Below are 55,590 nucleotides of genomic sequence, written 5' to 3' on the forward strand. Positions count from 1 at the left end.
GACACTCACCCGTCACGCCCCTCTCCGCGGCCACCCCCTCCGCCACCCCCTCCCGCAGCGCACCCTCTCTCTGGGGAGGGATGAGGGGAGGGGGTGGGTGAGGGGGTGCGTTGGTGCGGCGGGGAGGGGGTGGCTGAGGACGGGATGGGGGGTGGTTGAGGGGATGCGTTGGTGGGGGGTGGGGGCGTGCGGGTTTCGGGGTATGGGCACCGCATGGGTTTTGTTGAGACGTGGGTGCCGGTGACCGGGGCCGGGCGGGACGGGGTTCGGGGGATCCTCGCTTCGCCCGGTGATGCCGTGGTCGCTCTGGACTTCGACGGGACGCTCGCGCCGATCGTCGCGGATCCCTCGCGGGCTCGGGCGCATCCGGGGGTGGCGGGGGCGCTCCGCAGCGTGACTCCGTTCGTTCGCTCGGTGGTCGTCATCACCGGGCGGCCGGCTGCCCTCGCGGTCGAGTACGGGGGGTTGGCCGGGCTTCCCGGGGTCGTGGTGCTCGGGCACTACGGCGCCGAGCGCTGGGAGGCCGGTGAGCTCTCGGCGCCCGACGTGCATCCGGGGGTGGCCGCCGCGCGGGGGGCCCTGCCCGGGGTGCTGGCCGCCGTGGGGGCGCCCGAGGGGACGTGGGTCGAGGACAAGGGGCGCTCGCTGGCCGTGCACACGCGGCGTACGGAGGTGCCGGAGGAGGCGCTGGAGCTGCTGCGGGGGCCGGTCGCCGATCTGGCGGCGGAGCACGGGCTGGTGGTGGAGCCCGGGCGGCTGGTTCTGGAACTCCGGCCTCCAGGGGTGGACAAGGGGGCCGCGCTGACCGGCTTCCTGCGGGAGGTCGGGGCTCGGGCCGTGCTCTACGCGGGGGACGACCTGGGGGACGTCGCGGCTTTCGCCGCCGTCGAGAAGCTGCGCGGGGAGGGGCTCGCGGGTCTTCTGGTGTGCAGCGGCGCGGTGGGGGACGCGCCGGTGCGGGAGCTCGCCGACCGGGCTGACCTGGTGGTGCCCGGGCCGGCGGGCGTGGTGGAGCTGCTGGCGGATCTGGGCGAGGCGATCAGAGCGCGTTGAGCTGGTCCAGGAACCACTGCTGCGGCGGGAGCGCGGTGGCCGCCGCGGCCAGGCGCTTGGTGCGGTCGGCGCGCTCCTCGTCGGGCATGGTGAGGCCCGCGTGGAGGGCGTCGGCCGTCTCGATGACGTCGTACGGGTTCACGGAGATCGCGTCGTCGGCCAGTTCGCTGTGGGCGCCGGCCTCGCGGGACAGGACGAGCGCGCAGCCGTGGTCGGAGACCACCGGGACTTCCTTGGCCACCAGGTTCATGCCGTCCCGGATGGGGTTCACCAGGGCGACGTCGGCCAGCCGGTAGGCGGCGAGGGAGCGCGGGAAGTCGTCGTTGACGTGCAGGATCAGTGGTTGCCAGGTGGGGGTGGCGAATTCGGTGTTGATCGCTTCGGCGAGTTGCTCCACCCGGGCCGTGTAGTCGCGGTACTCGGCGAGGTCCGTGCGGGACGGGTAGGCGAAGGCGATGTGCACGACGCGGTCGTGCCACTCCGGGCGCGTGCGCAGGAGGTGGCGGTAGGCGAGCAGGCCCCGGACGATGTTCTTGCTGAGTTCGGTGCGGTCGACCCGGACGATCGTGCGCCGGTCGCCGACGGCCTCGCGCAGGGCGGCGAGGCGCTCGTCGACGTCCGGGCGGTGGGCGCGCTCGCGCAGGAAGTCGGCGTCGGCGCCCAGGGCGTGCACGCCGAGGCGGGTCGTGCGGCCGTCGTGGGTGATGGTGAGGGCGTCGTGGTCGACGGTCGCGTGCAGGATCTCCTCGCAGCACGCGGCGAAGGCCCTCGCCCAGCGTTCGGTGAGGAAGCCGGCCCGGTCGGCGCCGAGGATGCCGGTGAGGACGGCCCTGGCCACGTCGTCCGGGAGGAGCCGGAAGTACTCGGGCGGGGCCCACGGGGTGTGGGAGAAGTGGCCGATGCGCAGGTCGGGGCGGGCCGCGCGGAGCAGGGCCGGGGTGAGGGACAGGTGGTAGTCCTGGACCAGGACGGCGGCGTTCGGGGCGGCCTCGGCCGCGAGGGCGTCCGAGAAGGCCCGGTTGTACGTCTCGTAGGCGGCCCACTCGGTGCGGAAGCCGGCGTCGAAGGCGGGGGCGGTGGGCGTGGCGTAGAGCAGGTGGCTGACGAACCAGAGGGTCGAGTTGGCGACGCCGTTGTAGGCGCGGGCGAAGGTCTCCGGGTCGATGTCCAGCATCCGGACGGCCTGTCCGCCGACGTCGTGGCCGGCCAGGTCGAGGCGGCCGTGGGGGGCTTCGCGGGCGGCCCGGCGGTCCGCGTCGCCCAGGGCGGCGCACACCCAGACGGCGTTCGGGTCGTCGATCGCGGAGAGGCCGGAGACCAGGCCTCCGCCACCGCGTTTGAGGGTCAGCGTGCCGTCGTCCGCGGTGCTGAAGGAGACCGGTCCGCGGTTGGACGCCACCAGCACGGTCGCGCTCGAACGTTTGGTCGATGAATCGGCCATGAGTCCTCTTCTGGGTCTACCCGTTCACCCTTCGGGGTGGAATCCGAGCGTACGGCGGAGCGGAGCGCAGCGCGGCCGTACCGTCGAAGACCTGCGACATGCAGCGGTCAGGGCTTGGCCGCCATGAGGCTCCGCAGGGGTCGAGTGGGAAGCCTCCTCGTCGAGAGGGGGAGGAGTCACGGTTGGTACGTTGCCGGTCGGCAGACGTCGCAAACCAATCGCCGGACAACCGGCGAGATCGCAGCGGCCGCACTGTTCGGGTCTGTCACCCGTCGGTGCGGCGCTTCGCGTACTCGGGGACGGTGTGCATCGGGGGGCGTTCCGTGGCCGTCACGGGGTGCGTGTGGGCGGTGAACGCGCGGGTCTCCGGGTCGCGGGTGAACTGGGTGAGCAGCGGGTGGACGAGGTCGGCCGAGGCCTTGAGGCGGTGGGCGCGGTCGAGGCGTTCCAGCGCGGTGCGGTAGATGGTGGCGGCCATCCGGCCGAGGGCCTGGCCGTCCTGGTGGCGGTGGTGGCGGACGCCGACGTCGACCTGGGCCAGGGCGTCGAGGCCGACGAGCTCCAACGCGTCGACCAGGAGGCCGAGTTCGACGCCGTAGCCGGTGGGGAAGGGGAGCCGTTCGAGCAGTACGCGGCGGGCCGCGTACTCACCGCCGAGCGGCTGGACGAAACCGGCGAGTTCCGGCCAGTGCAGGTTGAGGAGGGGGCGGGCGACCAGTTCCGTCACCCGGCCACCGCCGGCCGGGAAGACCGCGTCGGGGTCCCCGGCGGAGCCGCTGACTTCGAGCGGGCGGTCGTACATGGCCTTGACCAGCTGGATGTCCGGCTCGGTGAGCAGCGGGCCGACGGTGCCGGAGACGAAGGCGGGGTCGAACTCGCGCAGGTCGGCGTCGACGAAGCAGACGATGTCGCCGCGGGTGACCAGCAGCGAGCGCCACAGCACCTCGCCCTTGCCGGGCACGGCGGGCAGCCGGGGCAGGATCCCGTCGCGCGGCACGACCCGGGCGCCGGCCGCGGCGGCCACGGCGGCGGTGTCGTCGGCGGAGCCGGAGTCGACGACGACGAGCTCGTCGACGAGGGGGAGGCGCTCCATCAGCTCGCGCCGGATCGTGCGGACGATGTCGCCGACGGTGGCCGACTCGTCGAGGGCGGGCAGGACGACGCTGACGGTGTGGCCGGTGCGGCGCTTGGCCGCCAGGAGGGTGTCGACCGGCCGGTCGGCCGCACTCCACGAGCGGCGGCCCAGCCAGGAGGCCGCCTGCGGGAGGAGTGCGGGGGTCGGTTCGGCGGGCACGGGACTCTCCTCGGCGGATCGGGGTGGAACGGGCCATCTCGCGTGGCGGACGGTCCCTTTCGGGCTCGGCGCCTTCGGATACAGTCTTCGTACAGCGGTCGGACCTTCGCACGCCGGGGTCACCGCTGACGACAACTTCACATGCTCATCCAGAGGGACTGAGGGAACGGCCCGTTGACGTCCCGGCAACCTTCTCGCGCGGCTTTCACCAGGCCCCGGCGGGACAGGTGCCAATTCCGGCCCGTGGTGCGCCCGCACCACGGGGAAGATGAGGAGAGAGGCCTCCGCCATCATGGCTATCGACACAGTCGCACCCGCATCCGTGGATCTCGGCCCCGCCACCGCCCTGTCCTGTCGGGAGTGCGGCACCCGCTTCCCGCTCGGTCCGAGCTTCGCCTGTGTGGAGTGCTTCGGGCCGCTGGAGATCGCGTACGAGTTCGGGAGCGAGGCCGCCGAGGAGCTGCGCAAGCGCATCGAGGCCGGGCCCGCGTCGATCTGGCGCTACGCGCCGCTGCTGCCGGTGCCCGCGGACGTCGCTTCGAAGCCGAACCTGAATCCCGGCTGGACCCCGCTGGTCAAGGCGGACAACCTCGGTCGCGAGCTCGGGTTCACCGCGAACCTGTACGTGAAGGACGACTCGGGGAACCCGACGCACTCGTTCAAGGACCGCGTGGTGGCCTGCGCGATCGAGGCCGCGCGCGCCTTCGGCTACACCACGCTCTCCTGCTCGTCGACCGGCAACCTGGCCGGTGCGGTGGGTGCGGCGGCGGCCCGGGCCGGGTTCCGCTCGTGCGTGTTCATCCCGCACGACCTGGAGCAGGGCAAGGTCGTCATGGCCGGTGTGTACGGCGGCGAGCTGGTCGGCATCGAGGGCAACTACGACGACGTGAACCGCTTCTGCTCGGAGCTGATCGGCGACCCGGCCGGCGAGGGCTGGGGCTTCGTCAACGTCAACCTCCGCCCGTACTACGGCGAGGGCTCCAAGACGCTCGCGTACGAGATCTGCGAGCAGCTCGGCTGGCGGCTGCCGGAGCAGATCGTCATCCCGATCGCCTCGGGCTCGCAGCTCACGAAGATCGACAAGGGCCTGCAGGAGCTGATCAAGCTCGGGCTGGTCGAGGACCGGCCGTACCGGATCTTCGGCGCCCAGGCCGAGGGCTGCTCGCCGGTCTCCGCGGCGTTCAAGGCCGGCCGGGACGTGATCAAGCCGGTGAAGCCGGACACCATCGCCAAGTCGCTGGCGATCGGCAACCCGGCGGACGGCCCGTACGTGCTGGACATCGCGCGGCGCACCGGCGGAGCGGTCGAGGACGTCACCGACGCCGAGGTGGTGGCCGCCATCCGGCTGCTGGCCCGCACCGAGGGCATCTTCGCCGAGACCGCGGGCGGCGTGACCGTCGGCGTGCTCAAGAAGCTGGTCGAGACCGGGCAGCTGGATCCGGCCAAGGAGACCGTCGCGATCAACACCGGTGACGGCCTCAAGACCCTGGACGCCGTCGCCGATGCCGGGATGACCGCGGTCATCCGCCCGACGCTGGAGTCCTTCCGCACCGCCGGCCTCGCGTCCGCCTGATTCCCCCACGAGGAGAGCCACCCATGAGCGCCACCGTCCGCATCCCCACCATCCTGCGCACCTACACCGGCGGGTCCGCCGAGGTCACCGCCGACGGCGGGACCCTGGGCGACGTCATCGCCGACCTGGAGAAGAACCACGCGGGCATCTCCGCGCGCATCCTGGACGACACCGGCAAGCTGCGCCGTTTCGTGAACGTGTACGTGAACGACGACGACGTGCGATTCGCCGAGGGACTGGCGACCGAGATCAAGGACGGTGCCAGCGTCTCGATCATTCCGGCGGTGGCCGGCGGCTGCTGAGCCGCGCCCCGCTCCGACCGGCCACCCGCGTGCACGGAATTCCGCATTCCGTGCGCGGGGGCGGCCGCTCGCATTTCGGCGGGAATATTTCCCGGTCGAGTGGGAGTAGAGTGTCGCTCGGCCGGGAACAAGGGTCCCCCTCACCCTCCCCGTGCGAACCGCCGCTCCGCCGTCCGTCCGTTGAGACCGCCCGGGGACCGGGTCCGGGAAACATGTCACGCGGATGTCAGAATTCTCCAGGGGATTTGTGTAATCCGTCCGCTATGTCCGGCGTGAATTGCGGAGTTCCTTCCGATTCGGCCCGTCCTGTCCCTTGACGCGGACCCGGAATTCACCGCGGAGGGCCCTGTTGCAGAGGGCGTCGATCCGGATACATTCAGCCGCGGTCGACGCAATCACCCGCTCACGGATGTCGTTCGGGGCGGTTGATCGCGGCGTGCACGGCTGCGCCCAGGGGGGGTTCCCCGGGCCGGCCTTCACAACCAACCCGGGCCCGCGACCTGCGGGACCGTGAAGGGCCAGCACAGCACTAGGGGAGTTCGGAATGGCTCAGGGCACCGTCAAGTGGTTCAACGCGGAGAAGGGCTACGGCTTCATCGCGGTCGACGGTGGTGCGGACGTCTTCGTCCACTACAGCGCGATCCAGATGGACGGCTACCGCACCCTCGAGGAGGGCCAGCGGGTCGAGTTCGAGATCTCCCAGGGACAGAAGGGCCCGCAGGCGGACATGGTCCGCGCGGTCTGACCCCTTCCGGCTCCAGGAGCTCGGCGCGGCCCACGGCTGGTGACCACTCGCTTCTCGACGGGCCCGCGCGACACGCGTCGTGCGGGCCCGTCGGCGTTCCCGCGGCGGCTCCCGGCTTGGCGATTGGGCTTGCACTCGACCACCCGGAGTGCTAATCATTGGCGTTAGCACTCACAGCTTGAGAGTGACAGCGGACCGGGTCGGTGAGGCCCTGGGAGCGGTAGGGGAATAGACCCCCGCACACCTTGGCCGTCCGTCGCGGGCACCCCTTGGTCCGAGCAGTCGACCGTGTCCCGGAGGACCACTTCAGATGGCCAAGATCATCGCCTTTGATGAGGAAGCTCGCCGCGGCCTTGAGCGTGGCATGAACCAGCTCGCCGACGCAGTGAAGGTCACGCTCGGCCCCAAGGGTCGCAACGTCGTGCTGGAGAAGAAGTGGGGCGCCCCCACGATCACCAACGACGGTGTCTCCATCGCCAAGGAGATCGAGCTCGAGGACCCGTACGAGAAGATCGGCGCGGAGCTCGTCAAGGAGGTCGCCAAGAAGACGGACGACGTCGCGGGTGACGGCACCACCACCGCCACCGTGCTCGCCCAGGCCCTGGTTCGCGAGGGTCTGCGCAACGTCGCCGCCGGCGCCAACCCGATGGCCCTGAAGCGCGGCATCGAGAAGGCCGTCGCCGCCGTCTCGGACCAGCTCCTGGCCCAGGCCACCGACGTGGAGACCAAGGAGCAGATCGCCTCCACCGCCTCCATCTCGGCCGCCGACACCCAGATCGGCGAGCTCATCGCCGAGGCCATGGACAAGGTCGGCAAGGAAGGCGTCATCACCGTCGAGGAGAGCAACACCTTCGGTCTGGAGCTCGAGCTCACCGAGGGCATGCGCTTCGACAAGGGCTACATCTCCGCCTACTTCGCCACCGACCTGGAGCGGATGGAGGCGACGTTCGAGGACCCGTACATCCTCATCGCCAACTCCAAGATCGGCGGCATCAAGGACCTGCTCCCGCTGCTGGAGAAGGTCATGCAGAGCGGCAAGCCGCTCGTCATCATCGCCGAGGACGTCGAGGGCGAGGCCCTCTCGACCCTGATCGTCAACAAGATCAAGGGCGTCTTCAAGTCCGTCGCCGTCAAGGCCCCGGGCTTCGGCGACCGCCGCAAGGCCATGCTCCAGGACATCGCCACCCTCACCGGCGGCACCGTGATCTCCGAGGAGGTCGGCCTGAAGCTGGAGAACGCCGGTCTGGACCTCCTGGGCGGCGCCCGCAAGGTCGTCATCACCAAGGACGAGACCACGATCGTCGACGGTGCCGGCGAGAGCGAGATGGTCGCGGGCCGCGTGAACCAGATCCGCGCCGAGATCGAGAACAGCGACTCGGACTACGACCGCGAGAAGCTCCAGGAGCGCCTCGCCAAGCTGGCCGGCGGCGTGGCCGTCATCAAGGCCGGCGCGGCCACCGAGGTGGAGCTCAAGGAGCGCAAGCACCGCATCGAGGACGCCGTCCGCAACGCCAAGGCCGCCGTCGAGGAGGGCATCGTCGCCGGTGGTGGCGTCGCCCTGCTGCAGGCCGCCGTCGCGTTCGACAAGCTGGAGCTCGAGGGCGACGAGGCCACCGGTGCCAACATCGTCCGCGTGGCGCTGGAGGCCCCGATCAAGCAGATCGCGACCAACGCCGGCCTCGAGGGCGGCGTCGTGGTGGAGAAGGTGCGCAACCTCCCCGCCGGTCACGGCCTGAACGCCGCCACCAACGAGTACGTCGACCTGATCGCCGTGGGCATCATCGACCCGGCCAAGGTGACCCGCTCGGCGCTGCAGAACGCCGCCTCGATCGCGGCCCTGTTCCTGACCACCGAGGCCGTCATCGCCGACAAGCCGGAGAAGGCCGCGGCCCCGGCCGGCGGCATGCCGGGCGGTGACATGGACTTCTGATCCGGGTCGTACGACCGGATCGGTGTTCCGATCGCGTGGGCGGTTCCCTTCGGGGGGCCGCCCACGCGGCGTTGTTTGGGAGAATCGACGGATGGCTGACATCGAGACCGCCCTGCACGAGGCCCGTGCGCAGATCCTGTCCGACCTCACCGCGCGGGACGTGGCGGACGCCGCCGTCGTCTCGCTCGTGGAGCAGGCCGTCACGCACCGGCGGTGGTGGCTGGAGCAGTGGCCGGACGGCACCGAGTACGTGCTCGGGCTGGTCGCCCAGGACGTCCAGGACGCGCTGCTGGAGGCGTACGGGCGCTGGCCGCTGTGCACCGCCTGCGCGGCCGACGGGAACCCGCACGCGCTGAGCGTGGAGCCGGAGCTGGGGCCGGACCCGCACTGGGTGTGCGGCAAGCAGGGCGCCGCCGTCGCGCCGGTCGGCAAGTTGGTCTAGGACACGCCCTGGTTCTCCAGTAGTTCGAGTTCGGCCGCCAGGTTGGCCCGCGCGGGCGCGGTGAGGCGCTCGTGGGCGGCCGGGGTGCGGTAGAGCGCGGGCAGGGCGAGGAGTCGGCGCAGGACGGCCGCCCGGCCCGCCCGGAAGTCCGGCTCGGGCACGAAGCCGTACTCCTCGCGGACGGCGTCCGCGTAGGCCGCGTACGCCTCGGGGGTGCCGCCGAGCACGGCGAGGTCCGCGTCGCACAGCACCTCGCCGTCGCGGTCGCCCGGAGCGGGGTCGTGGGTGACGGTGAGCAGGACGAGGCGCTCGACCTCGGCCGTCCGCGCGGCGGGCAGACCGGCGGCGGTCAGGGCCCGGACCGCGAGCGCCGCGCTGCGCTCCTCGTTCTCGGAGCGGTCGGGCCGGTAGACGGCGTCGTGGAACCAGGCGGCGAGGCGGACGGCGTCCGGGTCGGCGGCGTGCGCGGCGAGGCCGTCGACGTGCCGCAGGACCGCGCGCAGGTGGTCGGCGGTGTGGTACCTGCGCTGCGGCTCGGCCCAGCGCCGGAGCAGCTCCCGCCCGTACGGCTCGGGGTCGACGGTGGTGCCGCAGCGGTGCAGCAGGGCGGTCCAGTCGGCGAGCAGGTCCTCGGTGTTCGGCATGGGCGCCATTGTGCTGGTCGTGTAACGGACGCCTCTCCGGGGGGACCGGTGCTGGACCTATATGCCGGTTGACGATATATGTAGACGCATGACAGAACGCTCGATGCAGGAGCCGACGCTGCTGCTGCTCACCGCACTGGCCGACGCGCCCAGGCACGGTTACGCGCTCATCCAGGAGATCTCCGAGATCTCCGACGGCCGGGTCAAGATGCGCACCGGCACCCTCTACGGCGCCCTCGACCGCCTGCTCCAGCAGGGCCTGATCGAGGTCGCCGCCGAGGAGATCGTGGACGGCCGGGCCCGCCGCACCTACGCGCTGACCGGCCCCGGCCGGACGGCGCTCGCCACCGAGGCGGAGCGGCTGCGGTCGGTCGCGGCCGAGGCGGAGCGCCGGCTGGCCACCGTCCGGTCGGCGCTGAAGGGGAAGCCCGGGACCGCGCTGCGGACCTTGACGAGGGGGAGTTTCGCATGACCACACCCACGATCGGAGCGCCCTCGGGCGCGCTGCGGGCCGCTCTCCAGCTGTACCCGTCCCGGTACCGCCGCGAGCGCGGCGAGGAGATCGCCGCCGTCTTCGCCGACGCCACGGCCGAGGCCGACCGCTCGGCCGTCGCCCGGGAGGTCTTCGACCTGGCCGCGTACGGGCTGCGGGTGCGGCTCGGGCTGACCGGCTCCGGGATGCTCGGGCGGGTGCTCGGGCTCGCCGCGCCGATGGTGGCCGGCGCGCTGGCCGGTTCGGGGCTGGTCCCGTGGGTCACCGACCCGGACGGGGCCTCCTTCAAGCTCACCTGGGACCACTCGTACACCACGTGGGCCACGATCCTCGCGCCGCCGGTGACCGCGCTGCTGCTCGCGATCGCGGCGCTGCTCGGGCGGTGGACGGCCGTGCGCGTCGTCGCCTCGATCCAGGCGGTGCTCGGACTGGCCGTCCTGGCGCAGGCGTTCACCGGGCCGGTGTTCTTCGACCTGTGGTGGGCCGGGTACGTCGGCATGGCGACCCTGCCGGCCGCCCTGGCCGCCGTCCTGCTGCTCGCGGCGCCGACGGACCTGCTGCCGAAGCCGGGTTGGCGCACCCGCGGGGTGGTGCTGGCCTCGGTGGTCGGTGGCGCCGGGCTGGTGTGGCTCCAGCGCTGGGACGACACCACCTTCCCGCTGGACTCGCAGTGGTTCGCGGTGCTGCTGCTCGTGCCGGTGCTGCTGACCTTCACCGCTCTGCGCGGCAAGGAGTTCCCGGCCGCCGTGGGCGTCGCGGTGCTGTCGCTGACGACGTTCGCGAGCCTGTTCAACATCTGGCGCGAGTCGGGCGGGTTCTCCCGGCTGCTGCCGGTCGCGCTGCCGGTGATCGGGCTGATGGTGATCGCCGCGGTGGCGATGCACAGGATCGGGCGGGGCGGCACGGGCGGCCCCGGCGGCGGCGACGTCGACGAGGAGCGCGCCGCGGCGTGACCCCGAGCCGGTCGCCGGGGCCGGTGACCGGAAGCGGGCGGCGGGCTCGCCGGGGGTGGGCGGATGTGGCAGGCTACGGATATGTCTAGACCAATTTTCGAAGTCATCGCGCTGACCCCCCAGGACGCCCGGGCCGCCGAGTCGGGCGGCGCCGACCGGCTCGAACTGGTCACGGACATGGCCGCCGACGGACTCTCCCCGTCCGTCGAGGACTTCGCCCGGATCCGGGCCGCCGTCGACCTGCCGCTGCGCGTCATGCTCCGCCTCCGGGACGGCTTCGCGCCGGGCGACCTGGACGAGCTGCGCGCCCGCGCCGCCGGGCTCCGCGCCGAGGGGGCCGAGGAGTTCGTCCTCGGCTTCCTCGACGCGGACGGCGCCGTCGACCTCGCCGCCACCGCGGCGGTCGCGGACGCGGTGGCCGGCTGCCGGTGGACCTTCCACCGGGCGATCGACCACAGCGCCGACCGGGCCGCCGTCCGCGCGGCCGTCGGCGCGCTGCCCGGACTGGACACCTTCCTCACCTCGGGCGCGCCGGGCGGCGTGGACGCCGGGCGCGAGGTGCTCCTCGCGGAACTGGCCAGGAAGGCCGAACCCGGGTACGGGCAGCGGATCCTGATCGGCGGCGGCCTGCGGGCCGAGCACGTGCCGGAGCTGCGGGCGGCCGGCTTCGACGCCTTCCACGTCGGCGGCGCGGTCCGCGCCGGCGGGTGGCAGGCGCCGGTCGACGCGGCGAAGGTCGCCGAGTGGCGGGCCCTGATCGACGGCTGAGCGTGGAAGCGCCGACAGCCGGTCGACCGGTGTCCGTCGCGCGCGGGAGGGGCCGGTCCGGATGCGGGCCGGCCCCTCCGCCGCTATCCGAGCTGTTCGGGCAGCGGCTCCGCGTGCAGGACGGTCAGGCCCGAGACGGCGCGGGTGAGCGCCACGTACAGGCGGCGCAGGCCGGTGCGCTCGTCCGGTTCGCCGGCGATCACGGCGGCCGGCTCGTCCAGCACCACGTAGTCGTACTCCAGACCCTTGGCCAGTGAGGCCGGGACGAGCGTCAGCCGGGCCTCGGCGCTGGTCTCGGCGCCGGGGGAGAGGTGCGGCAGGCCGGCCGCGGCCAGCGCCTCGGCGAACAGCGGGACGCGCGCGTCGGCGGCGATCAGGCCGGTCGAACCCTCGTGCTCCAGGGCCCGCCGGCAGGCCTCGACCACCGCCTCCGTCAGCTCCCCGTCCGCGACCCGGCGGATCGCCAGCGACCCCGCGGTGTCGCGCACCGAGGTCGCCGGGGCCAGGCCGGGGGCGATCGCGGGCAGCAGCCGGGAGGCGTACGCGATGACCTCTTCCGGCACCCGGAAGCCCTTGGTGAGCTCCTCGACGTGGGCGCCCGGCTTGCCCAGGTGGTGCAGGGCGTCCGGCCAGCTCGCGGTGGCCCACGGGGTGGTGCCCTGGGCGAGGTCGCCGAGGACGGTCGCCGAGCCGGTGGTGCAGCGGCGGCCGACCGCGCGGTACTGCATCGGGGAGAGGTCCTGGGCCTCGTCCAGCACCACGTGCCCGAGCGAGGGCGTGCGCTGGACCAGGTCGCCGGCCTCGTCGACCAGGACGGCGTCCGCCGCCGTCCAGCGGGCCGTCTTCACCGAGCGGCCGGGCTTGGGCCACAGCACCGCCCGCTGCTCCTCGGCGGTGAGCACGCCCTCGGCGCACGCGGCCAGGAACTCCGGGTCGGAGAGCAGCCGCAGCACCAGCTTGGCCGGGTCGACCGGCGGCCAGCACTGCTTGACGACGGCCTTGACCGCGGAGTTGCGGGCCACCGCGTCCTGCACCCGGTCGTCCGGGGCCTCGCCGGACTGCTCCATCTTCAGCAGCACGGTGTGCGCGATGCGCTGCGGCAGCGCCTCGCCGGCGGCGCCGTAGCGGGTGTCTCGTCCCTTCAACTCCTCGATGATCTCCGCCAGTTCGTGGACGGGGACGCGCCAGCGGCGGGAGCCGCGGACCACCACGCAAGGCTCGGTGGGCAGCGCGATGCCCGAGCGGACGGCCCGGCGCAGCACCTCGGCCATCCGGGCGTCGCCCTTCAGCCGGGCCGACTCGGGGGTGTCCTCGCCCCTGACCTCGACGTGCCCGACCAGCTGCTGCACGGTGGCCTGCGCGACGTCGAGCTCCCCGAGGGCGGGCAGGACCTGCTCGATGTAGGAGAGGAACGCGTTGTTCGGGCCGATCACCAGCGTGCCGGTGCGGGCGAGGCGCTCGCGGTGCGCGTACAGCAGGTACGCGACGCGGTGCAGGCCGACGGCGGTCTTCCCGGTGCCGGGGGCGCCCTGGACGCAGATGGTGCCCGTGACGTCGGAGCGGACGATCTCGTCCTGCTCGGGCTGGATGGTGGCGACGATGTCGCGCATCGGGCCGACGCGGGGCTTCTCGATCTCGGCGGCGAGGAGGGCGGAGGAGGTTTCCGTCTCCTCGGGGTCGGTGAGGTGCTCGTCCTCGTACGCGGTGAGCTCGCCGCCGGTGTAGCCGAAGCGGCGGCGGCGCTCGACGTCCATCGGCTCGGTGAGGCTGGCCCGGTAGAACGGCTGGGAGACCGGCGCGCGCCAGTCGATCACCATCGGGTCGCCGTCGGCGTCGTGCACGTGGCGGCGGCCGATGTAGAAGTTCTCTCCTCCGCCGCCCTCGGACAGCTCCTCGCTGATCGCGTGCAGGTAGTCGAGGCGGCCGAAGAACAGCGGGGTGTCGGCGAGGTCGGCCAGGGCGGCGATCCTGGCCTCGATCTGGTTCTGGAGGACGGCGGCGGACACCCAGGTGCCGGTCACGTCGCGCAGGTCCAGCGACTGGACGTCCTCGCGCATCGCTCGCAGCGCGGACCGGGACGCGGCCAGGTGGTCGCGTTCGCGCTGGAGGGGGTCGGTGGTGGGGGTGGCGGGCACGGCGAACCTTCCCGGCTGCCCCGGTGGCGGGCGCAGCGGATCGATGGAGCTCACGGTGGGTACGGCCGGCCGGTTGCCGTGCGGTCGGCGCCTCCCCCGGCTGCCTGCGGGACTTCAGCAGGTACCACGGTTCGGGAGGGGGCAGACGGACGATCTTAGACCTGTCCGTCTCGGGGTTCCAGCCCCGCAGCTCTCAGGGGTGCGCATACACCCGGAGGACGAGGTCCGGCCCGGCGGATGCGGCCTTTGGAGTGATGCCTTCGGCCGGTCGGGTGCCTACCGTTGAAGACATGAGCACACGGAACCCCAGCACAGCCCCGGCCGGTGCCACCGCCCTCCCGGGCCGCCACCGCAACCCGCTCGCCACCGCCGTCCGCAACGTCGGGATCGCCCTGGACACCGCCGCGCGCGTGATCTTCCTCGGGCGCGACGGTGTCCGGTACTGAACCCCGCTAGAGCACGTCGTCCGCGTCGATGATGCGGTAGGCGTAGCCCTGCTCGGCCAGGAAGCGCTGCCGGTGCGCGGCGAAGTCCTGGTCCACGGTGTCCCGGGCGACCACCGAGTAGAAGTGCGCCGCGTGGCCGTCCGCCTTCGGGCGCAGGACGCGGCCGAGGCGCTGGGCCTCCTCCTGGCGGGAGCCGAAGGTCCCGGAGACCTGGATGGCCACCGTGGCCTCGGGCAGGTCGATCGAGAAGTTCGCGACCTTGGAGACCACGAGGACGCCGATCTCCTTGTTCCGGAACGCGTCGAACAGCTTCTCGCGCTGCGCGTTGCTGGTCTCGCCCTTGATCACCGGAGCGTCGAGCGCCTCCCCGAGCTCGTCCAGCTGGTCGATGTACTGGCCGATGATCAGCGTCTGGTCCTTCTCGTGCTTCCTGACCAGCGCCTCCACCACCCGCCGCTTGGTCGCCGTCGTGGCGCAGAAGCGGTAGCGCTCCTCCGGTTCGGCGGTCGCGTAGGCGAGCCGCTCGGAGTCGGTCAGGGTGACCCGCACCTCGCAGCAGTCGGCGGGCGCGATGTAGCCCTGCGCCTCGATCTCCTTCCACGGCGCGTCGAAGCGCTTGGGGCCGATGAGGCTGAACACGTCGCCCTCGCGGCCGTCCTCGCGCACGAGCGTCGCGGTCAGGCCGAGGCGCCGGCGGGCCTGGAGGTCGGCGGTGAACTTGAACACCGGCGCGGGCAGCAGGTGGACCTCGTCGTAGACGACCAGGCCCCAGTTGCGGGCGTCGAACAGCTCCAGGTGCGCGTACACGCCCTTCCGCTTGGTCGTCATCACCTGGTAGGTGGCGATGGTGACCGGGCGGATCTCCTTCTTCGTGCCGCTGTACTCGCCGATCTCGTCCTCGGTGAGCGAGGTGCGCTTGACCAGCTCGTGCTTCCACTGCCGGGCCGAGACGGTGTTGGTGACCAGGATCAGCGTGGTCGACTTCGCCTCCGCCATCGCGGCGGCGCCGACCAGCGTCTTGCCGGCGCCGCAGGGCAGCACGACGACGCCGGAGCCGCCGTGCCAGAAGCCCTCGACGGCCTGCGCCTGGTACGGGCGCAGCTGCCAGCCGTCCTGCTCCAGGTCGATGGGGTGCGCCTCGCCGTCCACGTACCCGGCGAAGTCCTCGGCGGGCCAGCCGAGTTTGAGCAGCACCTGCTTGATCTGGCCGCGCTCGGAGGGGTGCACGACCACGCTGTCCGGGTCGACCCGGGCGCCGACCAGCGGGACGATCTTCTTGGAGCGCAGCACCTCCTCCAGGACCGGCCGGTCGGTGGTGGTGAGCACGAGCCCGTGGACGGGGTGCTTGTTGAGCTGGAGGCGCCCGTAACGGGCCATGGTGTCGGCCACGTCCACCAGCAGCGCGTGCGGCACCGGGTAGCGCGAGTACGTCACCAGGGCGTCGACCACCTGCTCCGCGTCGTGCCCGGCGGCCCGCGCGTTCCACAGCCCGAGCGGCGTCACCCGGTACGTGTGCACGTGCTCGGGCGCCCGCTCCAGTTCGGCGAAGGGCGCGATGGCGCGGCGGCAGTCGGAGGCCTTGGGGTGGTCGATCTCCAGGAGAAGAGTTTTGTCGCTCTGGACGATGAGCGGTCCGTCGTTCACGCGGGGGAGCCCTCCACTGGCTGACAGGGTGGTTTGACGCAGACCCTCCAGTGTCGCTCATTCCGCGGTGAACGTGGGTGGGCTACTTCCACTCGTACAGGACGGCCTTGCCGTTGCCCTGGGGGTCGTTCTCGAACTCGAACAGGCCGACCAGGTCGTTGAGGCGCAGGAAGGCGTCCGCGGAGCTCTCGAAGTAGATGCTGCCGCGCCAGCGGACGGCGCCGCCCTCGGTGAAGTGGCCGATGCCGCTGCCGTGCCAGCTGTAGGCCTCGCCCTTGTCGGACATGCCGATGCCCTGGCCCTCGCCGAACAGCGAGCCGTCGGGGCGGAGCTCGGCCTCGTAGGTGACGAACTCCCGGGCGGGGTGGCCGAGGACCTGGCCGGTGCCGGTCATCGAGACTTCCAGTGCGGGGCTGCCGACCGTGGCGAGGACCCGCCGGCCGCTCTCCGTGGTGGTGAACTCCGCTATCCGATCGCCGAGCATGGTGGATGCCTCCTTGTCGGGTGCCCCTGTCTCCGGACTACGCCGGGTGCGCCCGGGCCGCAACCGCGTGGTGACCACGGCGGGTGTCGCTCGTTGGGCCGGGCATGAACAAGTCGAAGCGTGTTCTCACCGCCCTCGCCCTCATGGGGACGGCCTTCGCCGCCACCGCCTCCTCCGCCGGCTCGGCGCACGCCCTCGCGGGCATCGGGGAGGGGCCGGGCGGGCTGCTCGCCGCGCCCGGGTTCCTGCTGGCGGACACCGTCACCGGGGGCGAACTGCCGGTCGGGCAGGGGCAGATCGGCACCCTGGCGGACCAGGCGGTCAAGGAGAAGATGAAGGAGTCGCAGGGGCACTGAGCCCGTTCAGTCCTCCAGTTCGGCCACGCCCGTGATGCGGTGCAGGGCGAAGGTGCGCAGCTCGTCGGCGTGGTGGTCGAAGGCGGTGACGAAGCCGCCCTCGACCTTGACCGGGTCGATGATCCGCTGGCTGGCGATGCCCTCGGCGTTGAGGTAGCCGATCCACATCCGCTCGCCGAGCAGGACGGCGGTCTGGAGGGTGGCCAGCGTCTCGGCGGCGGCCGTGCGCGGCAGCTTGCGCGGGTCGGGGGCCGGCTCGCGGCGGGTGGCGGTCGCGGCGCGGTCGCCGGCCCGGATGGCCTTGATGGCGGCGGCGAGCAGGGTGTCGTCGGGGCTCGGGGGGCCGTCCGGGACGGGCGTCGGCGCGGTGCGCGGCGGGGTGCGGTGGCTGTCCGGGCGGGTGATCAGCACGTCGCCCTCGGCGGACTCGGCGGCCGGGGCGTAGCCCATCGTGCGCAGCGTCGCGAGCAGGACGTCCGGGGCGGCCTGGGAGGCGAGGACGGTCGGGGCGAGCAGCCGCAGCCGCAGGTCGGCGGAGCGGCGGTCGGCGAGGACCTCGCCGAGCAGCGAGGTGTCGTCGCAGCGCAGGTACGAGGACGCGGCGCCGACCCGCAGGACGCCGTGCCGGCGGGCGACGTCGTCGATCAGGTACGTCAGCGGCTGCGGGACGGGCGTGCGCGAGTGCTGCTCCAGGAAGGCCCGCAGGTCGGCGGCGGTGCGTCCGGCGTCGAGGGCGCGGCGCACGGACGCCGGGGTGAACCGGTAGACGGTGGCGCCGCCCTTGGACTCGATGTCGGCGCAGAGCGCGAGCGCCTGGGCGAGCGGGGTGAGCAGCGGACCCGGGGCGATCGCGGTGAGGTCGGGCTGCAGGATGACGTGGTCGAGCGGCCGGGGCAGCAGCGGGGCCAGCACCTCGGCCGGGTCGGCCTCGGCGGTGAGCAGCGCGCGGGCGGGGGCGGCGAGGGCGCCGCGGCCGGTGATCCCCAGGAGTTCGGCCTCGGCGAGGGCCCAGCCGGCGAGGTCGTCGCGCAGTTCGTGGCCGCCCGGGCCGGTCGGGCCGCCGCGCAGCGGGCGCTGCCAGCGCAGGGTGGGCAGCAGTTCGGCGGCGGTGGCGGGGGTGCCGGGCGGGAGTTCGGCGAGCAGCGCGAGGGCGGCGCGGCGGACGGACGGGGCGAGCGTGCGGTCGAGTTCGGGGCCGAGGGCGGCGCGCGGCTTGCCCTTGCCGTCCGGGGTGCCGGTGAGGCCGGGCACGCGGGTGGCCGCGAGCCAGGCGGTGGCGAGGACGGACCAGCGCTCGGCGGTGTCCTGCTGGAGCCAGGTGTCGTACGCCGGGGTCGGGGCCCAGCACTCGTCGGCCTCGCCGTCCGGGGCCAGCAGGCCAGCGGTGTAGGCGAGTTCGAGCCAGAAGGGGGTCTGCTGCTCGGTGGTCTCCAGGGCCTGGGCGGTGCGCTTGAGGTCGCGCACGCCGAGGCCGCCCGCGCGCAGGGTGGGCGGCGGGGTGAGGCCCCACAGGTCGAGCAGCTCCTCGACGGTCTTGACGGCGGTGTGGGCCTGGCCGGCGGCGGCGCTGTCCACAGCCTGTGGATCGCGCGGTGGAGCGGCGGGCCGGGGCTCGGGCTGGGCGGGCTCGACGGTGCGGTGGGTGCGCCCGCCGCGCAGGTGCAGGGCGAGTTCGCGCGGCAGGACGACGCTGCCGGGGCCGCTCGGCAGCAGCAGGCCGCGGGCGAGCAGCCACTCGACGGGGCTCTGCGCGTCCTCGGCGGTGACCGGGCGGGCCGCGTCCGGGACGGTGCCGGTGGGCGGGCCCCAGACGAGGCGCTCCAGCAGCCGCAGCGCCGGCTCGGGGGCGGTGGCGAGCAGGGCGTCGCAGCGGGCGCGGTCGGCGAGCAGCGCGGTGAGCGCGGCGACGGCGGTGACCGGGTCCGGCGTCGCGGGCCGGCCGGCGGAGGCGAGCAGCTGCTGCAGCCGGGCCGGGGACATGCCCATGGTGGCGTCGGCGAGCGTCGGGCCGAGGCCGGTGCGTCCGGGATTGGCGGCGGTCGGCGCGAGCGCCTCGCGGACGGCGAGGACCAGGCGCAGCCCGTTGTCCGGACCCCACAGCAGGGCGCGGTCGCGCAGGGTGGCGATCGCCCGGGGCAGCGCTGTGGCCACGGCGGACCGGTCGGCCGGGGTGAGCGGGGTGGCGCCCGGGTGCGGCTTGACCTTCGCGGGGCCGGTCAGCAGGGTGCGGACGGTGGTGAGCGTGGTGCCGTCCGGCGCGGTGGCCAGCGCCTCGGCGACCTGCAGGGTGAACCGGTCGAGCCGCTCCAGGGCGCGCAGCGCGGAGGCGCGCGACGACAGCCGGGCGGACAGCTGGGTGAGGTCGCCGGGCACCGGGTTGAGCAGGTCCGGGCGGGCGCGGAGCAGGGCGGCCAGACCGTCGTCCGGGCGGGCGCGCAGCTCCTCGGCGAGCGTGCGGGGGCCGGCGGCGGACCTGCCGGAGCGTTGGGGGCCCTGCTGTGTGGTCATTCGACCTAGGTTAGTCGGGTGCGGCGCCGGTGGACCCGGGGTCGGGACTCGCGTGGGTGGGGGACTGGTGGGTAGCGTCACGCCGAGGGTGGTTCGGTGGGTCGGGCAGGGTACGGGCGAGGCGGGGTGTCGGGGATGACGGACGGCGAGTGGTGGCGCAAGAGCGGGCCGTGGAGCGCGCGGTCGGGCGGTGAGTCCGCGGGGACCCGCGACGGTGCCCGGGACGGCTCCCACGACGGCTCCGACGACAGCGTGTACGACGCCGCCACTGCGCCCGGCGTGCCGGGCATGTCAGCCGTGCCGCTCGACCCGCCGCGCGAGCCCGCGGAGGAGGCCGACCCGGACGCCGTACCGCCGCCGCAGGTGATCCACTCCGGCGGGGGCGGCTGGGACCTCGTGATGCTCAACTTCTCGGACGCGCCGGCGGCCCCGCCGAAGCAGATCCCCGAGCAGCGGGCGGCGGAGGGCGACGAGCCGCCCGCGCAGCCGACTGGGCCGCAGTCGGCGGCCGGGGCGAAGCCGAAGAAGGCACGGAAGGAGAAGAAGGCCGCCAGAGCCGCCGGTTCCGCGAAGCCAGGGCAGTCCTCGAAGCCTCCGAAGAAGAGCGCACTCGCCGGCCGCCGCCCGTCCCCGCTGCTCCTGCTCGCCTCCGCCCTCCTCGCGGGCGGCGCCTGGACCGGTTTCTTCCCGGCCATGCTGGCGGGCTGGGGCCTCGGCTACCTCTCCAGCCAACTCAAGGACCTCACCCGCAAGTTCGCGATCTTCGGCATCCCGCTGATCACGATGAGCGCGTCCACCCTCTACCAGATGCGCCAGACCCAGCACGGCCAGGCGGGAGCCGGACCAGGCTCGCAGCTCGGGCAGATGACCTGGGCGTCCGCCCCGGGCGTACTGCGCCTCTCGGCGGCCCTGACGGCGGCGTTCCTGCTGCTCATGGCTCTGCGCCGCAAGCCGCAGCAGGAAGGGTGACACCTCGCAGCAACACGGCGGCCCTGCACCCTTGGATGGGGTGCAGGGCCGCTTGTGTGTTCCGGTTAGTAGACCTGGCCGGCGTAGCCGTAGATGCCGGTGTATGCGCCGCTGAGGGCGTAGGAGGGGTCGGTGGGGCGGAAGATGCCGTAGGTCATGCGGCCCTTGGCGTACCAGTCGCCGACGATGGGCTGGTCGCCGGGGTTGCCCCAGGTGGCGGTGGAGACGGTGGCGTCGTCGTGGCGCAGGGCGAAGGTGCCTGCCCGGTAGATGCCGAGCTGGAAGTGGCCGGTGGCGTCCCAGTCGCCGGCGACGGGGATGTCTCCGGGCTGGCCGAAGGCGGCGGTGGTGAGGGTGCCGTCGTCGTGGCGGACGATGAAGGTGGCGATGCCGGGCCGGTAGAGGGCGAGTTGGGCGTGGCCGTTGCCGTCCCAGTAGCCGGGGACGGGGATGTCGCCGGTGTCGCCGAAGGGGATGGCGGTGACGGTGCCGTTGTCGTGGCGCAGGGCGAAGGTGCCGTTGCGGTAGATGCCGAGCTGGTCGTGGCCGAGGCCGTCCCAGTCGGCGGTGGCGGGGAGGTCTCCGGCCTGGCCGAAGGCGACCTGGGTGATGTCGGCCTTGCAGCAGTCGCCGGTGGAGCGAAGTGCCCAGGTGCCGTTGTTGAACAGGCCGTTGGCGGCGGGCTTGCCGGTGCTCCAGCGGCCGGCGATCGCCCGGTCGGCGGGGTCGGTGAAGTTGGCGTGGGCGAAACCGTCGGCGGTGGCGCTGCGGCCGTGGTCGTCCCGGACGGTCAGTCGCACGAGGTAACGGCCGGGCTTGGCGTAGGTGTGCGTGACCGGGCCGGCGGGCTGCGACCGGAACCATTGGTACTGGCCGTCACCGAAGTCGACGCTGTAGTCCGAGACCGGCCACGGGCTGTTGTACGAGCCGGTGACCGCGATGCTCGCGGGGGCCGAGGCCGAGCGCTGGACCTGGACGGCGGCGGTGATCGGGCCGCTCGCCACGTCGGCGGGCGTGGTGGTCTTCTTGACGGTGCCGTTGCTGTCGGTAGCGGTCAGCGTGGCGGTGTACCGCCCCGCGGCGGCGTAGGTGTGCGTCAGCGGGAAGGTCGGCGCGGTCACGACCGGGCTGCCGTCCCCGAAGTCCATGGTCGTGGTGGCCGGGTACCAGGTCGAGGTCGTCCCGCCGTGGAACGTGACGGCCATGGGCTGGTCGGGCATGTACGCCCCGTGGTCCAGCGAGACCTTGAGCGGGTTCTGGTACTCGGCTGCCCCGCGGTCGTGGTAGCCCACGCCGGTGCCGGTGTTGGGCACGAGCGGGTCGTCGACGCGCGAGTTGCCGTAGATGTCCGTGTCCAGCTGGCCGGGCGCGGTGGCGTCGGCGGAGTCCACCGCCGACGAGTCGGCGCCGGGGGTCACGTCCTCCAGCATCGCGTTGTAATCGGACAACTTCGGGTCCGCCGTCAGGTCGTGCTGCCCCTGGCCGGTGGCTGCGGCGAGGTCGGCGGGTGACCGGTAGAGCGTGCCGTCCCAGGAGTAGGCGTGGGTGTCCGGGCTGTCGGTGTACAGCACGTTGTAGTCGGACCTGGTGCCGGGGACGGAGCCCGACGCCACCATCACGCCGACGCCGACGTTCACGTCGCAGTTCCGGTGGACCTGGACGATGTTGTTCACCACGGTCGAACCGGTGGAGCTGCCGGTGAGCACGATGCCGGTGCCGCAGGTGCCGCCGATGGTGTTGCTGTTCACCACGGTGCCCGGCGCACTGTCGGCGACGATGATGTTCGAGGCGCGGAAGTCGTAGACCCCGGCGAAGGCGTTGGTGGTGACGATGGTCCCGGTCACCCCGGGCTCGATGGCGACGCCCGCCCGGCCGCTGCCGCCGATCTGGTTGCGGCTGATCGTGACGTCGCGGGTCTTGCCGGTGAGGCGGACGGCCGACGTGTTGTTGTCCGGGTTGGTGGGCGGTGACGTCGTGGCCTTCGTGACCTGAGCCCCCGCACGCGTCACGGCGTTGCCGTCGACCGTGATGCGCTCGGAGTCGGCGACGAGCACCGCCTCCTCGTCGGAGTCGCTCAGCCAGAAGTTCTTGATCGTGATGTCGTGCACCCCGGATGCCACGAAGGCGTGCGGTGCCTTCGTGGTCGACGGGTACCCGCCGGGGGCGATCTCGACGTGCGGCCGACGGCCGATGGGGGAACCCTCGCCCTGGATCGTGATCGGGTGCCCCGGGGTGCCGGACTGCTTCAGCGTGACCTGTTCCGTGTACTGGAACCCGCCGACCCGGATGGTCTGGCCCGGCTGCGCCGCGTCGGCGGCGGCCTGGATGCTGCAGAACGGCCGGCCCATCTCGGTGCCCGGGCCGCTGTCCGAGCACGACGTGGGGTTGTTGTTGTCCACGTACAGGTACGCGGGATCGGCATGCGCGGCCATGGCCGGCAGCGCGCTCACGATGACGGTCGAGCTCACGAGTGCGGCGGCGAGGCCGACGCGACGTCTGCTGGGCACTGCTTGATCCCCCTGGGGTGTGCGGAGCGCGCCGGGCCGCCGCCTGTGTTCGGGCGTGGAACGTTCGACCGGCGCGAGCGCGAACGATATCCAAGGCGGCGGACACCACCCTGCGGTGGGGGCCGGTTCGAACAGCCCGGCAGCCCCGCCCCTCCGGTGTGAGGCTGCGAGCCAGAGCGGCCCTGCACCCTTGGGTGGGGTGCAGGGCCGCCGTGTTTGTGTGGGTTAGTAGACCTGGCCGGCGTAGCCGTAGACGCCGGTGTATGCGCCGCTGAGGGCGTAAGAGGGGTCGGTGGGGCGGAAGATGCCGTAGGTCATGCGGCCCTTGGCGTACCAGTCGCCGACGATGGGCTGGTCTCCGGGGTTGCCCCAGGTGGCGGTGGAGACGGTGGCGTCGTCGTGGCGCAGGGCGAAGGTGCCGTTGCGGTAGATGCCGAGCTGGAAGTGGCCGGTGGCGTCCCAGTCGCCGGCGACGGGGGTGTCTCCGGGCTGGCCGAAGGCGGCGGTGGTGAGGGTGCCGTCGTCGTGGCGGACGATGAAGGTGGCGGTGCCGGGGCGGTAGAGGGCGAGTTGGGCGTGGCCGTTGCCGTCCCAGTAGCCGGGGACGGGGATGTCGCCGGTGTCGCCGAAGGGGATGGCGGTGACGGTGGCGTTGTCGTGGCGCAGGGCGAAGGTGCCGTTGCGGTAGATGCCGAGCTGGTCGTGGCCGAGGCCGTCCCAGTCGGCGGTGGCGGGGAGGTCTCCGGCCTGGCCGAAGGCGACCTGGGTGATGTCGGCCTTGCAGCAGTCGCCGGTGGAGCGAAGTGCCCAGGTGCCGTTGTTGAACAGGCCGTTGGCGGCGGGCTTGCCGGTGCTCCAGCGGCCGGCGATCGCCCGGTCACCCGGATCGGGGACGTTGACGCTGATGAGGCCGTCGGCCTTCGCGGTGCGGCCGTGGTCGTCGTTGATGGTGAACCGCACGAGGTAACGGCCGGGCTTGGTGTAGTTGTGCCGGACCATGCCACCGGGGTAAGGCGCCCCCGGGGTGGTCTCGATGGTGCCGTCGCCCCAGTCGACGCTGTAACCGGTCACCGTCCACTGGCTGTTGAAGGAGAGGTACGCCCAGGCGTTCCTGGGGTCCGTCGCCGAGTGGGAGGCCCCGATTCCGGCGGTGAGCGGGCCGATCGTCGTGTCGACGTCCCTGGTGGTCGTCTTGACGGTGCCGTTGCCGTCGGTCGCGGTGAGGGTGGCGGTGTGGTGGCCCTCGGCGTAGGTGTGCGTCAGCGGGAAGGCCGGCGCGGTCACGACCGGGCTGCCGTCCCCGAAGTCCAGCGTGGTGGTGGCGGGGGACCAGGGCGAGGTCGTGCCGCCGCCGAACTCGGCGTCCAGGGGGTGTCCGTACTGGCCGGTCGTGAGGGTCAGCGAGACGGCGAACGGGTTCTGGTACTCGACCGCTCCACGGTCGTGGTAGCCCACGCCGGTGCCGGTGTTGGGCACGAGCGGGTCGTCGACGCGCGGGTTGCCGTAGATGTCCGTGTCCAGCTGGCCGGGCGCGGTGGCGTCGGCCGAGTCCATCGCCGCGGTGTCGGCGGTGGGGGTCAGGTCCTCCAGGGAGGCGGGGGCGGTGAAGATCTTGGGGTCGACCGCCAGGTCGTGCTTGGCCTGGCCGGTGCCCGCGGCGAAGTCGGCGGGCGTCTTGTAGAAGATGCCGTTCCAGTCGTAGACGTAGTCGGCCGGGCCGTCCGCGTACACCACGTTGTAGTCGGCCCTGGTGCCGGCGACGGACTCCGGGGACACGGCGAGTCCGATCCCGACGTTGGGGTCGCACTTCCGGAAGATCTTGACGATGTTGTTCACCACCGTCGAGCCGGTGGAGCCGCCGCTGAGCGTGATGCCGGTGCCGCAGGTGCCGCCGATCGTGTTGCTGTTGACGACCGTGCCGGGTGCGCCGTCGGCGACGATCACGTTCGAGCCCGCCGCGGGGCCGATTCCGGTGAACGCGTTGGTGGTGATGATGCTCCCGGTCACCCCGGGGTCGACGGCCACGCCCGCCCGGCCGCTGCCGGCGATCTGGTTGCGGCTGATCGTGACGTCGCGGGTCTTCCCGGTGAGGCGGATGCCCGGCGTGTAGCCGGCCGGGGCGCCCGGCGCCCCGCCCGTGATCTGCATCCCCGCCCACAGCACGCTGTTGCCGTCGACCGTGATCCGCTCGGAGTCCTGGACGAGCACCGCCTCGTCCGCGGGCTGGTCGATGGAGAAGTTCCTGATCGCGATGTCGTGCACCCCGGACGCCAGGAAGGCGTGGGGGGCCTTCGCCGTCGAGGGGTACCCGCCCGGGCGGATCCGGGTGCGCGGCTCCTTGGGGTTGGCGCGCTTCTCGCCCTGGAAGACGATCGGGTGGTCCGCGGTGCCCGATCGCTTCAGCGTGACCTGTTCCGTGTAGTCGGTGCCGGAGACGAGCACGGTTTGACCAGGCTGCACCACGTCGGCGGCGGCCTGGATGCTGCAGAACGGTTGGTTCTGCGTCCCCGGTCCGCTGTCCGAGCAGGCCTTGTGAGTCTTGATCACGTACAGGAACTCGGTGTCGGCGTGCGCGGCCACGGCCGGCAGCCCGGCCACGACGGCGGTCGAGCTCACGAGTGCGGCGGCGAGGCCGACCCGACGCTTTCTGGGCACTGCTTGGTCCCCCATCAGTTGTGCGGAGCACGCCGGTCCGCTTGGTGTCCGAGTGTGGAACATACGGCCGACGCGTGCGCGAACTGTATCCAAGGGGGACGACGCCCCTCTGGGCGGGCCTCGGCTTCGATCCGCCTGCGCGCCAACCGGCCGCTGCCACGCGAGGAGTACGGCCGTCCTGGCGATCGAGTGGTGCTGCGGCGACACCTTCGAGGCTCTCTTCGCCACCAGACGGAGGAGGGGTGAGGCTGTCCCGGGGGAGGGCAGGGGGGTTAACACCCGTACAGGACGGGTGATTTCCCCGTTCTCCGGGGCGCTCCTGAGAACCAGACTCGGGGCATGCCCACACAGCCCGCGACGATGACGGTCGCGCCCGAGGCCCTCGCCCCGCAGCCGGAGACCGGCGGCAGCGACTTCGCCCAGTTGAGCCGCCGGATCGCCGCCGAGGGCCTGCTCGCCCGGCGGCACGGTTACTACGCCGCCCGCGCCGCACTGGTGCTCGCCGCGTTCGTCGGCGGCTGGTGCGCCCTGTTCGCGCTGGGCGACACCTGGTGGCAGCTCGGTCTGGCGGCGGCGATGTCCGTCGTGTTCGCCCAGATCGGCCTGCTGTCCCACGACCTGGCGCACCGGCAGGTGTTCTCCCGGCGCGTGCCGAGCGAGATCGGCGGCCGGATCGCCGCGAACCTGCTGATGGGGATGAGCTACGGCTGGTGGATGAACAAGCACACCCGCCACCACGCCAACCCCAACCACGAGGAGCGCGACCCGGACGTCGCCCCCGACCTCGTCGTCTGGTCCCGGCGGCAGGCCCGGCAGGCGAGCGGGCTCGCCCGGTTCATCGGGCGCCGGCAGGCGTTCCTGTTCTTCCCGCTGCTCCTGCTGGAGGGCCTCAACCTCAGCTTCAACAGCTTCCGTGCGCTGCGCGGTCCCGCGGTCAAGCGGCCGTGGCTGGAGGGTGCGCTGCTGGTGGCCCACTTCGCCGGCTACTTCGGGCTCGTCCTCGCCGCGCTCCCGGTGGGCAAGGCGGTGGCGTTCCTCGCCGTCCACCAGGCGCTGCTCGGCGTCTACCTGGGCTGCGTGTTCGCCCCGAACCACAAGGGCATGCTGATGGTCACACCGGAGATGCGGCTCGACTTCCTGCGCCGCCAGGTGCTCACCTCGCGCAACGTCCGTGGCGGCCTCGCCGTCGACGCCGTGATGGGCGGCCTCAACTACCAGGTGGAGCACCACCTCTTCCCCAGCATGCCGACGCCCGCGCTCGGACGGGCGGCGCGGATCACCCGCGCGTTCTGCGCGGAGAAGGGCATCCCGTACTACGAGGTGGGCCTGTTCCGCTCGTACCGCGAGATCCTCGCCCACCTGCACCGCACGGGGGAGCCGATCCGCTCGGGCGATTGAGGTGGGGAAGGCAGGCTGGTGACGCTTCCTCAGGTCGGCCGGGCCTGCCAAGATCCGCTGGTGAAACACGTGACGTACCGTCTTCCCCCGGCGCAGCTGCGCCGTCAGTGGATCTTCTCGACGCTCTTCCTGGCCGGCGGTGCCTACCTGGTGTACCGCGGTTCGCTCTTCCCGTTGTCCGCCCGGACCGCCGTCGGCATGGCCTTCGGCGTTCTCCTGATCACCGGTGGACTCCTCCAGGTGAACGGCGTCTTCACCAGCGTGAGCTTCGACGAGCGTGAGATCCGGTGGACCGGTGTACTGGGCTCCCGCAAGAGGTTCGCCTGGGCGGACGTCACCAGCGTCGAGGTCGTGAAGAACCGCAACCGCCCCGATTCCGGGGACGTCGTGCGGGTCACCCACCGGGACCGCGGCGACTTCAAGCTGCCGGCCGTGATCGGCATGCCGGGCGCCTGGCGCGACCCGGCCTTCGAGGCCAAGGCGGCCCACCTCATCGCCACCTGGCGCGAAGCCACCGTGGCGGCGGCTTAGCCGACCCGGCCCCTCGCTCACGCACCGGAGCGGGGGGTCGCACCGTTCTTGTGCGCCGGGGCGTCGAGGATCCGGGCCGTGATCAGCTCCGGCTGGTCGGTGGTCAGGGCGTGCCCGGCGTCGGGGACGAGTTCGATGCGGGCCGTGGGCAGCAACTCGCGGAGGCGGGCCGATACGGCCCGGGAGTCGTGCAGGGCGCTGCGCTCGCCGAGGAGGACGTGGGTCGGGGCGTGCAGGCGTCCCAGTTCTTCGTCGGTGAAGGTGTGGGCGAGGGGGAGCCGGCGGCGGAAGCCCATGGTGGCCTTCATCAGGGCCATCAGTTCCGTTTCGAGGATGGTGCTGTTCCCGACCACTCGTGCCAGGCGGGGGCGAAGTGCCCTCGGGGCGAGGCCGGCGAGGCCGCCGGCGATCACCCAGGCGTAGAAGCGCCACCCGAGGTCGGCCATGCCCGCCGGGTCGAGGAGGGTGAGGCCGGCGACGCGATCGGGGTGGTGGATGGCGTGGTTGATCGCGATCCAGCCTCCGTACGAGCACCCGACGAGACGGGCGGAGGGCGTGTCGAGTGCGGTGAGGAGTTCGTCGAGCCACGCGGCGGCGTCGCGGCCGTCGTGCAGGGGAGCGGTCTGGACGCTCGCGCCGGGTTCGCCGATGGTGTCGACGGCGATGACGGGGTGCCGTTCGGCGAGCGCCTCCACGTACCGGTGCCACATCAGCGAGTTGCCGCCGGATCCGGGCAGGAGGACGAGCGGCTCGCCGTGCTCGGTCCCGGTGCGGTGGACGCGGGTGGTGCCGAACGCGGTGGGGACGTCGATCGCGGTCTTCGGGCCGGGCCACAGGGACGCGAACGTGCGCTCGTAGGCGGCGCGGAAGCGGGACTCGGCCCGGGCGTTCCTGAACTCGCTGATTCGCATGGTACATGTGTATCACAGGCATGATACGGGTGTACCAGGATCGGTGGAGAGGAAGTTCGCGGGATGGCGGAGAAGGCCGACCACGAGGAACGGCGCCGGCAGATCGCCGAGGCCCTGCTGCGCATCGCCGACACCCAGGGCCTGCAGGCGGCGAGCATGCGGGCGGTCGCGGCGGAGGCCGGGGTGTCGCTGCGGCTGGTGCAGTACTACTTCAGGACGAAGGACGGGCTGCTGCTGGATGCCCTGGCGAGGCTCGGGGTCCAGCTCCAGGCCCGGATGGAGCGGTGGATCAAGGAGGCCGGGTCGCCGCCCACGCCGCGGAGCATCGTGACGGCGATCCTGGCGTGCATCCTGCCGACGGACGCCGAGAGCCGGCGCATCACGCGGACGTATGCGGCGTACTACACGCTCGTGCTGAGCGATCCGGGGGCCATGGAGAAGAAGGGCCCGCTCCAGCCGGATCTGCTGGAGGGCTTCCTGGCGAAGCAGATCCGCGCGGCACAGGAGGCGGGGGAGATCGGGGTGGGGAAGGACGCGGCGGTGACGGCCGCCGGGCTGCTGGCCATGGTCAACGGGCTGGGGTCGAGCGTGCTGGGCGGCCAGCGCGGCGGGGAGGAGGCGGTGGCGATCCTGGAGTACCACTTGGGGGAGTTGTTCGGCGCGGGGGGTTGGGGTTGGGGGCATGCCCCCGCGCCCCACATGTGGGAGACCCGCCCCACGGGGGCGGCGGGGCGGGGCGCCCGGGGGGGGGGGGGGGCGGGGGGGCCCTTGCTTTCTGTGGGGGGGGGGGGGGGGGGGGCGCGGGGGGCGGGGCCCCCCCCCCCCCCCCCCGGCCGCCTACTTGGCGAAGCCCGCCAGCAGTTCGCGCGGGTCGAAGGTCACGCGGATCCGCGTGATCCTGCCGTTCTCGATGTGCATCCAGTTCACCGTGGGCGTCGCCGGGGCAATGCTCGTGTGCAGGTCGTACCAGGTGATCACGTCGTCGCCGTCGGCGACCCGGACCTGGACGTCGATCTTCTCCAGCACCTGCCCGAGACCCTTCAGCCCGCCCAGGGCCTCCTCGACCCCCGAGGCGGTGCCGAGCGCGCCCACGAAGTCCACGTCCTCCGCCAGTAGTTCCCGCACCGCCTCGAAGTCGCCGGCCTCCCAGGAGGCGAAGTAGGTCTCGGCGATCTCGCGTGCACTCTTCGTCGTCGTCATGCCTCCATGGTCCGCCGGTATCCACCCATCCGTCCAACAGATAGATCGAATGCCAGCTATCATCATCAGTTATGGAGATGCACCAGCTGCGCTACTTCGCCGCCGTCGTCGACGAGGGCTCCTTCACCGCTGCCGCTGCTCGCCTGCATGTGAGCCAGTCCGGCATCAGCACCCAAGTCGGCAAGCTGGAACGCGAGTTGGGCCAGCAACTCCTCGAACGCGCCAGCCGGGGAGGCATCCGCCTCACCCCCGCCGGCGAGGCGATCCTCCCGCTGGCCAAGAACGCCCTCGCCACGCTCGACGACATCCAGCACACCGCCGCCGAGTTCGCGGAGGCCGTGCGCGGGCGCGTGCGCCTGGGCATGATCACGGGCTGCTCGATCCCGCCGTTCCTCGACGTCGTCGCCGACCTCGGCCGCACGCACCCCGGGATCGAACTCAGCCTGCACGAGGACGACTCCGAGCTCCTCCAGTCCCACGTCCTCGCCCGCACCCTCGACCTCGCGCTGATCGGATTCGCGGGCGAGGCCGACCCCGAGCTCGACGTGAGCGTCTTCGTCGACGAGCCGATCGCCGCCGTCGTGCCGATCGGGCACCCGCTCGACCGCAAGACCGTCCGCCTCGCCGACTTCCGAACCGGCGAGAAGATCCTCGGCCTGACCAGGGGTACCGGGATCCGCGCCGCCTACGACCGCTCGTGCCTCCAACTCGGCCTGGAACCCCGCGTGGACATCGAGGCCGGCTCGCCGACGACGCTCCTGCGCCTCGCCGAACGCGGCGCGGGCGTGGCCGTCCTGAGCCCGTCGTCCGCCGTCGGCGTCCCGACGCTGCGCGTCATTCCCCTCAAGGACGCGGCCGTTCACGCCCGCCTGGGCCTCGTCGCCCGTCGCGACCGGCACTCGCCGGCCGTACGGCTGCTGCGGGCCAAGCTCCGTGCGGCACTCGGCGGTTCGTGACCCGGACGTCACGCCCCCAGGAAGCGCTGCAACTCGTCCAGCATGTAGTTGGCACCCGTGTACCCGATGCCCTCGAACCACAGCTGGTCGTCGACGGGGAACGCCCGGTGCGCCTTCACGGCGCCGAGCGCCTGCCACGCGGAGCTCGCCAGAACGGTGCCGGCGCGGGACCGCTCCGGATCGCCGTACGTCCCGTAGAGCAGGAGGTCGCCGTCCGCCCTGGCGATCTGGTCGAGCGGGACCTCGAAGTCGGACTGGTCGACGTTCTGCGCGTCCGGCCGCCCGATGCCCGCGTCCGACAGCACCACCCCCGGGAAGCTCTGCTTGCCGTACAGCCGGATCCCGCCGCCCTCGACGAACCGCACGAGGCTCACCTTCCGCCCGGACACCTTCGCGTCCGAGAGCGCGGCCGTCACCTGCGAGACGTGCCGCTGGTACGAGCCGACGAAGGCCGCGGCGGCCGCCTGCCGGCTCAACGCCTGGGCGTGCAGCTGGAAGTTGGCCTTCCAGGGGGCGCCCGTGGTCTGGGTGAGCACGGTGGGCGCCAGCTCCCGCAGGGCGTCGTAGCGGTCGCCGTCCCGCATCTGGTTGGACAGGATCAGGTCCGGCCGCAGCGACCGGATCGTCGCGAGGTCGGGCGCCCCGGCCGGCCCGACGTACGCGATCGCGGCCGTCCGGGACTGCGGCCAGTACTCCGGGTAGTGCGCGTCCAACGCGGGCCGCGCGGCCCCGATCGGCGCGATCCCGAGCGTGAGCGCCGAGTCGAACACGTCCGTGTCGAGCGCGACGACCCGCAGCGGCGCACCCGGCACGACCACCGGCCCGACCGCGGTGTTCACCGTCACCGGAGGCACCGGCACGCCCGACCCGCCCGCCGGGACCCCGTCCGTCCCCGAGCCCCCCGCCCGATTCGTCGTACACCCGGCAAGGGCGGCCCCACCCAGCCCGACCAGCAGCGCGCGACGGGTGATCCGGTGCATCGGCGATTCCTCGGACGGTCGGACGACGGGGGAGACGAACCCTGCCGATTATGTCCGAATTGCCGCCCGACACCCGCCCGCGCCGCCCGGCCCCGGAAGGACGTGGCGCGGTCCGTTCGCCGTCAGGCCGCCGTCCACGGGGCGCCGGGGACCACCAGGGGGGTGCCGGTGACCGGGTCGGGGACGACGACCGAGTCGAGGCCGAAGACCTCGCGGACCAGGTCGGCCGTCACGACCTCCGCCGGGGTGCCCTGGGCGACGATGCGGCCCTCGCGCATGGCCACCAGGTGGTCGGCGTAGCGGGCGGCCTGGTTGAGGTCGTGGAGGACGGCGACGACCGTGCGGGCGCGTTCGGCGTTGAGGCGGCGGACCAGGTCGAGGACCTCGACCTGGTGGGCGATGTCGAGGTAGGTCGTCGGCTCGTCGAGGAGCAGGACGTCGGTGCCCTGGGCGAGGGCCATCGCGATCCAGGCGCGCTGGCGCTGGCCGCCGGAGAGCTCGTCCATGCTGCGCTCGGCCAGGTCGGCCGTGGAGGTGCGCTCCAGGGCCTCGGCGACGGCGGCCTCGTCCTCCGGGGACCACTGCTGCCACCAGCTCTGGTGCGGCTGGCGGCCGCGGGCGACGAGGTCGGCGACCGAGATGCCCTCGGGGGCGGTCGGGGACTGCGGGAGCAGGCCGAGGCGCTGGGCGACCCGCTTGGTCGGGATGCGCGCCAGCTCCTCGCCGTCGAGCAGGACCGCGCCGCGGGCGGGCTTCAGGAGGCGGCCGAGGGCGCGCAGCAGCGTGGACTTGCCGCACGCGTTCGGGCCGACGATCACCGTGACCCGGCCCTCCGGCACCGTGACGTCCAGGCCCTCGACGACCGTGCGCGCCTCGTAGGCGAGGGTCAGGTCACGGGCTTCCAGCACGGCCATCAGGCACCTCCACGGCGGGATCGGACGAGCAGCCACATCAGGTAGGGCGCGCCGACCAGGCCGGTCACGACGCCCACCGGCAGTTCGGTCGGGGCGAGCAGGCGCCGGGCGATCAGGTCGGCGAGGACGACGATCAGGGCGCCGGTCAGCGCCGAGCACAGCAGCGGGACCTGCGCGGAGCGGGCGAGCCGCAGGGCGATCTGCGGGGCCATCAGGGCGACGAAGTCCACCGGGCCGGCCGCGCCCGCCGCGCACGAGGCGAGGACGGTGCCGAGCAGCGCCATGCCGAGCCGGATCCGGTCCAGCCGCAGGCCGAGGCCGACGGCGGTCGCGTCGTCGAAGGAGATCGAGCGCTGCGCCCGCGCCGCCCACAGGGCGACGGGCGCGGCGGCGAGCAGCACCCAGGCGAGCCAACCGGCCTGGTCGTAGCCGGAGCCGTTGAGGCTGCCCGTCATCCACACCTTGGCGGCCTGTGCCTGGAAGCCGTCGCCCTTGGTGAGGAAGACGGAGGTCAGCGAGGAGAGCGCGACGCTGATCCCGATGCCGATGAGGACGAAGCGCTGCGCGTGCAGCCCGCGCCGCCAGGCGAGCGCGTAGACGAGCACTCCGGCGACGAGGCCGCCGAGGACGGCCGCGTACGGGGCCTGGCCGGTGGAGCCGACGACGCCGTACGCCATGAGGCCGACGACGGTCGCGGTGGCGCCCCACGTGACGCCGACGACGTCGGGGCTGGCGAGCGGATTGCGGGCGACGGTCTGGACGAGCGCCCCGGCCAGCCCGAGCGCGGTGCCGACCAGCAGGCCGACGACGATGCGGGGCAGCCGGAACTCGCCCACCACCAGCTCGTTCGGGTTCGGCTTCCCGAGCACGACCTCGACGACGTCGACCGGCGACACGGTGGACTCGCCGAGGCACAGCGAGGCGATCACGGTGCCGGCCAGTGCCGCCAGCAGCCCGAGCGCGACGAAGGCCGAGCGCCGGTGCAGCAGGAACGACGCCCGTCCGGCCCGGACGACGGTGTAGCCGCGCAGGGAAACCGACGTCACGCCGCCACCACCTTGCGCCGCCGCACCAGCGCGACCAGCACCGGGACGCCCACGAGCGCCGTCATCACCCCGGCCGGGACCTCCGACGGCGGGAAGAGCACCCGCCCGAGCGTGTCCGCGAGGAGCAGCAGCGCCGGGCCGAGTACGGCGGAGAAGGCGAGCACCCACCGGTTGTCGGCCCCCGCGACGGCCCGCGCCGCGTGCGGGACGGCCAGGCCGACGAACGCGATCGGGCCCGCCGCCGCGACCGCGGAGCCGGTCAGCACGGTGGCCCCGAGGGCGCCCACCGCCCGGACGAGGCCCGTCTTCGCGCCGAGCCCCTTCGCGGTGTCCTCGCCGAGCGCGAGCGCGTCCAGCCCGCGCGCCACCGCGACCACGAGCACCGTCCCGACCAGCAGGAAGGGCAGCAGCTGCCAGGCCACGTCGGAGGTCCGCCCGGACAGCGAGCCGACGTGCCAGAACCGGAACCGGTCCATCGTCGCGGCGTCCGTCGTGAGCACCAGCGTGTTCAGCGACGCGATGAACGCGGAGATCGCCGAGCCGGCCAGCGCCAGCTTGACCGGTGTCGCGCCGCCGCGCCCGCGCCCGGCGAGGCCGTACACGAGCACGGTGGCGATCACGGCGCCCGCGAACCCGAACCAGACGTACCCGGTCAGCGTCGAGACCCCGAAGCCGGAGATCGCCACGACCACGCCGGCCGCCGCGCCCTGGGAGACGCCGAGGATGCCGGGGTCGGCGATCGGGTTGCGGGTGAGGCCCTGCATGACGGCCCCGGCGAGGCCGAGCGCCGCGCCGACGGCGACGCCGACGACCGTGCGCGGCACCCGCAGCTCGCGGACGACGACGGCGTCGGCGGTGTCGCCGCCGTGCAGCAGGGCGTCGAGCGTCTCGGAGAAGGGGATCGTGCGGCTGCCGGCCGAGAGGCTCAGCAGCACCGCGCCGGCCAGGACGGCCAGCGCGGCGACGAGCCACGGTATGCGGCGGTGGGAGGTCCGTCGCCGGCCGGGCGGCGGCGCGGCGGTGGTGTCGGTCATGGGCCCTCTTCCGCAGACAACTCAGGTAAACCTAAGTTCCGCCGCGAAGCCCCGGCAAATCGCCTCGTCCCCGCACCGGCCGTTGGATAGCCTGGCGCCATGCCCGCGACTTCCGCCACCCCGCTCACCGTCGGCTTCGACCTCGACATGACGCTGCTGGACACCCGGCCGGGGATCCGCGCCACGTACCTGGCGCTGTCGGCCGAGACCGGTACCCCCATCGACGCCGACCTCGTCGTCACCCGGCTCGGCCCGCCGCTGCTGGACGAGATCCGCAACTGGTTCCCCGAGGACGAGGTCGAGCGCGCCGCCGCCCGCTACCGCGAGCTGTACCGGGAGTACGCCTTCGCCCCGACCGTCGCCCTGCCCGGCGCGCACGCGGCGGTCGAGGCCGTCCGCGCGCACGGCGGCCGGGTCGCCGTGATCACCGGCAAGTACGAGCCGAACGCCCGCCTCCACCTGGAGCACGCCAAGCTGCACGCGGACGCGCTGGTCGGCGACCTCTGGGCGGAGACCAAGGGCGACGCGCTGCGCGAGCACGGCGCGACGGTCTACGTCGGCGACCACCTCGGCGACATCGTCGGGGCCCGCCGCGCGGAGGCCGTCGCGGTGGGCGTGGCCACCGGCCCGTACGGCGCGGACGAGCTGCGGGCGGCCGGCGCGGACGTGGTGCTCGCCGACCTCACCGAGTTCCCGGCCTGGCTCGCCGGGCACCTGGGCGCGTAGGGCGCGTCACGCCTGCGAGTTATGCCTGCGAGGCCGCGCGGCGCTTCTGGGCGCGCGCGTTCACGAACAGCCCGACCAGCGCGAGCAGGAAGCCCGCCGGCATCAGCATGCTGAGCCAGTACGCGGCCGTCGGCAGCGGCGTGAGGTGCAGGAACAGCGGGACGAAGGTGACCAGGGTGGCGAGCGCGCCCACGCCGAAGACGATCGCTCCGGCCCGGACGTAGGCGTCGCCGCGGTCGGCGCTCTGGCTGCTCACTTCTGCTTGCTCCTCGGGAGGTGCTCGGGGGCGCTTCGGGGTGCTCGGGGGTGCCTTCGGACGTGCCCCCGGTGTCCGGGGGCGTTCCGGGCGCGAGGGGTCGCGCCGGGGCACTCCAGTCTGGCAGAGCCGGGCGGGGTGCTCCCGGCCCGGCTCCCGCCGCACCGCTTCGCAGACGAGCGGTTCGGTCACGTTGCGCAGTTTCCCGGAAGCTGGGAGTTTCGATCCCTGCTGAGCGGGGGTATGCACGGGTTGCCTAGGGGTGCGAGTGGCGCGCCCCGACTTCCCCGGAGCCGGAGGTGTGAGCCGCATGGACAGCGCTGAGCCGCGCCCAGGGCGCACCAGTACCGGCTCTCCCGTGATCGCGAGAGCCCCACGGGCCCAGGTGCCCGAGTCGCCGGACCGCGGAACTTTCGCGGAACGCGGATGAGGCAGTGACGGACCGTTAGTCTGCTCCTGACAGCGTGCTGACCATGAGCGCCCACGGGCGCCGAGCCGAGGTCGGCCCGCGCTTTCCACCACCCAGTGATCCCCGGCCAGGGCCGGGATCCCTCACACCCATTCGAGGACTGTTCGAGATGCCCACCGGCCAGGTCAAGTGGTTCAACGAGACGAAGGGCTTCGGCTTCCTGTCGCGCGACGACGGCGGCGACGTCTTCGTCCACACCAAGGCGCTGCCCACCGGTGTCACGAGTCTGAAGCCGGGCCAGCGGGTCGAGTTCGGCGTGGTCGCGGGCCACCGCGGCGACCAGGCGATGGCCGTGCAACTGCTGGAGGCCCTGCCCTCGGTGGCCGCCGCCCAGCGCCGCAGCGCCGACGACATGGCGCCCATCGTCCAGGACCTGATCACCACGCTGGACGCGGTGCTCCCCGGCCTGCAGCACGGCCGCTACCCGGCGAAGCCGACGGGTCAGAAGCTGGCCGGCCTGCTGCGCGCGGTGGCCGACCAGTTCGACCTCTGAGCAGGGCCCCGAGGGGCGTCAGAACGCGAGCGCACCCGGGTCGAGCGGGGGTACCAGCCCCTCGGCGGCGGCCCGGGTGAGCAGCGCGTGGACGGCCGCGTAGCCCTCCTCGCCGAGGTCTGCGGTGAACTCGTTCACATAGAGCCCGATGTGCTGGTCGGCGACGGCCGGGTCCATCTCCTGGGCGTGCGCGAGCACGTACTCCCGGCTGGCCGCCGGGTCCGCCCAGGCCTGCCGGACGGACGCGCGGATCGCGTCGGTGAGCGCGCGCAGCCGCTCGGCGCCCAGCGAGCGCTTCGCGACGATCGCGCCGAGCGGGATCGGCAGGCCGGTCTCCCGCTCCCAGGCCTCGCCCATGTCGGCGAGGCTGTGCAGCCCGTACTGCCGGTAGGTGAAGCGCGCCTCGTGGATCACCAGGCCGGCGTCCACCCGGCCGTCCCGGACGGCGGGCATGATCTCGTGGAACGGCAGGACGACGATCTCGCCGAAGCCCCCCGGCACGGCCTTCGCGGCCCAGAGCCGGAACAGCAGGTAGGCGGTGGACCGCTCGGACGGCACCGCCACGGTCTTGCCGGTGAGGTCCCCGGGGGCCGCCACGCCCGGCCGGGTGAGCACCAGCGGGCCGCAGCCGCGGCCGAGCGCGCCGCCGCAGGGCAGCAGCGTGTACTCCGCCAGGACCCACGGCAGGGCGCCGTAGCTGATCTTCAGGACGTCCAGCTCGCCGCGCTCGGCCAGCCCGTTCGTGACGTCGATGTCCGCGAACGTCACCTCGGGGGCGTCGGCGCCGGGCACCAGGCCGTGCGCCCAGGCGTGGAAGACGAAGGTGTCGTTCGGGCAGGGCGAGTACGCGATGCTGAGCCGTTCAGCCACGGCCGGCCTCCTCGGTGAGTGCCTCGGCGAGGGTCTCGACGAGTGCGGGGACGGGCAGCGCGGCGAAGGCCCGCTCCAGCGCGGCCAGGGCGTCGCCGATCCGCCAGGCGGCCCGGTCGCGCGGGCCCACCGGGTTGGAGACCGTCCGCAGCTCGAAGGCCGGCACGCCGAACCGGGCGGCGGCCTCGGCCACGCCGAAGCCCTCCATCGCCTCGGCCGCGGCGCCCGGGTGGCGGGCGGTCAGGGCGGCGGCCCGCTCGGCGCTGCCGGTGACGGTGGAGACGGTCAGGACGGGCCCGGTGACGGCCCCCAGCGCCCGTGCGGCGAGCGCGACGGCGGCCGGGGGAGGCGTGTGCCGGGTGGTGCCGAAGCCGAGCTCGGCGACGTCGGCGAAGCCCTCGGGGGTCTCGGCGCCCAGGTCGGCGGCGACGATCGCGTCGGCCACCACGGTCGCGCCCACCGGGGCGTGCGGGGCGAAGCCGCCCGCGATGCCGGCCGACACGACCAGCCCGTAGCGGTGCGCCGAGAGGGCCGCCGCGGCGCCGGCCGCAGCGGCGGCCGGACCGACCCCGCCCGCCAGGACGTCCACGGCCCCGGTGCGGTGCAGCTCCCCGCCCGGCAGCGGCAGCGCGTGCGTCGCGCCCGGCAGGCCCCGCAGGACCGCCTCGGCCTCGGCGGGCACCGCGACGACGACGAGCAGCCGGGCCCGCTCGGGGCCCGACTGCTCGCTGTGCCCGTCGGCGACGGCGCGCGCGGTCATCGCAGGACCGTCAGTTGTCCTGGGTGTTCAGCTGGAAGTACCAGACGGCGGTCGGGTTGTCCGAGTTCTTGTCGCCCTCGACCACGGTCACCAGCGTCTTGCCGGAGGCGTTCAGCAGCTTGCCGGCCGACTGCGAGCCCGAGTAGGTCGCGTTCTTGGCGTAGGAGAACAGGCTGTAGCGCCCGCCCTGGGCCTGCGTGCCGCCGTTGGTGAAGGCCCACCAGCCCTTGTCGGCCACGTTCGGCGAGACGCCGACGCCGACGTTGTCGCTGACGACGACGTCCGAGGTCGGGAGCGTGCCGTCCTTGAGGGCCTGGGTGGCCGTCTCCTGGCACTTCTGCTGGTCGTCCTCGGTCAGCGGGTTGCCGTCGTTCCAGCACAGCGGGTCCGCGGCGAGCGAGGAGTTGCCCACGGTCAGGGTGGCGCGGTGGCTGTTGTGCGCGGTCTGGCCGGACGCGTAGGCGATGGACCCGCCGACCGTGCCGGCGCCGATCACGACGACGGCGCCGAGGGCGGCGATGACACGGGTATCGAGGCTCATGGGTCAGAATCTACCGGGCTTCGCCGATCACGCTACGCGGGGGTCGGCAACCGCGTGTTGCCGCCCGCGCCGCTCACCCGCCGGCCGGGCACCGGTCAGGCGACCCGGGGCGCCGTCGGGTGCCGGCGCAGGCCCACCCGGAACAGCGAACGGATCGTCCACAGCAGCACCAGGCCGACCACCGAGGCGGCCACCGAGAGCCCCAGCTCGCCGTTGAGCGGCAGCAGGATGCCGACCGCGCCGCCGGCCACCCAGGACAGCTGCATCAGCGTCTCCGAACGGGCGAACGCCGAGGTCCGGACCGCCTCCGGGACGTCCCGCTGGATCAGCGCGTCCAGCGCCAGCTTGCCGAGCGAGGCCGCCATGCCGGCCGTCCCGGCGATCATGATCACCGTCACGACGCCATACCAGAGGGCCGAGGCCGCCGTCGCGCACGTCGCGAGCAGCAGCATCGCGGTGACCGTCGCCTCCGGGCCGCGCGTGCGCAGCCACGAGCCCAGGACGGAACCCAGTGCGTTGCCCGTGCCCGCCGCCAGGGCGACCAGGCCCAGCGCCAGCGTGGGCCGCAGGCCGCCGATCGGCTCCTCGCGCAGCAGGAACGCCAGGAACATCACCAGGAAGCCGACCAGCCACTTCATCGCCGCCATCGCCCGCAGCGCCAGCACCACCGAAGGGCCGACCGTGCGCAGCGAGGTCTTGACCGGCGGCGGCTTGTGGTGGATCAGGTGCGAGCCCTCGGTGTGCACCTCGGCGTGCAGCACGGCCCGCTGCTCGCCCTTCGCCGAGTCCACCGTGTGCGGCAGGTGGAAGGCCATCAGGGTGCCGATCACGAAGACCAGGAACGCCCCGCGCAGCGGCCAGCCGGGCCCGATCAGGTGCAGCAGCCCGCCCATCGCGGCGGCCACGCCGGTGGCCAGCAGACCGGCCAGGGTGACCCGGGAGTTCGCCTTCACCAGGGACAGCCGGTGCGGCAGCAGCCGGGGCACCACGACGCTGCGCACCACGCCGTACGCCTTGGACGCCACCAGCACGCCGAGCGCCTCGGGGTACAGCGCGATGCCGCCGCCCGAGATCACCCCGGCCATCGTCCAGGCCAGGACCGCCCGGGCCAGCATCGACATCGCCATGGCGGCGCGGCGGCCGTGCGGCAGGCGGTCCAGCAGCGGGCCGACCACGGGGGCGAGGACGGCGAACGGGGCCATCGTGATCAGCAGGTAGAGCGCCACCCGGCCGCGCGCCTCGCCGGTCGGGACGGAGAAGAAGATCGTCGAGGCCAGGGCGATGGTGATCAGCATGTCGCCGAAGGAGTTCAGCGCGTGCAGCTCGATCAGCTTCGCGAGGCCCGACTCGCCCGCGCCCTCGGCCGACGTGGCCCGGCGGATCCGGCGGCCGGTGCCGTGCACCACCCGGCCGGTGCGGGCGCCGGCGGCGGAGGCGCCGCGGACGAGGAAGTTGCGGTGGGGGCCGGGGGGCTCCTCCACGTCCGCGTCGGGCTCCTCGTCCGGGTGCCCGCCGACCGGGCCGTCGCCGTGTTTCGTGAGGTCGACCAGGGCGGGCGCGGACGTCCCGGAACCGTCCGCCGGCTGCGGTTCGCCCGCAGGGTGGACCGGGGGCTGCTGTCGCGGCACCGCGTTCGTCTCGTCCGGGCCGTCGGCCTGCGAGGCGCGCAGTGCGTGCTGCGACGGGTTTTCGTCCGCCACAAGGCCATCCTGCCCCAGATTCGCTTCTGCGACGCGGGATTCCGCTCCGCTCGGCGCGGCCCCGGGAGGTCCGCCGGAGCCCCGGACTGTGCCGGGGCGCCGACCGACGGGTAGCCTGCCCAAGGTCCGCCCGCCCGGGTCCCACGGCGCCGGCAGGCCCGGACGAGCGGCGCGGTCGGTACCCGCGGCGGCCTCCGGTCGCGCAGAATGGACGAGGTACCCCGAGCCGCGACGGAACAGGCAACACGCCGTGGGCGACAGAAGAACTGGGAGAGAATCGACGCCGTGAGTGCTGCGATGCGAAGCCGTACCCCCGATCGGCTCTGTGCAGAGGCCGTCGAACTCGCCCGCCAGGCCGCCGAAGAGGCGGTCGGAGCGGAAGCCGTCGGGACGCACCTGGGTGTCCAGGCGGACGCCGACCGTGTCGTCACCCACAGCTTCGAGTGCCTCGACGCGGCCTACCGCGGCTGGCACTGGGCGGTCACCGTCGCCCGCGCCCCGCGCGCCAAGAACGTCACCCTCGACGAGGTCGTCCTGCTGCCGGGCCCCGACGCCGTCCTCGCCCCCCAGTGGGTGCCGTGGAGCGAGCGCCTGCGCCCCGGCGACATGGGACCCGGCGACCTGCTCCCCACCGACGCCGACGACCTGCGCCTGGAGCCCGGCTGGACCGGCGAGGACGAGCCCGCGCCGAACTCCGCGGTGGCGCAGGCCGCCGAGGAGGACGTCGTCGTCAGCGACACCGGCGTCCAGCCCGCCCCGGTCCGCGCGCAGATCAACGCCGTCGCCGAGGAGCTCGGCATGGGCCGCAGCCGGGTGCTCTCCCGGCTCGGCCTGCACCTGGCCGCCGACCGCTGGGAGAAGGCGCACGGCCCGCAGACCCCGATGGCGCAGGCCGCGCCCGCCTCGTGCAACAGCTGCGGCTTCCTGATCCCGATCGGCGGCTCGCTCGGGCAGGCCTTCGGGGTGTGCGGCAACGAGTTCGGACCGGCCGACGGGCAGATCGTCTCCTTCGCGTACGGCTGCGGCGGGCACTCCGAGGCGGCCGTGATCCCGGCTCCGCCGGCGCCGTCCGAGCTGATCCTGGACGAGCTGGTGGTCGAGCCGATGCAGCTCCACCCGGACCGCGCCTCCGGCTCCGTCGAGCCGGACGCCCCGGCCGAGGAGCTCGGCCACTCCTGACGCGTGCCGCTCCGGCCCGTCCCGCCGCACCGGCGGGGCGGGCCGTGGCGTCTTCTGGACGCCTCCGGCGGGGGGTGTGGGCGGGGGTTTGGGGCGGGGGTGCCTCCGGCGGGGTGGGCGGGGGTTTGAGGTGGGTGTGGGCCCTGCGCGGGGGCGGGCCGAGGTGTCTTCCGGGGTGCCTCCGGTGGGGGTGCGGGCAGGGGGCCGGGCCCGGGGTGGCGCGGGCCGTGGTCGGGAGCAGTCGGTGGGGCAGGGAAGAATGCCCTACGACGTACAGGGCGGCGGAAGGCGGCAGGTCCAGTGGAACCTCGGATCATCGGCAGCGGCACGGACGAGCACCTCGCGGACCCCTTCGGGAGTGCCGTGCTGCGCCGACGCGTGCTGGACGCCTGGGCCGCCTCGCCGGCCCGGTTCCGGGAGGACGCCAACGCCGAGGAGGAGCTCGCCCTCGGCGGCTACCGCGACCGGCTGGTCGTCGAGTTGGCGCAGAACGCCGCCGACGCCGCCGTCCGCGCCGGGCGCGGCCCCGGCCGGCTGCGGCTGACCCTCGCCGACGGCGTGCTCGCCGCCGCCAACACCGGCGCCCCGCTCGACGCCGCCGCCGTCGAGTCGCTGTCCACCCTGCGCGCCTCCTCCAAGCGCGGCGAGGCGCCCAGCGTCGGCCGGTTCGGCGTCGGCTTCGCCGCCGTCCTCGCCGTCACCGATGAGCCCGCCGTGCTCGGCGCCGCGGGCGGCGTCCGCTGGTCGCTCGGCGAGGCCCGCGCGCTCGCCGAGGCGCAGCCCTCGCTCGCCGACGAGCTGCGCCGCCGCGACGGTCACGTCCCGCTGCTGCGGCTGCCGTTCGCGGCCGAGGGCCCGGCCCCCGAGGGCTACGACACGGTGGTCGTGCTGCCGCTGCGCGACGCCGCCGCCGAGGACCTGACGCGCCGCCTGCTGCTCGCCGTCGACGACGCGCTGCTGCTCACCCTCCCCGGCCTCGCCGAGATCGTCGTGGAGACCCCGGACGGCACCCGCACGCTCACCCGCACCGCCTCCGAGCCGCGCCCCGACGGCGTCACCGAGGTGACCGTCACGGACGACGAGGGCGGCCGCCCCCGGCAGACGCTCTGGCAGACCGTCGGCGCCTCCGGCCGGCTCGATCCCGAGCTGCTCGTCGACCGCCCCACCGAGGAGCGCGCCCGCCCGTACTGGACGGTCACCTGGGCCGTCCCGGTGGCCGAGGACGGCACCCCGCAGCTGCCCGGCGTCCTGCCCGTCCTGCACGCGCCGACGCCGAGCGACGAGCCGGTCGGCCTGCCCGCGCTGCTCATCGCCTCGTACCCGCTGGACTCCACCCGCCGGCACGTCGCCCCGGGACCGCTCGCCGCCTTCCTGACCGAGCGCGCCGCCGACAGCTACGCCGACCTGCTGCGCGCCCGTGGCGGCGACCTGGGCTCGCTCGGCCTGGTGCCCGGTCCGCTCGGCGACGGCGCGCTGGACAACGAGCTGCGCGGGGCGATCCTCCAGCGGCTGCCCGGCACGCCGTTCCTGCCGCACCCGGCGCCGGTCGAAGAGGGCACGCCCGCGCTGCGGCCCCGGGACGCGACGCTGCTGGAGGGCGCGGACGGCTCGGTGGTCGAGGCGCTGGCGCCGATCTTCCCCGGTCTGCTGCCGGCCGGTCTGGAGCGCCGCACCGAGCTGCGCGTGCTGAACGTGCGCCGGGTGCCGCTCGCCGAGGTGGTCGACCAGCTCGGCGGCCTGGACCGCGAGCCCGCCTGGTGGCGCAACCTGTACGCGGCGCTCGGCGCGGCCGACCCGGAGGCGCTCGGCGCGCTGCCCGTCCCGCTCGCCGACGGCCGGACGGTCACCGGGCCGCGGCGCGTCCTGCTGCCCTCCGACGCCGCCGACTGGGCGGCCTTCCCCGGCTACCCCGAGTCGCTGGCCGGGGCGCTCGCCGCGCTCGACCTGCGGCTCGCCCACCCGGAGGCGTCGCACCCGCTGCTGGCCAAGCTGGGTGCCGGCACCGCGACCCCGGCCGGCGTGCTGGACACGCCCGAGGTGCGGGCCGCCGTCGCCCGCTCCTTCGAGGTGGCCGAGGACGACCTCGACGCCGCCCTCGAACTGGCCGACGCCGTCCTGGCGCTGGTCAGGGCCGCAGCCCCGGCCGTCGGCGAGCACCCGTGGCTGGCCCGGCTGGCGCTGCTCGACGACGAGGGCGAGCCCGCCCGGGCCGGCGAACTCGTGCTCCCCGGCAGCCCGTTCGCGGCCCTCGCGCGCGAGGAGGACGCCGGCTGGGTGGACGACGACCTGCTGGAGCGCTGGGGCCCCGACGTGCTCGGCGCGGTCGGCGTGCTGGCCGACTTCGTCCTGGTCCGGGCCGAGGACGTCGTGCTCGACCCGGACGACCTGGAGCGCCTCGACCCGACCGTCCCCGCCGACCGCGCGGCCGGCGGCCACCCCACCGGCCTGCTCGACGAGGCGCCGGACGGGCTCGCCGAGTGGGCCGAGGACGCGCTCGACGCCCTGCACGCCGACGACGGCGACACCGTGGGCGTGCCGCCGGTGGCCGCCGAGCTGCTGGCCGTCCGCGACCTCGACCTGATCGACGACGACGCCTGGCCCGAGGCGCTCGCCGCGCTCGCCCGCCCGCCGTACCGGGACGCCGTCGTCAACCCCGTCCGCACCCTGCTGCCGAACGGCTCGTACGCCGACCTGCCGCCGTACACCGCGTGGTGGCTGCGCGACCACCCGGTGCTGGACGGCCGCGAGCCGGCCGGCCTGCGCGCCGCCGGGGCGGACCCGCTGCTGCGCGGCCTGTACGACGAGGCCCGCACCACGCTGGACGAGCAGTTCCTGCACGCCCTCGGCGTGCGGACGACGCTCGCCGCGCTGCTCGCCGAACCGCACGGGCCGGACGAGGTCCTGGACCGGCTCACCGACCCGGACGCCGAGGTCGGCCACCGCCAGCTGCACGGCATCCACAGTGCGCTGGCCCGGGTCGACGCCGAGCGGATCGAAGCCCTGGACGTCGTACGGGCGTTGCCGCCGCTGGACCCGGAGACCGGCCGCCGCCCGGCGCACACGGTGGTCGTCGACGCCACCGAGGCGGTCGTCGCGGACGCCCCCGACCTCGTCCAGCTCCTGCACTCCCACCCGCTGCTGCCGGTCGCCCCGGCGCTCGCGGCGGACCTCGCCGAGCGCCTGCACGTGTCGCTGGCCAGCGAGGTGGCGGGCGGGCGGGTGCTCTCCGAGGGCGTGCTGCACCGGGTGCCGGCCGTGGTGCGGGAGCTGCTGCCCGGCTGCCCGGTGGCGTACGAGGAGCACGAGGAGCTGCTCGTCGTCGGCCCGGACGGCAACGAGGCCGCGGTGGACTGGCGCCTGGACCGCGGGGCGGACGCGCCCGAGCCGCCGTACGACCCGGACACGGCCGAGGCCGGCGACGAGGACGACGAGTTCGAGGTGCCGCCGGTGCCGGGCCTGCTGCACGCGGCCACCCCCGAGGGGCTGGCGGCCGGGCTGGCCTGGTCGGTCGGGCAGTGGCACCGGCGGTTCGAGGTGCTGGCCGCGCTCAGCGAGCCGGACCGGGCCTACGAGCTGTCCGCGGCACGGGACTTCGAGGGCTGAGCGGGGCGGGCGGGCCGAGCGGGCCGGGCACGGCCGAGTCCGTTGCCCGGTGTCAGCGGGTCCGTCCGTCGGGGCGGGCCCGCAGCCGCAGGTAGAGCGTGACGGTGACGGTCAGCCAGACCACGCCGAGCGTCAGCATCCCGGCGGCCCGCAGCGACGGCTCGGACCTCGGAAGCACGTGCAGGACCGTCATCGCCAGGGCCGGCGGCGTGACCGCCAGCAGCCCGCCCAGGAAGGCGATGAACGCCTCCAACTCCCCACCCCTGCGCGCCATCCGGCACCCCCTCTCGGGGGCATGTTAGGCCGGACGAGGACGCCGCGTCACTCGTAGCCGCGGCGTTTCATGAAGCGCCAGGCGATTTCCAGGGCCATGCAGCAGATCACCGCGATGCCGACGCCCGTCCACGGGTCGCGGATGCCGACCAGGCGGAGCTGGAAGAAGTCGGACAGCCACGGGACCAGCAGCACCAGCGAGAACGCGCCGCCCATCGTGCCGATCAGCAGCAGGCGCCACCAGTTGTACGGGCGGGCGACGATGGCGAGCACCCAGATGGCGATCAGGAACAGCGTCAGCGTGGCCACGCTGGTGTCGGCCTTGAGGTCCGTCGCGTGGTTCGCCCTGGCCAGCGCGTAGGCCACGAACGTCCCGGTGCCCGCGATGGCGCCGCCCGGGATCGCCAGCCGCAGCACGCGTTTGACGAAGCCGGTGCGGGCGCGCTCGTTGTTGGGGGCGAGCGCGAGGAAGAAGGCCGGCACGCCGATGGTGAGCGTGGACAGCACGGTCGAGTGCCGGGGCAGGAACGGGTACGGCGAGTGGGTGAAGATCACCAGCAGCGCCAGCAGGACCGAGTACACGGTCTTGACCAGGAACAGCCCGGCGACGCGCTCGATGTTGCCGATCACCCGGCGGCCCTCGGCCACCACCGAGGGGAGCGTCGCGAAGGAGTCGTTCAGCAGCACGATCTGGGCGACCGCCTTGGTCGCGTCGCTGCCGGTGCCCATCGCCACGCCGATGTCCGCGTCCTTGAGCGCGAGCACGTCGTTGACGCCGTCGCCTGTCATGGCCACCGTGTGCCCGCGCGACTGCAGCGCGCCGACCAGCTCGCGCTTCTGCTGCGGGGTGACGCGGCCGAACACGCTCGTGCGATCGGCGGCGTCGGCGAGCGCCTCCGGCTCGGTCGGCAGCGTGCGGGCGTCCAGCGGCTGGTCCGCGCCGGGCAGGCCGAGGTGGGCGGCGACCGCGCCGACCGAGACCGCGGCGTCGCCGGAGATCACCTTCGCCCGGACCTGCTGCCCCTCGAAGTACCGCAGCGTGGCCGCCGCGTCCTCGCGCAGCCGCTGCTGCAGCACCACCAGGGCGAGCGGCGTGAGGCCCGCCGCCGGGTCCGGGGAGTCCAGCGGGACGGGATTGCGCCCGATCAGCAGCACCCGCAGGCCCTTGGCGCCCAGCTCGTCCACCTCGGCGAGCGCCGGGTGGCCGGCGGGCAGCAGGACGTCGGGGGCGCCGAGCAGCCAGGTGGCCTCGCCGCCCTGCGGCTCCAGCAGCTGCACGCCGCTCCACTTGCGGGCGGAGGAGAACGGCATCGCCTCGATCACGCGCCAGCCGTTCGCACCGCCCGCGGCCCCGGTCACGGCCCGCGAGCCGTCCCCGTAGGCGGCGATGACGGCCTGCATGGACGGGTTCGGCCGCGCGTCGGCCCCGGCCATCACGCCGAGCGCGTGCTCGATCGTCCGCGGCCCGACCGCCCCGGGCACGCCGTCGGAGATCACGCGCAGGTCGATCACGTCCATGCCGCCCTCGGTGAGCGTGCCGGTCTTGTCCAGGCACACCGTGTCGACCCGGGCCAGCCCTTCGATCGCGGGCAGCTCCTGCACCAGGCACTGCTTGCGCCCGAGCCGGATCACGCCGATCGCGAAGGCGACCGAGGTGAGCAGCACCAGGCCCTCCGGGACCATCGGCACGATGCCGGCCACCATGCGGCGCACCGCCTCGCGCCAGTCCCGGCCCTCGACGGCCAGCTGGCTGATGATCAGGCCGATCGCGGTCGGGACCAGCAGGTAGGTGATGAACCGCAGGATGCTGTTGATGCCGGTGCGCAGCTCCGACTTCACCAGCGTGAACCGGCTCGCCTCCTCGGCCAGTTGCGCCGCGTACGCCTCGCGCCCGACCTTCGTCGCGGTGAACGCGCCCGCGCCGGCCACCACGAAGCTGCCGGACATCACCTGGTCGCCGGGCTGTTTGAGGACGGGGTCGGGCTCGCCGGTCAGCAGCGACTCGTCGATCTCCAGGCCGTCCGCCTCGGTGACCTCGCCGTCGACGATCACCTTGTCGCCGATGCCGAGCAGCACGGTGTCGTCGAGCACGATCTCGCCGACGCCGATCTGCTGGACGGTGCCGTCCCGGCGCACCTGCGGGCGGGCCTCGCCGATCAGGGCCAGGCTGTCCAGGGTCTTCTTGGCGCGCAGCTCCTGGATGATGCCGATCGCCGTGTTGGCGACGATGACCAGGCCGAACAGGCCGTCCTGGATCGGGCCGACGACCAGGATGATCCCGAACATCACGCCGATGATCGCGTTGAACCGGGTGAAGACGTTGGCCCGGACGATCTCCTTGGCGGAGCGGCTGGAGCGCACCGGGACGTCGTTGACCTGTCCGCGCGCGACCCGCTCGGCCACCTCCGCGCCGCTCAGCCCGCCGCGCCGGCCGGGCAACAGGCCGAGGGGGTGCGCACCGTCGGGGCGGTCGCCGTCGCCGGGCTGCTCTTCCGCGGAGTGGGCAGGCTGCGTCATGGCACCGACTCTACGGGTGCCTTATGTCCGATGCGTGCTACTAAAGGCCTATTCGGTCCGACCGGGTGGCCGGGGTCTACGCGGCCCCGTCCGGGCCCGTCCCTTCGGGGTGCGCGGCGGCCGCGGCCTCGGCGGCGCGGCTGCGGGCGATCGCGTCCCGGCGGGCGCGGCAGTACCAGAGGCCGATCAGGCCGAGCAGTCCGCCGGACAGGCAGACCCAGGGCCAGGTGCCGTGGCCGTGGTCGGAGAGGGTGCCCTGGAACGGCAGCAGCACCAGGAAGGCGACGAACCACAGCACCGTGCCGCCGCCGACGATCGCGACGTCGTTGGCCTCCAGCGGCGGAGGGGAGGGGTGCAGCGGGGTCTTGGGCATGGGGCCTAGCGTACGGGGCGCGGGTCCGGTGGGGGCCATCCGGCGTCCGCTCGGGGCCGCGCGCGGCTCTACGCGCGAAGATAGCGCGGGTTCGATCCGGAAACCATACTTTTAGTTCTGCGCCCGGCCACCGTCGACCAGGGCGTTCACCCCCCTCCTCCGCCCCCCACAGAGGACGCACGCATGCCTGTGGTCCAGCCGACCACCGAGTCGCCCGAGCCCGCCGACACCGCGCCCGAGCCGCCCTCCGGCGCCCTGGACCGCTACTTCCGGATCAGCGAGCGCGGCTCCACCCTGCCGCGCGAGATCCGCGGCGGCGTGGCCACGTTCTTCACCATGGCCTACATCCTGGTGCTCAACCCGATCATCCTGGCCAGCGCCACGGACCTGAACGGGACCCACCTGGACAGCGCCCAGCTGGTCACCGCGACGGCCCTCACCGCGGGTCTCACCACCCTGCTGATGGGCGTCATCGGCAATGTGCCGATCGGCCTGGCCGCCGGCCTCGGCGTCAACACCATCGTGGCGCTCCAGCTCGCGCCCAGGATGACCTGGCCGGACGCGATGGGCATGGTCGTCCTGGCCGGCTTCGCGATCATGCTGCTGGTCGCCACCGGGCTGCGCGAGCGGGTCATGAACGCCGTGCCGCTCGGGCTGCGCAAGGCCATCGCGATCGGCATCGGCCTGTTCATCAGCCTCGTCGGGCTGGTCGACTCCGGCTTCGTCAGCCGCATCCCGGACGCCGCCCACACCACCGTGCCGCTCCAGCTCGGCGGCAGCGGCCACCTGCTCGGCTGGCCGGTCCTGGTGTTCGTCGTCGGCCTGCTGCTCACCCTCGTCCTGGTGATCCGCAAGGTGCCCGGCGCGATCCTCATCAGCATCGCGGTCAGCACCGCCGTCGCCGTCGTGATCGACGAGTTCGCCGACATCCCGGCGCTCAAGTGGGGCCTGACCGTCCCGGCGTGGCCCGGCAACCCGGTCGCCGCCCCGGACTTCGGCCTGGTCGGCAAGGTCAGCCTGTTCGGCGGCTTCGAGAAGGTCGGCGTGCTGACCGGCGCGCTGTTCGTCTTCACCGTGCTGATGTCGTGCTTCTTCGACGCGATGGGCACCATCCTCGGCGTCGCCGACGAGGCCCACCTGCTCGACGAGAAGGGCGACCTGCCGGGCATCAACCGGATCCTCATGGTCGACGGCATCGCCACGGCGGCCGGCGGCGCCACCTCCGCGTCCGCGAACACCTGCTTCGTCGAGTCCACGGCCGGCGTCGGCGAGGGCGCCAGGACCGGCTTCGCCTCGATCGTCACGGGCCTGCTCTTCGTGGTGGCGCTCTTCCTCACCCCGCTCGCCACCATGGTCCCCGCGCAGGCCGCCACCCCGGCCCTGGTCACCGTCGGCTTCCTGATCCTGGCCAACTCGATCAAGGAGATCGACTGGGCCGACTACACGATCGCGATCCCGGCGTTCCTGACGATCGTGATGATGCCCTTCACGTACTCGATCACCAACGGCATCGGCTTCGGCTTCGTCGCCTTCTGCATCCTGCGCATCGCCGCGGGCCGCGGCCGCGAGGTCCCGATCCCGATGTACGCGGTCGCGGGCGTCTTCGCCTTCTACTACCTGATGCCGGCCCTCGGCCTGCTCTGAGCGCGGTACGCCCCGCCCGCGGCCCCGTCCTCCTCCGTGGAGGGCGGGGCCGCGGTGTGTTTCGGCCGGGCTACTGGACGCAGAACTCGTTGCCCTCGGGGTCGGCCATCGTCGTCCATTCGCCGCCGTTCTCCTTCACGTGGCGCAGGACGGTGGCGCCGAGGGACCGCAGGCGGGTGACGGTGGCCTCGCGGGCTCCGGGGTCGGGGTGGAGGTCGAGGTGGAGGCGGTTCTTCGTCTCCTTGGGCTCGGGGACGGCCTGGAAGAGGATGCGGCGGCCCAGGCCGGTGCCGGTGGCCGGGTCGAACGGGTCGTCCGGGTGGCGGACGGCGAGCAGGGCGCGGAAGGCGGGGCGGCCCTCGAACTCGGTCACGGCCTCCGCGGGGAGGGCGCCGGCCGCGAGGAGGCGGGTGACCAGGGCGCTGTTGTCCTCGACCGCGTAGTCGAGGGCGGCGGCCCAGAAGGCGGCCTGGCGGAGCGGATCGGCGCAGTCGACGACGAGTTTCCAGTGCAGCGGCATGTAACCGGTTATATCGGTTACCGGTCGAGGGGGACAATCGGACGCGTGGGAAAGGTGTCAAAAATGTGACTGTGTAGCGGAGTTGGCCGGGGGCATACTGCCTGGACGGGGCGACGGGGAGGGGGCTCGACCGATGGTGCAACAGGATCCGCCCGGGGGAGACGAGGCCAAGCTGCTGCCGGACCTGTTCTGGACGGCGGACAAGGCCTCGCTGGACGGACAGCGCGAGACGCTCCGGTGGTACCGCGGGCTGATCGCGATGCTGGTGATCGCCGCCGTGATCGGCTCGTTCCCGGGCCCGGACAAGGCGGGCGACGGCGACATCGCGCCGCTCTTCTCGGTGGTGGCCTTCCTGGTCGCCGGCTACTTCTGGTCCCGGCTGCGCCGCAGCAACCCGCAGGGCCGCTGGTACGAGGCCAGGGCCGCGGCCGAGTCGGTGAAGACGCTCGCCTGGAAGTACTCGGTGCGCGCCCGCCCGTTCGACGGCGAGGCGGACTCGCCCGACGTGGACCGCGGCTACCTGCTGCAGCTCGAAGACGTGATGCGGGCCTTCGAGGACCCGGAGATCGTGCCGCCCGGCACCGTCCCCGAGATCACCCCCGAGATGCGGCTGGCCAGGGCCGGCTCGCTGACCGCCCGGCGGACGCTCTACCTGCGCACCCGGGTCGAGAGCCAGCGCACCTGGTACCGCTCCCGGGCCGAGGCGTGCGAGTCGCAGGCCGTGTCGTGGGGGCTCGGCATCGCGGCGCTGATCATCATCGGCGCGGCGGCGGCCATCGCGCAGGCGACCGGCGCGCTGCAGGTGCACGTCTTCGGCGCAAGCTCCGCCGCGGCCGCGTCGATCATCGCCTGGACGCAGCTCAAGCAGCTCCGCCCGCTGGCCGCCGCCTACCAGCTGGCCGCCCGCGAGCTGGAGAACGTCGGCAACCAGCTGTCCGACCTCGACCCCCGGGCGCCGGACGCGGAGACCCGCTGGGCCCGCCTGGCCGCCGAGGCCGAGGACGCGGTCTCCCGCGAGCACACCACCTGGCGGGCCCGCCGGGCCTTTCCCCGCTAACCCGACGGAGACGAACGCGGGAGGTCAACTCCGGGGAGGGGCTGGGGAGATCCCGCGAAGCGTGCGCCATGCCGGGGCCACAGGTGTGCAGGGTGCGTGAGGGTCGGGCGGGGACGGGCCGACCGTAATCATTACGTGTCCATGCCCTGGTTTCATCGCCTCCGCGCGCGACCCCCAGTCCCCGTCGGAGGCCCCCTTGCGCATTCTCCTGATCGCCAGTGCGTTCAACAGCCTGACCCAGCGCGTCCACACCGAACTGCGCGGGCGCGGCCACCAGGTCGCCGTCCAGCTCGCCCTCGGCGACGAACAGGTGCGGGCCGCGGTGGACCGGACCGATCCCGAGCTGATCGTCTGCCCGATGCTCACCAAGGCCGTCCCGGAGGACGTCTGGCGCGCCCGGACCGTCCTCATCGTGCACCCCGGCCCCAAGGGCGACCGCGGCCCGTCCTCGCTGGACTGGGCGATCACCGAGGGCGCCGAGCGCTGGGGCGTCACCGTCCTGCAGGCCGTCGGGGAGATGGACGCGGGCGACATCTGGGCGTCGGTCGAGTTCACCGTCCCCCCGTGCGGCAAGAGCGAGCTGTACCGCAACGAGGTGGCCGACGCCGCCGTCGAGGCCGTCCTGCTGGCCGTCCAGCGTCACGAGGGCGGGCTGTTCACCCCCGAACCGCTCGACTACGACCGGCCCGACGTGCGCGGCCGGCTGCGCCCGTTCCTGCGGCAGGACGCACGCCGGATCGACTGGTCCGCAGACGACACCGCCACCGTGCTCCGCAAGCTCCGCGCCGCCGACTCCCAGCCCGGCGTGCTCGACGAGCTGTACGGCCGCGAGTTCTTCCTGCACGGCGGCCACCCCGAGGACGAGCTGCGCGGCCCCGTGCCCGGCGAGGTGCTCGCGACCCGTGACGGCGCGATCTGCAGGGCCACCGTGGACGGCGCGGTGTGGATCCCGCAGCTGCGCCCGCGCCGCACCCCGGGCGGGCCCGCCACCTTCAAGCTGCCCGCCGCGACGGTGCTCGCCGACGAGCTGCACCGCGTCCGCGAGGTGCCGGTGACCCCGGCCGAGGCGGCCCGCCGCGACACCTGGTCGGAGCTGCGCTACCACGAGGACGGCGACGTCGGCTTCCTCGAATTCGCCCACACCGGCGGGGCGATGAGCACCGAGCAGTGCCGCCGCCTGCTCACCGCCTACCGCGCGGCCGCCGACCGGCCCACCTCGGTGCTGGTGCTCGGCGCGGCCCGGGACTTCTACTCCAACGGCATCCACCTCAACGTCATCGAGGGCGCGTCCTTCCCGGCGCTGGAGTCGTGGGAGAACATCAACGCGATGGACGACCTGGTCGCGGCGATCCTCACCACGACCGACAAGCTGACCGTCTCGGCGCTCGCCGGGAACACCGCCGCGGGCGGGCTGATGCTGGCGATCGCCGCCGACGAGGTGTGGTGCCGCGAGTCGGCGGTGCTCAACCCGCACTACCGGCTGATGGGCCTGTACGGCTCCGAGTACTGGACGTACACCCTGCCGCGCCGGGTCGGCGCCGAGTGGGCGGAGCGGCTGACCACCGAGGCGCTGCCGGTCGGGGCCGAGCAGGCCCGCCGGATCGGCCTGGTGGACCGCACGGAGGGCGGGGACGCGGCCGGTTTCCGCCGCTGGACGGTCCGTGAGGCGGCCCGCCTCGCCGCCTCGCCGGAGCTCACCGCGCGGCTGGTCGACAAGAAGCGCCGGCTGGCCGCGGACGACGAGGAGCGCCCGCTCGCCGACTACCGGGCGGAGGAGCTCCGGCGCATGCACGCCAACTTCTACCGCGCGGGCGAGCCGTACCACGGGCTGCGGCGGGACTTCGTCCGCAAGGTGTGCCCGGTGGCCACGCCGGAGCACCTGACCGGGCTGCTCGGCGGGCCCGAGTAGCGGGACGCGAAAGCGGAGGCCGGGCCCGGTGGGTTCGGGCCCGGCCTCCGCCGTGCGTGCGCTGAGTGTCGGCGAGCACTCAGAGCCGGCGAGCGCTCAGCGCCGGCGTGCGGCCAGTGGTGCGGCGTGGCCGACGACGACGGGCTGGGTGACGCTCTTGCTCGGCGACACCGCGAAGGCGAGCGCGCCGAAGAACACGTAGCAGCCGAGCCCGACCCCGAGCGGGAAGATGAACTCCAGCGCCATCACGCCGCCCTGGGTGTTCTGCGAGAAGTCGAGTTCGACGGAGAGCGCCGACATGCCCGTGTAGTGCATCGCGCACACGGCGACGCCCATCACCGGCGCCGCCGCCAGGACGGCCAGCGTGCCGCGGATGTTCAGCGCGGCCCAGAGCGCGGCCGTCGCCGCGAACACCGCGATGCCGATGGACAGCCCGACCGTCGTGCGGTCGTAGTGCACGTGCCCGGGCAGGACCATCGCGGCCATGCCGAGGTAGTGCATCGCCGCGACCCCGAGGCCCGTGGTCAGGCCGCCGGCGAGCAGCGACAGCACCGGGCGCCTGCTGTACCCGACGGTGAACAGGCCGACGCCGACGACGACGATCGCGACCACGAGGCTGAGCACCGTCGGCCCGGGCCGGTAGGTGATGTCGACGCCGCTGACGGAGAAGCCGAGCATCGCGATGAAGTGCATGGACCAGATTCCGGCGCCGAGCGAAGTGGCCGCGAAGAGCAGCCAGTTGACCCGGGTGCGGCCCTGGGAGACGAGCGCCCAGCGGGCGCTGCGCAGGGCGACGAACGAGCCGAGGCAGGCGACGAAGTACGAGACCGCCGGTGTTATCCAGCCGTGGTCGGCATGGTGGATCTCACCCAATGACAGCTCCCTGGACGGATGAGGGGGGAAGAGGGCGCCAGGGCTCGGGCGGACGCGGGACTGCCGGGAGGAACGGGACGGCCGGTGGGGCGCGTGGGAAGGCGTGCGCAGTGGGCACGGACGGGGTCCGCCGGGGGGAGACCTGGCATGGTGCCCCTGACATGTGGTGCCCCTGACAACGGGGCCCTGACAACCGGGACAGTAACCACTGCCCGGCGGCCGCACAAGGTTCGGCGTTTTCGTGAAGTCCCAGGTCAGCGTGGGCCTTTACGGGGCCTGCATGATCTTGGCACCAATCCCTGACACCCTCTGCGCAGGTCCGCCGGGCCCGTTCGTGGGTTAGTCCAGGGGGGCTAGCCCGAACGGGTGGCCGGCTGGGTCGATCAGCACCTTGAGCGTGCGGCCGTGCTGGTACGTCGGCTCGGTGGCGCCGAGCTCCAGGGCCCGGCCGATGGCCTCGTCGAGGTCGTCGACGTAGAAGTCGAGGTGGAAGTGCTTGCCGCCGTCCGGTTCCGTCCAGGGCTCCGGGCGGTAGCCGGTGACCCGTCCGAAGGCCAGCGGGCTGCCGCCCTCGGGGTTGTCGAGGATCGCGAAGTGCTCGTCCGCGTGGCGGGTCTCCCAGCCGAGCAGTTCGCCGTAGAACCCGGCCAGCGCGACCGGGTCGGCGCAGTCGATGGTGACCAGGGCGAGCCGGGCGAAGCCGGTGCCGTTCGGGGCGGCCTGGTCGGCGGCGAGGTCGGACATGTCTGGTCGGCCCTTCTGGGAGTCGAGACCTATGTCCAATATGGCACCGGGGCGATCTTCCGGCGCGGCGGTGGACCGCGGGGAGGGTGGGGAGGGCGGTAACCAATTTTCGTTAGCGAGAGTAATGACGTAAGCTAACGACCATGCCCGAGATGTCCGAGCAGGACCTCGCAGCGGTCAACCAGCTGCGATCGTCCACGATGCGCCTCTCCCGCCGGCTCAAACACCAGCGGGTCGAGGAGTCGCTGAGCCCTACCGAGATGGGGGTGCTGGGCACCCTCGCCCGGTGCGGAAAGGCCACGCCGGGTGAGCTCGCCCGGAAGGAGCACGTGCAGCCCCCTTCGATGACCAGGATCGTCGCGATGCTGGAGGAGAAGGGGCTCGTGCGGCGCGAGCCGCACCCCGAGGACCGCCGCCAGGTGGTCGTCAGCAGCACCGAGCAGGCCGAGGCGATCCTGGCGGAGAGCCGCCGGCGTCGCAACGCCTGGCTCGCCGAGCTCGCCGAAGGGCTCGACGAGGAGGAATGGGCCGTCCTCCGGGAGGCCGCGCCCGTGCTCTACAAGCTCGCACACCTCTAGGCACGCCCAGTCCGACCTGCCAGTCGGAGAAGAAGGAGCACCGCATCACCGCAGGACCGACCACGAACACCAGGAGCGGGGGGGGGGGGGGGGGGGGCGGGGGGGGCCGCGGGGGGGGGCGCCGGTGACAGGCCGGGCGGACGCCCCCCGGCCGCGCTGCCCGCGAGGGCGGGCCCCCGCCCGCCCGCCTCGC

General features: G+C 73.5%; 49 protein-coding genes, 1 pseudogene and 1 riboswitch. Of the genes and pseudogenes, 24 read left to right on the forward strand and 26 right to left on the reverse strand.

Annotated features, from left to right (window positions below; translation table 11 throughout):
- Positions 1-213 precede the first annotated feature (213 nt).
- The gene (gene otsB, locus ACFV4G_RS01900; protein ID WP_380435456.1) at positions 214-1,053 is read left to right on the forward strand and encodes a trehalose-phosphatase; all 840 of its coding nucleotides are present in this window, start codon (positions 214-216) and stop codon (positions 1,051-1,053) included.
- Here otsB and ACFV4G_RS01905 read toward each other — a convergent pair.
- Both ACFV4G_RS01905 and ACFV4G_RS01910 read right to left on the reverse strand, forming a co-directional pair.
- Positions 1,040-2,494: a trehalose-6-phosphate synthase gene (locus tag ACFV4G_RS01905; protein ID WP_380435458.1), complete on the reverse strand. Its 1,455-nt coding sequence runs from the start codon at positions 2,492-2,494 to the stop codon at positions 1,040-1,042. The two genes, otsB and ACFV4G_RS01905, sit on opposite strands and share 14 nt — an antisense overlap.
- 265 nt (positions 2,495-2,759) lie before the next feature.
- On the reverse strand, positions 2,760-3,788 hold the full coding sequence (locus tag ACFV4G_RS01910; protein WP_380435460.1) for a glucosyl-3-phosphoglycerate synthase: 1,029 nt from the start codon (positions 3,786-3,788) through the stop codon (positions 2,760-2,762).
- Between the two features lie 142 nt (positions 3,789-3,930).
- A riboswitch (SAM riboswitch) is annotated at positions 3,931-4,063 on the forward strand.
- 17 nt (positions 4,064-4,080) lie between these two features.
- On the opposite strand from ACFV4G_RS01910, the gene thrC reads away from it, so the two are divergent.
- From thrC to ACFV4G_RS01935, 5 genes are all read left to right on the forward strand, one after another.
- Positions 4,081-5,361, forward strand: coding sequence for a threonine synthase (thrC, locus tag ACFV4G_RS01915; RefSeq protein ID WP_380435462.1), 1,281 nt, complete (start codon positions 4,081-4,083; stop codon positions 5,359-5,361).
- A gap of 23 nt (positions 5,362-5,384) precedes the next feature.
- Positions 5,385-5,663: a ubiquitin-like small modifier protein 1 gene (locus ACFV4G_RS01920; protein ID WP_380435464.1), complete on the forward strand. Its 279-nt coding sequence runs from the start codon at positions 5,385-5,387 to the stop codon at positions 5,661-5,663.
- 544 nt (positions 5,664-6,207) lie between these two features.
- Complete coding sequence (locus ACFV4G_RS01925) at positions 6,208-6,408, forward strand: cold-shock protein (RefSeq protein WP_153461112.1); 201 nt, start codon at positions 6,208-6,210, stop codon at positions 6,406-6,408.
- Between the two features lie 310 nt (positions 6,409-6,718).
- On the forward strand, positions 6,719-8,338 hold the full coding sequence (gene groL / locus ACFV4G_RS01930; RefSeq protein ID WP_380435466.1) for a chaperonin GroEL: 1,620 nt from the start codon (positions 6,719-6,721) through the stop codon (positions 8,336-8,338).
- Between the two features lie 91 nt (positions 8,339-8,429).
- A complete protein-coding gene (locus tag ACFV4G_RS01935) occupies positions 8,430-8,780 on the forward strand; it encodes a hypothetical protein (RefSeq protein WP_380435468.1) in 351 nt (116 codons plus the stop codon).
- Here ACFV4G_RS01935 and ACFV4G_RS01940 read toward each other — a convergent pair.
- Positions 8,777-9,424: a hypothetical protein gene (locus tag ACFV4G_RS01940; protein WP_380435470.1), complete on the reverse strand. Its 648-nt coding sequence runs from the start codon at positions 9,422-9,424 to the stop codon at positions 8,777-8,779. The two genes, ACFV4G_RS01935 and ACFV4G_RS01940, sit on opposite strands and share 4 nt — an antisense overlap.
- Before the next feature lie 88 nt (positions 9,425-9,512).
- Here ACFV4G_RS01940 and ACFV4G_RS01945 point away from each other — a divergent pair, with 88 nt between their 5' ends.
- The 3 genes from ACFV4G_RS01945 to ACFV4G_RS01955 all read left to right on the forward strand — a co-directional run bounded on the left by ACFV4G_RS01945 (position 9,513) and on the right by ACFV4G_RS01955 (position 11,638).
- Positions 9,513-9,896 (forward strand): PadR family transcriptional regulator, encoded by a 384-nt coding sequence (locus ACFV4G_RS01945; protein ID WP_380435472.1) that lies wholly within the window; start codon positions 9,513-9,515, stop codon positions 9,894-9,896.
- Positions 9,893-10,870: a hypothetical protein gene (locus ACFV4G_RS01950; protein WP_380435474.1), complete on the forward strand. Its 978-nt coding sequence runs from the start codon at positions 9,893-9,895 to the stop codon at positions 10,868-10,870. The genes ACFV4G_RS01945 and ACFV4G_RS01950 overlap by 4 nt, the downstream gene beginning before the upstream one ends.
- Positions 10,871-10,951: 81 nt before the next feature.
- Complete coding sequence (locus ACFV4G_RS01955; RefSeq protein WP_380435476.1) at positions 10,952-11,638, forward strand: copper homeostasis protein CutC; 687 nt, start codon at positions 10,952-10,954, stop codon at positions 11,636-11,638.
- A gap of 83 nt (positions 11,639-11,721) precedes the next feature.
- Here ACFV4G_RS01955 and ACFV4G_RS01960 read toward each other — a convergent pair whose 3' ends face one another.
- On the reverse strand, positions 11,722-13,773 hold the full coding sequence (locus tag ACFV4G_RS01960) for a HelD family protein (RefSeq protein WP_380435478.1): 2,052 nt from the start codon (positions 13,771-13,773) through the stop codon (positions 11,722-11,724).
- 290 nt (positions 13,774-14,063) lie between these two features.
- Here ACFV4G_RS01960 and ACFV4G_RS01965 point away from each other — a divergent pair, with 290 nt between their 5' ends.
- Entirely contained in the window at positions 14,064-14,219 is a 156-nt protein-coding gene (locus tag ACFV4G_RS01965; RefSeq protein ID WP_380435480.1) for a hypothetical protein, read from the forward strand.
- 6 nt (positions 14,220-14,225) lie between these two features.
- Here ACFV4G_RS01965 and ACFV4G_RS01970 read toward each other — a convergent pair whose 3' ends face one another.
- Both ACFV4G_RS01970 and ACFV4G_RS01975 read right to left on the reverse strand, forming a co-directional pair.
- Positions 14,226-15,863 carry a DNA repair helicase XPB gene (locus tag ACFV4G_RS01970; RefSeq protein WP_380435482.1) on the reverse strand — a complete coding sequence of 546 codons (1,638 nt, stop codon included), beginning with the start codon at positions 15,861-15,863 and terminating at the stop codon, positions 14,226-14,228.
- An 82-nt stretch (positions 15,864-15,945) separates the two neighbouring features.
- Positions 15,946-16,347: a hypothetical protein gene (locus ACFV4G_RS01975; protein ID WP_380435484.1), complete on the reverse strand. Its 402-nt coding sequence runs from the start codon at positions 16,345-16,347 to the stop codon at positions 15,946-15,948.
- Positions 16,348-16,451: 104 nt separating this feature from the next.
- Between ACFV4G_RS01975 and ACFV4G_RS01980 the strand changes: the two genes are divergently transcribed.
- On the forward strand, positions 16,452-16,703 hold the full coding sequence (locus tag ACFV4G_RS01980; RefSeq protein WP_380435486.1) for a hypothetical protein: 252 nt from the start codon (positions 16,452-16,454) through the stop codon (positions 16,701-16,703).
- Between the two features lie 6 nt (positions 16,704-16,709).
- Here the strand turns inward: ACFV4G_RS01980 and ACFV4G_RS01985 are convergent, their stop codons facing one another.
- Positions 16,710-19,211, reverse strand: a complete 2,502-nt coding sequence (locus ACFV4G_RS01985) for a helicase-associated domain-containing protein (RefSeq protein ID WP_380435488.1) — start codon at positions 19,209-19,211, stop codon at positions 16,710-16,712.
- Between the two features lie 135 nt (positions 19,212-19,346).
- Between ACFV4G_RS01985 and ACFV4G_RS01990 the strand changes: the two genes are divergently transcribed.
- Positions 19,347-20,180: a hypothetical protein gene (locus tag ACFV4G_RS01990; RefSeq protein ID WP_380435490.1), complete on the forward strand. Its 834-nt coding sequence runs from the start codon at positions 19,347-19,349 to the stop codon at positions 20,178-20,180.
- 65 nt (positions 20,181-20,245) lie between these two features.
- On the opposite strand, the gene ACFV4G_RS01995 is transcribed toward ACFV4G_RS01990, so the two are convergent.
- Positions 20,246-22,687: a PKD domain-containing protein gene (locus tag ACFV4G_RS01995; protein WP_380435492.1), complete on the reverse strand. Its 2,442-nt coding sequence runs from the start codon at positions 22,685-22,687 to the stop codon at positions 20,246-20,248.
- 225 nt (positions 22,688-22,912) lie between these two features.
- Positions 22,913-25,342 (reverse strand): PKD domain-containing protein, encoded by a 2,430-nt coding sequence (locus ACFV4G_RS02000; protein WP_380435494.1) that lies wholly within the window; start codon positions 25,340-25,342, stop codon positions 22,913-22,915.
- Between the two features lie 360 nt (positions 25,343-25,702).
- On the opposite strand from ACFV4G_RS02000, the gene ACFV4G_RS02005 reads away from it, so the two are divergent.
- Positions 25,703-26,740 carry a fatty acid desaturase family protein gene (locus tag ACFV4G_RS02005; protein ID WP_380435756.1) on the forward strand — a complete coding sequence of 346 codons (1,038 nt, stop codon included), beginning with the start codon at positions 25,703-25,705 and terminating at the stop codon, positions 26,738-26,740.
- 60 nt (positions 26,741-26,800) lie between these two features.
- Positions 26,801-27,271, forward strand: coding sequence for a hypothetical protein (locus ACFV4G_RS02010; protein WP_380435496.1), 471 nt, complete (start codon positions 26,801-26,803; stop codon positions 27,269-27,271).
- 17 nt (positions 27,272-27,288) lie between these two features.
- On the opposite strand, the gene ACFV4G_RS02015 is transcribed toward ACFV4G_RS02010, so the two are convergent.
- Positions 27,289-28,182 carry an alpha/beta fold hydrolase gene (locus ACFV4G_RS02015; RefSeq protein WP_380435498.1) on the reverse strand — a complete coding sequence of 298 codons (894 nt, stop codon included), beginning with the start codon at positions 28,180-28,182 and terminating at the stop codon, positions 27,289-27,291.
- 156 nt (positions 28,183-28,338) lie between these two features.
- On the opposite strand from ACFV4G_RS02015, the pseudogene ACFV4G_RS02020 reads away from it, so the two are divergent.
- Positions 28,339-28,779: pseudogene (locus ACFV4G_RS02020) on the forward strand (TetR/AcrR family transcriptional regulator); the annotation flags it as partial.
- 240 nt (positions 28,780-29,019) lie between these two features.
- On the opposite strand, the gene ACFV4G_RS02025 reads toward ACFV4G_RS02020, so the two are convergent.
- Positions 29,020-29,382, reverse strand: coding sequence for a nuclear transport factor 2 family protein (locus tag ACFV4G_RS02025; RefSeq protein ID WP_380435500.1), 363 nt, complete (start codon positions 29,380-29,382; stop codon positions 29,020-29,022).
- A 71-nt stretch (positions 29,383-29,453) separates the two neighbouring features.
- On the opposite strand from ACFV4G_RS02025, the gene ACFV4G_RS02030 reads away from it, so the two are divergent.
- A complete protein-coding gene (locus ACFV4G_RS02030) occupies positions 29,454-30,338 on the forward strand; it encodes a LysR family transcriptional regulator (RefSeq protein ID WP_380435502.1) in 885 nt (294 codons plus the stop codon).
- A gap of 8 nt (positions 30,339-30,346) precedes the next feature.
- Here ACFV4G_RS02030 and ACFV4G_RS02035 read toward each other — a convergent pair whose 3' ends face one another.
- The 4 genes from ACFV4G_RS02035 to ACFV4G_RS02050 form a co-directional block, all read right to left on the reverse strand.
- Positions 30,347-31,183, reverse strand: coding sequence for an ABC transporter substrate-binding protein (locus ACFV4G_RS02035; RefSeq protein WP_380435504.1), 837 nt, complete (start codon positions 31,181-31,183; stop codon positions 30,347-30,349).
- 257 nt (positions 31,184-31,440) lie between these two features.
- Positions 31,441-32,232: an ABC transporter ATP-binding protein gene (locus ACFV4G_RS02040; protein ID WP_380435506.1), complete on the reverse strand. Its 792-nt coding sequence runs from the start codon at positions 32,230-32,232 to the stop codon at positions 31,441-31,443.
- Positions 32,232-33,278, reverse strand: coding sequence for a FecCD family ABC transporter permease (locus ACFV4G_RS02045; protein ID WP_380435508.1), 1,047 nt, complete (start codon positions 33,276-33,278; stop codon positions 32,232-32,234). The genes ACFV4G_RS02040 and ACFV4G_RS02045 overlap by 1 nt, the downstream gene beginning before the upstream one ends.
- Positions 33,275-34,312: a FecCD family ABC transporter permease gene (locus ACFV4G_RS02050; protein WP_380435510.1), complete on the reverse strand. Its 1,038-nt coding sequence runs from the start codon at positions 34,310-34,312 to the stop codon at positions 33,275-33,277. Before ACFV4G_RS02050 ends, ACFV4G_RS02045 begins: the two co-directional genes overlap by 4 nt.
- 99 nt (positions 34,313-34,411) lie before the next feature.
- Here ACFV4G_RS02050 and ACFV4G_RS02055 point away from each other — a divergent pair, with 99 nt between their 5' ends.
- On the forward strand, positions 34,412-35,038 hold the full coding sequence (locus ACFV4G_RS02055) for an HAD family hydrolase (protein WP_380435512.1): 627 nt from the start codon (positions 34,412-34,414) through the stop codon (positions 35,036-35,038).
- A gap of 19 nt (positions 35,039-35,057) precedes the next feature.
- Here the strand turns inward: ACFV4G_RS02055 and ACFV4G_RS02060 are convergent, their stop codons facing one another.
- The gene (locus ACFV4G_RS02060) at positions 35,058-35,294 is read right to left on the reverse strand and encodes a hypothetical protein (RefSeq protein WP_359967645.1); all 237 of its coding nucleotides are present in this window, start codon (positions 35,292-35,294) and stop codon (positions 35,058-35,060) included.
- A gap of 578 nt (positions 35,295-35,872) precedes the next feature.
- On the opposite strand from ACFV4G_RS02060, the gene ACFV4G_RS02065 reads away from it, so the two are divergent.
- Positions 35,873-36,256, forward strand: coding sequence for a cold-shock protein (locus ACFV4G_RS02065; RefSeq protein WP_359967648.1), 384 nt, complete (start codon positions 35,873-35,875; stop codon positions 36,254-36,256).
- An 18-nt stretch (positions 36,257-36,274) separates the two neighbouring features.
- Here ACFV4G_RS02065 and ACFV4G_RS02070 read toward each other — a convergent pair whose 3' ends face one another.
- The 4 genes from ACFV4G_RS02070 to ACFV4G_RS02085 all read right to left on the reverse strand — a co-directional run bounded on the left by ACFV4G_RS02070 (position 36,275) and on the right by ACFV4G_RS02085 (position 39,908).
- Entirely contained in the window at positions 36,275-37,126 is an 852-nt protein-coding gene (locus ACFV4G_RS02070) for a 1,4-dihydroxy-6-naphthoate synthase (protein WP_380435515.1), read from the reverse strand.
- Positions 37,119-37,886 carry a futalosine hydrolase gene (locus ACFV4G_RS02075; protein WP_380435517.1) on the reverse strand — a complete coding sequence of 256 codons (768 nt, stop codon included), beginning with the start codon at positions 37,884-37,886 and terminating at the stop codon, positions 37,119-37,121. The genes ACFV4G_RS02070 and ACFV4G_RS02075 overlap by 8 nt, the downstream gene beginning before the upstream one ends.
- A 10-nt stretch (positions 37,887-37,896) precedes the next feature.
- On the reverse strand, positions 37,897-38,427 hold the full coding sequence (locus ACFV4G_RS02080) for a hypothetical protein (RefSeq protein ID WP_380435519.1): 531 nt from the start codon (positions 38,425-38,427) through the stop codon (positions 37,897-37,899).
- A gap of 95 nt (positions 38,428-38,522) precedes the next feature.
- Positions 38,523-39,908 (reverse strand): MFS transporter, encoded by a 1,386-nt coding sequence (locus tag ACFV4G_RS02085; RefSeq protein WP_380435758.1) that lies wholly within the window; start codon positions 39,906-39,908, stop codon positions 38,523-38,525.
- Positions 39,909-40,424: 516 nt separating this feature from the next.
- Here ACFV4G_RS02085 and ACFV4G_RS02090 point away from each other — a divergent pair.
- Together ACFV4G_RS02090 and ACFV4G_RS02095 are read left to right on the forward strand one after the other, a co-directional pair.
- Positions 40,425-41,306: a DUF3027 domain-containing protein gene (locus ACFV4G_RS02090; RefSeq protein WP_380435521.1), complete on the forward strand. Its 882-nt coding sequence runs from the start codon at positions 40,425-40,427 to the stop codon at positions 41,304-41,306.
- 300 nt (positions 41,307-41,606) lie between these two features.
- Positions 41,607-44,909, forward strand: coding sequence for a sacsin N-terminal ATP-binding-like domain-containing protein (locus tag ACFV4G_RS02095; RefSeq protein ID WP_380435523.1), 3,303 nt, complete (start codon positions 41,607-41,609; stop codon positions 44,907-44,909).
- A 52-nt stretch (positions 44,910-44,961) separates the two neighbouring features.
- Here ACFV4G_RS02095 and ACFV4G_RS02100 read toward each other — a convergent pair whose 3' ends face one another.
- From ACFV4G_RS02100 to ACFV4G_RS02110, 3 genes are all read right to left on the reverse strand, one after another.
- Positions 44,962-45,183 (reverse strand): hypothetical protein, encoded by a 222-nt coding sequence (locus ACFV4G_RS02100; RefSeq protein WP_380435525.1) that lies wholly within the window; start codon positions 45,181-45,183, stop codon positions 44,962-44,964.
- Positions 45,184-45,230: 47 nt separating this feature from the next.
- Entirely contained in the window at positions 45,231-47,699 is a 2,469-nt protein-coding gene (locus tag ACFV4G_RS02105) for an HAD-IC family P-type ATPase (RefSeq protein WP_380435527.1), read from the reverse strand.
- A 76-nt stretch (positions 47,700-47,775) separates the two neighbouring features.
- Positions 47,776-48,072 (reverse strand): DUF2530 domain-containing protein, encoded by a 297-nt coding sequence (locus ACFV4G_RS02110; RefSeq protein WP_380435529.1) that lies wholly within the window; start codon positions 48,070-48,072, stop codon positions 47,776-47,778.
- A 183-nt stretch (positions 48,073-48,255) separates the two neighbouring features.
- On the opposite strand from ACFV4G_RS02110, the gene ACFV4G_RS02115 reads away from it, so the two are divergent.
- Positions 48,256-49,716: an NCS2 family permease gene (locus ACFV4G_RS02115; protein ID WP_380435531.1), complete on the forward strand. Its 1,461-nt coding sequence runs from the start codon at positions 48,256-48,258 to the stop codon at positions 49,714-49,716.
- A gap of 70 nt (positions 49,717-49,786) precedes the next feature.
- On the opposite strand, the gene ACFV4G_RS02120 is transcribed toward ACFV4G_RS02115, so the two are convergent.
- On the reverse strand, positions 49,787-50,236 hold the full coding sequence (locus tag ACFV4G_RS02120) for a VOC family protein (RefSeq protein WP_380435533.1): 450 nt from the start codon (positions 50,234-50,236) through the stop codon (positions 49,787-49,789).
- A 133-nt stretch (positions 50,237-50,369) separates the two neighbouring features.
- On the opposite strand from ACFV4G_RS02120, the gene ACFV4G_RS02125 reads away from it, so the two are divergent.
- Positions 50,370-51,293, forward strand: a complete 924-nt coding sequence (locus tag ACFV4G_RS02125; protein ID WP_380435535.1) for a DUF4231 domain-containing protein — start codon at positions 50,370-50,372, stop codon at positions 51,291-51,293.
- A gap of 196 nt (positions 51,294-51,489) precedes the next feature.
- Positions 51,490-53,202: a hydrogenase maturation protein gene (locus ACFV4G_RS02130; RefSeq protein ID WP_380435537.1), complete on the forward strand. Its 1,713-nt coding sequence runs from the start codon at positions 51,490-51,492 to the stop codon at positions 53,200-53,202.
- Between the two features lie 96 nt (positions 53,203-53,298).
- Here ACFV4G_RS02130 and ACFV4G_RS02135 read toward each other — a convergent pair whose 3' ends face one another.
- Both ACFV4G_RS02135 and ACFV4G_RS02140 read right to left on the reverse strand, forming a co-directional pair.
- The gene (locus tag ACFV4G_RS02135; RefSeq protein WP_380435539.1) at positions 53,299-54,075 is read right to left on the reverse strand and encodes an MHYT domain-containing protein; all 777 of its coding nucleotides are present in this window, start codon (positions 54,073-54,075) and stop codon (positions 53,299-53,301) included.
- Positions 54,076-54,414: 339 nt separating this feature from the next.
- The gene (locus ACFV4G_RS02140) at positions 54,415-54,819 is read right to left on the reverse strand and encodes a VOC family protein (RefSeq protein ID WP_380435541.1); all 405 of its coding nucleotides are present in this window, start codon (positions 54,817-54,819) and stop codon (positions 54,415-54,417) included.
- Between the two features lie 143 nt (positions 54,820-54,962).
- Between ACFV4G_RS02140 and ACFV4G_RS02145 the strand changes: the two genes are divergently transcribed.
- Positions 54,963-55,397, forward strand: a complete 435-nt coding sequence (locus tag ACFV4G_RS02145; protein ID WP_359967692.1) for a MarR family transcriptional regulator — start codon at positions 54,963-54,965, stop codon at positions 55,395-55,397.
- The last annotated feature ends 193 nt before the right edge of the window (positions 55,398-55,590 follow it).

This window comes from Kitasatospora sp. NPDC059747 (assembly GCF_042732955.1).
Classification (GTDB): domain Bacteria; phylum Actinomycetota; class Actinomycetes; order Streptomycetales; family Streptomycetaceae; genus Kitasatospora.

Coding starts and splice junctions, on each gene's coding strand:
- otsB (WP_380435456.1), top strand. CDS start 214: ATGGGTTTTGTTGAGACGTGGGTGCCGGTGACCGGGGCCGGGCGGGAC.
- ACFV4G_RS01905 (WP_380435458.1), bottom strand. CDS start 2,494: ATGGCCGATTCATCGACCAAACGTTCGAGCGCGACCGTGCTGGTGGCG.
- thrC (WP_380435462.1), top strand. CDS start 4,081: ATGGCTATCGACACAGTCGCACCCGCATCCGTGGATCTCGGCCCCGCC.
- ACFV4G_RS01920 (WP_380435464.1), top strand. CDS start 5,385: ATGAGCGCCACCGTCCGCATCCCCACCATCCTGCGCACCTACACCGGC.
- ACFV4G_RS01925 (WP_153461112.1), top strand. CDS start 6,208: ATGGCTCAGGGCACCGTCAAGTGGTTCAACGCGGAGAAGGGCTACGGC.
- groL (WP_380435466.1), top strand. CDS start 6,719: ATGGCCAAGATCATCGCCTTTGATGAGGAAGCTCGCCGCGGCCTTGAG.
- ACFV4G_RS01935 (WP_380435468.1), top strand. CDS start 8,430: ATGGCTGACATCGAGACCGCCCTGCACGAGGCCCGTGCGCAGATCCTG.
- ACFV4G_RS01940 (WP_380435470.1), bottom strand. CDS start 9,424: ATGCCGAACACCGAGGACCTGCTCGCCGACTGGACCGCCCTGCTGCAC.
- ACFV4G_RS01945 (WP_380435472.1), top strand. CDS start 9,513: ATGACAGAACGCTCGATGCAGGAGCCGACGCTGCTGCTGCTCACCGCA.
- ACFV4G_RS01950 (WP_380435474.1), top strand. CDS start 9,893: ATGACCACACCCACGATCGGAGCGCCCTCGGGCGCGCTGCGGGCCGCT.
- ACFV4G_RS01955 (WP_380435476.1), top strand. CDS start 10,952: ATGTCTAGACCAATTTTCGAAGTCATCGCGCTGACCCCCCAGGACGCC.
- ACFV4G_RS01965 (WP_380435480.1), top strand. CDS start 14,064: ATGAGCACACGGAACCCCAGCACAGCCCCGGCCGGTGCCACCGCCCTC.
- ACFV4G_RS01975 (WP_380435484.1), bottom strand. CDS start 16,347: ATGCTCGGCGATCGGATAGCGGAGTTCACCACCACGGAGAGCGGCCGG.
- ACFV4G_RS01980 (WP_380435486.1), top strand. CDS start 16,452: ATGAACAAGTCGAAGCGTGTTCTCACCGCCCTCGCCCTCATGGGGACG.
- ACFV4G_RS01985 (WP_380435488.1), bottom strand. CDS start 19,211: ATGACCACACAGCAGGGCCCCCAACGCTCCGGCAGGTCCGCCGCCGGC.
- ACFV4G_RS01990 (WP_380435490.1), top strand. CDS start 19,347: ATGACGGACGGCGAGTGGTGGCGCAAGAGCGGGCCGTGGAGCGCGCGG.
- ACFV4G_RS02005 (WP_380435756.1), top strand. CDS start 25,703: ATGACGGTCGCGCCCGAGGCCCTCGCCCCGCAGCCGGAGACCGGCGGC.
- ACFV4G_RS02015 (WP_380435498.1), bottom strand. CDS start 28,182: ATGCGAATCAGCGAGTTCAGGAACGCCCGGGCCGAGTCCCGCTTCCGC.
- ACFV4G_RS02025 (WP_380435500.1), bottom strand. CDS start 29,382: ATGACGACGACGAAGAGTGCACGCGAGATCGCCGAGACCTACTTCGCC.
- ACFV4G_RS02030 (WP_380435502.1), top strand. CDS start 29,454: ATGGAGATGCACCAGCTGCGCTACTTCGCCGCCGTCGTCGACGAGGGC.
- ACFV4G_RS02040 (WP_380435506.1), bottom strand. CDS start 32,232: ATGGCCGTGCTGGAAGCCCGTGACCTGACCCTCGCCTACGAGGCGCGC.
- ACFV4G_RS02050 (WP_380435510.1), bottom strand. CDS start 34,312: ATGACCGACACCACCGCCGCGCCGCCGCCCGGCCGGCGACGGACCTCC.
- ACFV4G_RS02055 (WP_380435512.1), top strand. CDS start 34,412: ATGCCCGCGACTTCCGCCACCCCGCTCACCGTCGGCTTCGACCTCGAC.
- ACFV4G_RS02065 (WP_359967648.1), top strand. CDS start 35,873: ATGCCCACCGGCCAGGTCAAGTGGTTCAACGAGACGAAGGGCTTCGGC.
- ACFV4G_RS02075 (WP_380435517.1), bottom strand. CDS start 37,886: ATGACCGCGCGCGCCGTCGCCGACGGGCACAGCGAGCAGTCGGGCCCC.
- ACFV4G_RS02080 (WP_380435519.1), bottom strand. CDS start 38,427: ATGAGCCTCGATACCCGTGTCATCGCCGCCCTCGGCGCCGTCGTCGTG.
- ACFV4G_RS02090 (WP_380435521.1), top strand. CDS start 40,425: ATGCGAAGCCGTACCCCCGATCGGCTCTGTGCAGAGGCCGTCGAACTC.
- ACFV4G_RS02100 (WP_380435525.1), bottom strand. CDS start 45,183: ATGGCGCGCAGGGGTGGGGAGTTGGAGGCGTTCATCGCCTTCCTGGGC.
- ACFV4G_RS02105 (WP_380435527.1), bottom strand. CDS start 47,699: ATGACGCAGCCTGCCCACTCCGCGGAAGAGCAGCCCGGCGACGGCGAC.
- ACFV4G_RS02110 (WP_380435529.1), bottom strand. CDS start 48,072: ATGCCCAAGACCCCGCTGCACCCCTCCCCTCCGCCGCTGGAGGCCAAC.
- ACFV4G_RS02115 (WP_380435531.1), top strand. CDS start 48,256: ATGCCTGTGGTCCAGCCGACCACCGAGTCGCCCGAGCCCGCCGACACC.
- ACFV4G_RS02120 (WP_380435533.1), bottom strand. CDS start 50,236: ATGCCGCTGCACTGGAAACTCGTCGTCGACTGCGCCGATCCGCTCCGC.
- ACFV4G_RS02125 (WP_380435535.1), top strand. CDS start 50,370: ATGGTGCAACAGGATCCGCCCGGGGGAGACGAGGCCAAGCTGCTGCCG.
- ACFV4G_RS02140 (WP_380435541.1), bottom strand. CDS start 54,819: ATGTCCGACCTCGCCGCCGACCAGGCCGCCCCGAACGGCACCGGCTTC.
- ACFV4G_RS02145 (WP_359967692.1), top strand. CDS start 54,963: ATGCCCGAGATGTCCGAGCAGGACCTCGCAGCGGTCAACCAGCTGCGA.